The sequence below is a fragment of the Rhizobium sp. 1399 genome, from assembly GCF_031455475.1.
GTDB lineage: Bacteria > Pseudomonadota > Alphaproteobacteria > Rhizobiales > Rhizobiaceae > Rhizobium.
Genome location: NZ_JAVDSU010000012.1, coordinates 111,186 through 163,860, shown reverse-complemented (window position 1 = coordinate 163,860; position 52,675 = coordinate 111,186). Strand labels below are relative to the sequence as shown.

At 61.3% G+C, this 52,675-nt stretch carries 63 protein-coding genes (2 of these 63 only partly in view); 34 read left to right on the top strand and 29 right to left on the bottom strand.

All coding sequences use genetic code 11. The features are described from left to right. A protein-coding gene (locus J2X71_RS29625) for an isocitrate lyase/phosphoenolpyruvate mutase family protein (RefSeq protein WP_310387887.1) crosses the window boundary here: on the top strand, window positions 1-32 show its 3' portion. Its footprint begins 811 nt before the window's first position; the window shows 32 of its 843 coding nt (coding positions 812-843); its start codon lies beyond the left edge, outside the window; the stop codon is at window positions 30-32. An 18-nt stretch (window positions 33-50) separates the two neighbouring features. Here the strand turns inward: J2X71_RS29625 and J2X71_RS29620 are convergent, their stop codons facing one another. Both J2X71_RS29620 and J2X71_RS29615 read right to left on the bottom strand, forming a co-directional pair. Beyond that, entirely contained in the window at window positions 51-524 is a 474-nt protein-coding gene (locus tag J2X71_RS29620) for a hypothetical protein (protein WP_310387885.1), read from the bottom strand. Between the two features lie 149 nt (window positions 525-673). After that, window positions 674-1,228 (bottom strand): NUDIX hydrolase, encoded by a 555-nt coding sequence (locus tag J2X71_RS29615; protein ID WP_310387884.1) that lies wholly within the window; start codon window positions 1,226-1,228, stop codon window positions 674-676. 111 nt (window positions 1,229-1,339) lie between these two features. On the opposite strand from J2X71_RS29615, the gene J2X71_RS29610 reads away from it, so the two are divergent. The 3 genes from J2X71_RS29610 (at window position 1,340) to J2X71_RS29600 (ending at window position 3,659) form a co-directional block, all read left to right on the top strand. After that, window positions 1,340-1,984, top strand: a complete 645-nt coding sequence (locus J2X71_RS29610; protein WP_113321550.1) for a DUF47 domain-containing protein — start codon at window positions 1,340-1,342, stop codon at window positions 1,982-1,984. Then, on the top strand, window positions 1,984-2,988 hold the full coding sequence (locus J2X71_RS29605; protein ID WP_310387881.1) for an anion permease: 1,005 nt from the start codon (window positions 1,984-1,986) through the stop codon (window positions 2,986-2,988). Before J2X71_RS29610 ends, J2X71_RS29605 begins: the two co-directional genes overlap by 1 nt. A gap of 137 nt (window positions 2,989-3,125) precedes the next feature. Next, the gene (locus tag J2X71_RS29600) at window positions 3,126-3,659 is read left to right on the top strand and encodes an NUDIX hydrolase (RefSeq protein ID WP_310387878.1); all 534 of its coding nucleotides are present in this window, start codon (window positions 3,126-3,128) and stop codon (window positions 3,657-3,659) included. Between the two features lie 69 nt (window positions 3,660-3,728). Here J2X71_RS29600 and J2X71_RS29595 read toward each other — a convergent pair whose 3' ends face one another. The 4 genes from J2X71_RS29595 to J2X71_RS29580 all read right to left on the bottom strand — a co-directional run bounded on the left by J2X71_RS29595 (window position 3,729) and on the right by J2X71_RS29580 (window position 6,917). Continuing rightward, window positions 3,729-4,364: a DUF1062 domain-containing protein gene (locus J2X71_RS29595; RefSeq protein WP_310387875.1), complete on the bottom strand. Its 636-nt coding sequence runs from the start codon at window positions 4,362-4,364 to the stop codon at window positions 3,729-3,731. Window positions 4,365-4,761: 397 nt separating this feature from the next. Then, complete coding sequence (locus tag J2X71_RS29590) at window positions 4,762-5,502, bottom strand: SDR family oxidoreductase (RefSeq protein ID WP_310387873.1); 741 nt, start codon at window positions 5,500-5,502, stop codon at window positions 4,762-4,764. Window positions 5,503-5,526: 24 nt separating this feature from the next. After that, complete coding sequence (locus J2X71_RS29585) at window positions 5,527-6,510, bottom strand: aldo/keto reductase (RefSeq protein ID WP_310387871.1); 984 nt, start codon at window positions 6,508-6,510, stop codon at window positions 5,527-5,529. Further along, complete coding sequence (locus tag J2X71_RS29580) at window positions 6,510-6,917, bottom strand: cupin domain-containing protein (RefSeq protein ID WP_310387869.1); 408 nt, start codon at window positions 6,915-6,917, stop codon at window positions 6,510-6,512. Before J2X71_RS29580 ends, J2X71_RS29585 begins: the two co-directional genes overlap by 1 nt. A 108-nt stretch (window positions 6,918-7,025) precedes the next feature. Between J2X71_RS29580 and J2X71_RS29575 the strand changes: the two genes are divergently transcribed. After that, window positions 7,026-7,919: a LysR family transcriptional regulator gene (locus J2X71_RS29575; RefSeq protein WP_310387867.1), complete on the top strand. Its 894-nt coding sequence runs from the start codon at window positions 7,026-7,028 to the stop codon at window positions 7,917-7,919. A gap of 2 nt (window positions 7,920-7,921) precedes the next feature. On the opposite strand, the gene J2X71_RS29570 is transcribed toward J2X71_RS29575, so the two are convergent. Continuing rightward, window positions 7,922-8,605 (bottom strand): glutathione S-transferase family protein, encoded by a 684-nt coding sequence (locus J2X71_RS29570; protein WP_113321543.1) that lies wholly within the window; start codon window positions 8,603-8,605, stop codon window positions 7,922-7,924. 191 nt (window positions 8,606-8,796) lie between these two features. Here J2X71_RS29570 and J2X71_RS29565 point away from each other — a divergent pair, with 191 nt between their 5' ends. Continuing rightward, window positions 8,797-9,744, top strand: coding sequence for a LysR family transcriptional regulator (locus J2X71_RS29565; RefSeq protein WP_310387865.1), 948 nt, complete (start codon window positions 8,797-8,799; stop codon window positions 9,742-9,744). Between the two features lie 39 nt (window positions 9,745-9,783). On the opposite strand, the gene J2X71_RS29560 is transcribed toward J2X71_RS29565, so the two are convergent. Beyond that, window positions 9,784-10,494, bottom strand: coding sequence for a DNA helicase (locus J2X71_RS29560; protein ID WP_310387862.1), 711 nt, complete (start codon window positions 10,492-10,494; stop codon window positions 9,784-9,786). Window positions 10,495-11,128: 634 nt separating this feature from the next. On the opposite strand from J2X71_RS29560, the gene J2X71_RS29555 reads away from it, so the two are divergent. From J2X71_RS29555 to J2X71_RS29530, 6 genes are all read left to right on the top strand, one after another. Next, entirely contained in the window at window positions 11,129-11,497 is a 369-nt protein-coding gene (locus J2X71_RS29555; RefSeq protein ID WP_310387860.1) for an NIPSNAP family protein, read from the top strand. 99 nt (window positions 11,498-11,596) lie between these two features. Then, a complete protein-coding gene (locus J2X71_RS29550) occupies window positions 11,597-11,863 on the top strand; it encodes a PepSY domain-containing protein (RefSeq protein WP_310387858.1) in 267 nt (88 codons plus the stop codon). Between the two features lie 3 nt (window positions 11,864-11,866). Continuing rightward, window positions 11,867-12,433: a cytochrome b/b6 domain-containing protein gene (locus J2X71_RS29545; RefSeq protein WP_310387856.1), complete on the top strand. Its 567-nt coding sequence runs from the start codon at window positions 11,867-11,869 to the stop codon at window positions 12,431-12,433. Continuing rightward, window positions 12,430-13,107, top strand: a complete 678-nt coding sequence (locus J2X71_RS29540) for a response regulator transcription factor (RefSeq protein WP_025669134.1) — start codon at window positions 12,430-12,432, stop codon at window positions 13,105-13,107. The genes J2X71_RS29545 and J2X71_RS29540 overlap by 4 nt, the downstream gene beginning before the upstream one ends. Further along, on the top strand, window positions 13,104-14,423 hold the full coding sequence (locus J2X71_RS29535; RefSeq protein WP_310387852.1) for an ATP-binding protein: 1,320 nt from the start codon (window positions 13,104-13,106) through the stop codon (window positions 14,421-14,423). The genes J2X71_RS29540 and J2X71_RS29535 overlap by 4 nt, the downstream gene beginning before the upstream one ends. 49 nt (window positions 14,424-14,472) lie before the next feature. After that, window positions 14,473-15,006 (top strand): AAA family ATPase, encoded by a 534-nt coding sequence (locus J2X71_RS29530; RefSeq protein ID WP_310387850.1) that lies wholly within the window; start codon window positions 14,473-14,475, stop codon window positions 15,004-15,006. Between the two features lie 153 nt (window positions 15,007-15,159). Here the strand turns inward: J2X71_RS29530 and J2X71_RS29525 are convergent, their stop codons facing one another. Next, window positions 15,160-15,783, bottom strand: coding sequence for a TetR/AcrR family transcriptional regulator (locus tag J2X71_RS29525; RefSeq protein WP_310387848.1), 624 nt, complete (start codon window positions 15,781-15,783; stop codon window positions 15,160-15,162). 196 nt (window positions 15,784-15,979) lie between these two features. On the opposite strand from J2X71_RS29525, the gene J2X71_RS29520 reads away from it, so the two are divergent. After that, entirely contained in the window at window positions 15,980-16,717 is a 738-nt protein-coding gene (locus tag J2X71_RS29520; protein WP_310387846.1) for an SDR family oxidoreductase, read from the top strand. A 6-nt stretch (window positions 16,718-16,723) separates the two neighbouring features. On the opposite strand, the gene J2X71_RS29515 is transcribed toward J2X71_RS29520, so the two are convergent. Beyond that, window positions 16,724-17,320, bottom strand: coding sequence for a demethoxyubiquinone hydroxylase family protein (locus tag J2X71_RS29515; protein WP_310388019.1), 597 nt, complete (start codon window positions 17,318-17,320; stop codon window positions 16,724-16,726). Between the two features lie 265 nt (window positions 17,321-17,585). Between J2X71_RS29515 and J2X71_RS29510 the strand changes: the two genes are divergently transcribed. The 3 genes from J2X71_RS29510 (at window position 17,586) to J2X71_RS29500 (ending at window position 20,649) form a co-directional block, all read left to right on the top strand. Beyond that, complete coding sequence (locus J2X71_RS29510) at window positions 17,586-18,401, top strand: sulfurtransferase/chromate resistance protein (RefSeq protein WP_310387844.1); 816 nt, start codon at window positions 17,586-17,588, stop codon at window positions 18,399-18,401. 1 nt (window position 18,402) lies between these two features. Continuing rightward, on the top strand, window positions 18,403-19,800 hold the full coding sequence (chrA, locus tag J2X71_RS29505; RefSeq protein ID WP_310387842.1) for a chromate efflux transporter: 1,398 nt from the start codon (window positions 18,403-18,405) through the stop codon (window positions 19,798-19,800). 111 nt (window positions 19,801-19,911) lie between these two features. Further along, window positions 19,912-20,649, top strand: a complete 738-nt coding sequence (locus J2X71_RS29500; RefSeq protein WP_310387840.1) for an SDR family oxidoreductase — start codon at window positions 19,912-19,914, stop codon at window positions 20,647-20,649. On the opposite strand, the gene J2X71_RS29495 is transcribed toward J2X71_RS29500, so the two are convergent. Next, complete coding sequence (locus J2X71_RS29495) at window positions 20,612-21,535, bottom strand: LysR family transcriptional regulator (protein WP_310387838.1); 924 nt, start codon at window positions 21,533-21,535, stop codon at window positions 20,612-20,614. The two genes, J2X71_RS29500 and J2X71_RS29495, sit on opposite strands and share 38 nt — an antisense overlap. Window positions 21,536-21,713: 178 nt before the next feature. Here J2X71_RS29495 and J2X71_RS29490 point away from each other — a divergent pair, with 178 nt between their 5' ends. Then, complete coding sequence (locus J2X71_RS29490; protein ID WP_310387836.1) at window positions 21,714-22,706, top strand: squalene cyclase; 993 nt, start codon at window positions 21,714-21,716, stop codon at window positions 22,704-22,706. 41 nt (window positions 22,707-22,747) lie between these two features. Here the strand turns inward: J2X71_RS29490 and J2X71_RS29485 are convergent, their stop codons facing one another. After that, complete coding sequence (locus J2X71_RS29485) at window positions 22,748-23,128, bottom strand: DUF4180 domain-containing protein (protein ID WP_310387834.1); 381 nt, start codon at window positions 23,126-23,128, stop codon at window positions 22,748-22,750. Window positions 23,129-23,144: 16 nt separating this feature from the next. Further along, window positions 23,145-23,567, bottom strand: coding sequence for a helix-turn-helix domain-containing protein (locus J2X71_RS29480; RefSeq protein ID WP_310387832.1), 423 nt, complete (start codon window positions 23,565-23,567; stop codon window positions 23,145-23,147). A 147-nt stretch (window positions 23,568-23,714) separates the two neighbouring features. Here J2X71_RS29480 and J2X71_RS29475 point away from each other — a divergent pair, with 147 nt between their 5' ends. After that, window positions 23,715-24,167 carry a pyridoxamine 5'-phosphate oxidase family protein gene (locus tag J2X71_RS29475; protein ID WP_310387829.1) on the top strand — a complete coding sequence of 151 codons (453 nt, stop codon included), beginning with the start codon at window positions 23,715-23,717 and terminating at the stop codon, window positions 24,165-24,167. Between the two features lie 48 nt (window positions 24,168-24,215). Here J2X71_RS29475 and J2X71_RS29470 read toward each other — a convergent pair whose 3' ends face one another. Beyond that, entirely contained in the window at window positions 24,216-25,073 is an 858-nt protein-coding gene (locus J2X71_RS29470; protein WP_310387828.1) for an MBL fold metallo-hydrolase, read from the bottom strand. 163 nt (window positions 25,074-25,236) lie between these two features. Between J2X71_RS29470 and J2X71_RS29465 the strand changes: the two genes are divergently transcribed. Beyond that, a complete protein-coding gene (locus J2X71_RS29465) occupies window positions 25,237-25,815 on the top strand; it encodes a TetR family transcriptional regulator C-terminal domain-containing protein (protein WP_310387827.1) in 579 nt (192 codons plus the stop codon). A 116-nt stretch (window positions 25,816-25,931) separates the two neighbouring features. On the opposite strand, the gene J2X71_RS29460 is transcribed toward J2X71_RS29465, so the two are convergent. Together J2X71_RS29460 and J2X71_RS29455 are read right to left on the bottom strand one after the other, a co-directional pair. After that, window positions 25,932-26,369: a hypothetical protein gene (locus J2X71_RS29460; protein ID WP_310387826.1), complete on the bottom strand. Its 438-nt coding sequence runs from the start codon at window positions 26,367-26,369 to the stop codon at window positions 25,932-25,934. A 158-nt stretch (window positions 26,370-26,527) separates the two neighbouring features. Beyond that, complete coding sequence (locus tag J2X71_RS29455) at window positions 26,528-26,965, bottom strand: Rrf2 family transcriptional regulator (protein ID WP_310387824.1); 438 nt, start codon at window positions 26,963-26,965, stop codon at window positions 26,528-26,530. A gap of 146 nt (window positions 26,966-27,111) precedes the next feature. On the opposite strand from J2X71_RS29455, the gene J2X71_RS29450 reads away from it, so the two are divergent. Then, window positions 27,112-28,083, top strand: a complete 972-nt coding sequence (locus J2X71_RS29450) for an alpha/beta hydrolase (RefSeq protein WP_310387822.1) — start codon at window positions 27,112-27,114, stop codon at window positions 28,081-28,083. 5 nt (window positions 28,084-28,088) lie between these two features. On the opposite strand, the gene J2X71_RS29445 is transcribed toward J2X71_RS29450, so the two are convergent. Beyond that, complete coding sequence (locus tag J2X71_RS29445) at window positions 28,089-28,934, bottom strand: DUF1932 domain-containing protein (RefSeq protein WP_310387820.1); 846 nt, start codon at window positions 28,932-28,934, stop codon at window positions 28,089-28,091. 302 nt (window positions 28,935-29,236) lie between these two features. Here J2X71_RS29445 and J2X71_RS29440 point away from each other — a divergent pair, with 302 nt between their 5' ends. Further along, a complete protein-coding gene (locus J2X71_RS29440) occupies window positions 29,237-30,226 on the top strand; it encodes an aldo/keto reductase (RefSeq protein ID WP_310387818.1) in 990 nt (329 codons plus the stop codon). Here the strand turns inward: J2X71_RS29440 and J2X71_RS29435 are convergent. The 3 genes from J2X71_RS29435 to J2X71_RS29425 are packed head-to-tail and all read right to left on the bottom strand — an operon-like array spanning window position 30,223 to window position 31,916. Then, entirely contained in the window at window positions 30,223-30,921 is a 699-nt protein-coding gene (locus J2X71_RS29435) for a TIGR02281 family clan AA aspartic protease (RefSeq protein ID WP_405049769.1), read from the bottom strand. The two genes, J2X71_RS29440 and J2X71_RS29435, sit on opposite strands and share 4 nt — an antisense overlap. After that, entirely contained in the window at window positions 30,921-31,118 is a 198-nt protein-coding gene (locus tag J2X71_RS29430; protein ID WP_310387816.1) for a DUF1289 domain-containing protein, read from the bottom strand. The genes J2X71_RS29435 and J2X71_RS29430 overlap by 1 nt, the downstream gene beginning before the upstream one ends. 18 nt (window positions 31,119-31,136) lie before the next feature. Next, a complete protein-coding gene (locus J2X71_RS29425; protein ID WP_310387815.1) occupies window positions 31,137-31,916 on the bottom strand; it encodes an adenosylcobinamide-GDP ribazoletransferase in 780 nt (259 codons plus the stop codon). A 174-nt stretch (window positions 31,917-32,090) separates the two neighbouring features. On the opposite strand from J2X71_RS29425, the gene cobT reads away from it, so the two are divergent. Beyond that, window positions 32,091-33,107: a nicotinate-nucleotide--dimethylbenzimidazole phosphoribosyltransferase gene (gene cobT, locus J2X71_RS29420; protein ID WP_183734779.1), complete on the top strand. Its 1,017-nt coding sequence runs from the start codon at window positions 32,091-32,093 to the stop codon at window positions 33,105-33,107. Window positions 33,108-33,230: 123 nt separating this feature from the next. Continuing rightward, on the top strand, window positions 33,231-33,611 hold the full coding sequence (locus tag J2X71_RS29415) for a diacylglycerol kinase (RefSeq protein ID WP_310387812.1): 381 nt from the start codon (window positions 33,231-33,233) through the stop codon (window positions 33,609-33,611). A 14-nt stretch (window positions 33,612-33,625) separates the two neighbouring features. Here J2X71_RS29415 and J2X71_RS29410 read toward each other — a convergent pair whose 3' ends face one another. After that, a complete protein-coding gene (locus tag J2X71_RS29410; protein ID WP_310388016.1) occupies window positions 33,626-35,161 on the bottom strand; it encodes a HAMP domain-containing sensor histidine kinase in 1,536 nt (511 codons plus the stop codon). 106 nt (window positions 35,162-35,267) lie between these two features. Between J2X71_RS29410 and J2X71_RS29405 the strand changes: the two genes are divergently transcribed. The 5 genes from J2X71_RS29405 (at window position 35,268) to J2X71_RS29385 (ending at window position 40,298) form a co-directional block, all read left to right on the top strand. Continuing rightward, the gene (locus tag J2X71_RS29405) at window positions 35,268-35,816 is read left to right on the top strand and encodes a thermonuclease family protein (protein WP_310387810.1); all 549 of its coding nucleotides are present in this window, start codon (window positions 35,268-35,270) and stop codon (window positions 35,814-35,816) included. Beyond that, complete coding sequence (locus J2X71_RS29400) at window positions 35,813-36,454, top strand: uracil-DNA glycosylase family protein (RefSeq protein WP_310387808.1); 642 nt, start codon at window positions 35,813-35,815, stop codon at window positions 36,452-36,454. The genes J2X71_RS29405 and J2X71_RS29400 overlap by 4 nt, the downstream gene beginning before the upstream one ends. 70 nt (window positions 36,455-36,524) lie before the next feature. After that, window positions 36,525-37,013: an Lrp/AsnC family transcriptional regulator gene (locus J2X71_RS29395; RefSeq protein ID WP_007816294.1), complete on the top strand. Its 489-nt coding sequence runs from the start codon at window positions 36,525-36,527 to the stop codon at window positions 37,011-37,013. Window positions 37,014-37,882: 869 nt separating this feature from the next. Continuing rightward, window positions 37,883-38,923 (top strand): porin, encoded by a 1,041-nt coding sequence (locus tag J2X71_RS29390; protein ID WP_310387805.1) that lies wholly within the window; start codon window positions 37,883-37,885, stop codon window positions 38,921-38,923. A gap of 442 nt (window positions 38,924-39,365) precedes the next feature. Then, on the top strand, window positions 39,366-40,298 hold the full coding sequence (locus tag J2X71_RS29385) for a LysR substrate-binding domain-containing protein (RefSeq protein ID WP_113321587.1): 933 nt from the start codon (window positions 39,366-39,368) through the stop codon (window positions 40,296-40,298). An 86-nt stretch (window positions 40,299-40,384) separates the two neighbouring features. Here the strand turns inward: J2X71_RS29385 and J2X71_RS29380 are convergent, their stop codons facing one another. Both J2X71_RS29380 and J2X71_RS29375 read right to left on the bottom strand, forming a co-directional pair. Continuing rightward, entirely contained in the window at window positions 40,385-41,068 is a 684-nt protein-coding gene (locus tag J2X71_RS29380) for a DNA alkylation repair protein (protein WP_310387801.1), read from the bottom strand. Between the two features lie 13 nt (window positions 41,069-41,081). Then, a complete protein-coding gene (locus tag J2X71_RS29375; protein ID WP_310387798.1) occupies window positions 41,082-41,951 on the bottom strand; it encodes an NAD(P)-dependent oxidoreductase in 870 nt (289 codons plus the stop codon). Window positions 41,952-42,217: 266 nt separating this feature from the next. Here J2X71_RS29375 and J2X71_RS29370 point away from each other — a divergent pair, with 266 nt between their 5' ends. From J2X71_RS29370 to maiA, 6 genes are all read left to right on the top strand, one after another. Further along, entirely contained in the window at window positions 42,218-43,183 is a 966-nt protein-coding gene (locus tag J2X71_RS29370) for an aliphatic sulfonate ABC transporter substrate-binding protein (RefSeq protein WP_310387796.1), read from the top strand. A gap of 325 nt (window positions 43,184-43,508) precedes the next feature. Next, window positions 43,509-44,474 carry an aliphatic sulfonate ABC transporter substrate-binding protein gene (locus tag J2X71_RS29365; RefSeq protein WP_113321591.1) on the top strand — a complete coding sequence of 322 codons (966 nt, stop codon included), beginning with the start codon at window positions 43,509-43,511 and terminating at the stop codon, window positions 44,472-44,474. Between the two features lie 65 nt (window positions 44,475-44,539). After that, complete coding sequence (gene ssuD / locus J2X71_RS29360; RefSeq protein WP_310387792.1) at window positions 44,540-45,715, top strand: FMNH2-dependent alkanesulfonate monooxygenase; 1,176 nt, start codon at window positions 44,540-44,542, stop codon at window positions 45,713-45,715. Between the two features lie 91 nt (window positions 45,716-45,806). Beyond that, window positions 45,807-46,643, top strand: coding sequence for an aliphatic sulfonate ABC transporter permease SsuC (gene ssuC, locus J2X71_RS29355; protein ID WP_310387790.1), 837 nt, complete (start codon window positions 45,807-45,809; stop codon window positions 46,641-46,643). 11 nt (window positions 46,644-46,654) lie between these two features. Next, window positions 46,655-47,476 carry an ATP-binding cassette domain-containing protein gene (locus J2X71_RS29350; RefSeq protein ID WP_310387788.1) on the top strand — a complete coding sequence of 274 codons (822 nt, stop codon included), beginning with the start codon at window positions 46,655-46,657 and terminating at the stop codon, window positions 47,474-47,476. A 164-nt stretch (window positions 47,477-47,640) separates the two neighbouring features. Then, complete coding sequence (gene maiA, locus J2X71_RS29345; RefSeq protein WP_310387786.1) at window positions 47,641-48,291, top strand: maleylacetoacetate isomerase; 651 nt, start codon at window positions 47,641-47,643, stop codon at window positions 48,289-48,291. Between the two features lie 15 nt (window positions 48,292-48,306). Here the strand turns inward: maiA and J2X71_RS29340 are convergent, their stop codons facing one another. From J2X71_RS29340 to J2X71_RS29315, 6 genes are all read right to left on the bottom strand, one after another. Continuing rightward, window positions 48,307-48,990 carry a glutathione S-transferase family protein gene (locus J2X71_RS29340; RefSeq protein ID WP_310387784.1) on the bottom strand — a complete coding sequence of 228 codons (684 nt, stop codon included), beginning with the start codon at window positions 48,988-48,990 and terminating at the stop codon, window positions 48,307-48,309. A gap of 70 nt (window positions 48,991-49,060) precedes the next feature. Further along, the gene (locus J2X71_RS29335) at window positions 49,061-49,882 is read right to left on the bottom strand and encodes a class I SAM-dependent methyltransferase (RefSeq protein WP_310387782.1); all 822 of its coding nucleotides are present in this window, start codon (window positions 49,880-49,882) and stop codon (window positions 49,061-49,063) included. 43 nt (window positions 49,883-49,925) lie between these two features. Further along, window positions 49,926-50,192 (bottom strand): usg protein, encoded by a 267-nt coding sequence (locus J2X71_RS29330; protein ID WP_007816277.1) that lies wholly within the window; start codon window positions 50,190-50,192, stop codon window positions 49,926-49,928. A 162-nt stretch (window positions 50,193-50,354) separates the two neighbouring features. Next, window positions 50,355-51,185 (bottom strand): ABC transporter permease, encoded by an 831-nt coding sequence (locus tag J2X71_RS29325; protein ID WP_113321598.1) that lies wholly within the window; start codon window positions 51,183-51,185, stop codon window positions 50,355-50,357. Then, window positions 51,182-51,988 (bottom strand): ABC transporter permease, encoded by an 807-nt coding sequence (locus J2X71_RS29320; protein WP_113321599.1) that lies wholly within the window; start codon window positions 51,986-51,988, stop codon window positions 51,182-51,184. Before J2X71_RS29320 ends, J2X71_RS29325 begins: the two co-directional genes overlap by 4 nt. Before the next feature lie 113 nt (window positions 51,989-52,101). After that, window positions 52,102-52,675 carry the 3' portion of a transporter substrate-binding domain-containing protein gene (locus J2X71_RS29315; RefSeq protein WP_007819184.1) on the bottom strand. 200 nt of this gene lie beyond the right edge of the window, so 574 of the gene's 774 nt are visible here — the last part of the coding sequence; its start codon lies beyond the right edge, outside the window; it ends in the stop codon at window positions 52,102-52,104.

The window sequence follows — 52,675 nt, the reverse complement described above, 5'->3', positions numbered from 1 at the left end:
TGTCGCAGGAGAAGCGGGGCGACCGGGAGTAGGGCTGCATCGATCGCCTCTCATTGCGGATTGGTGATGAGGTCGGGAAATTTGTAGTAGATGCAGTTGCTCATAACGAAGAACGACATGCCCGTATCGCCGAGCTCGTAAGATGAGAGCTCCCACTCGAAGGTGTCGTGACCGTCATACCCGGCCAGTAATGCCATCAGGCTCAACTCCCGGTACGGTCCTGGCGGAAACATTGCGCCATACACCGTCACCTCCTTTCCGGCGAACTCGCCCTTGATGACCCTCCTGATCGCCAGATCCGCCCGGATCATCCGGGTCGGGAATTCGTTTGTCACGACCAAACCGGATTCGCCGATGAAAAGCGACTTGACGCTGGCCTCGACCACCACCTTCGCCTTTGCCAGCAGCTCATTCTGCGGAGGACATCGCGGCATCCCGGCCGCTGGTCTCAGGCTGAGAACCAACAGGATGAAAATCCCATGGAAGCCTGTTTGCATGCGCGCGCTCGATGATGCTCCCGGCATCGGTGTTTCCCCCATTCGGCAGGCCAATTCCTGCCGGTTGCGCGAAGCTGGACTCGAATCGTGGCTTATCCGCCACCCAATGATGGCGTCGCGGTGTCAAACAGGTGATGGTTGTAAGTGCGAAATGACAAAACCCGGATGTCTGCCAATCAGCCCTTCTTCTTGCGCTGACGCTTGCCGTGCCGCGGGCGGAAATCGACAAGTAGGGATTTCAGTTCAAGTTCGCGCACGCGTCGGGCCGCTTCATCCGGGCTCACCCAGTCCAGCACGCGCTGGCCGACCTCGCGGAACTGCCCCTGCGTGCGGTCTACCTCGATCTGGAAGATATCGACGATGCACGGAACAACGTCGCCGTCATCCAGCTCCTTCAGATAGGTGTAGCGGCCGACCGGCTGCTTGCTTACCGTTCCGCGCACGCCGGCTTCCTCCCAGGCCTCGATGGCGGCTGCCTCATGCGGCTTCTTCTTTTTCATCGGCCAGCCCTTGGGAATGATCCAGCGGCCGCTGTCGCGCGTGGTGACGACGAGGACTTCGATTTCGGAGTGATCAGTCTCGGGACCGCCGTTTCGGTAACGGAAGCAGAGCGCGCCATATTGCTGGCGAAAGGCGGCTGAGAAAAGCTTCTCGGGTCTTTCTGCAAGCTGCTTCAGCAGGGGCTTTGAGGGTCCGGCGTAGGATTTTGCGCCTTTTTTGCGGGATTTCATGACATCTAGCATTGTCAAATTTTACTTTTTCGATCAATTGCCTGCGACGCTTTATTACAGATTTATGACAGTCTTCTACGACAGTCCCCGGTTCAGGAAGGATCGCCCGAGATGATGAGCGTGTTTCGCAAGATGATGCCGCGGGAGGACCGCTTCTTCGATATGTTCTGCAGGCATTCGGAAACGGTCGTCGCAGCCGCCCATGCTATGGAAAAGCTGTTGAAGGGCGAGGCGGTTCAGGAGAATTGCGACAAGATCATCGCACTGGAAGACCAGGCTGACGACATCACCCGCGAAGTGCTGGTTGCTGTCCGGCGCAGCTTCATCACGCCCTTTGACCGCGGCGACATCAAGGATCTGATCCAGTCCATGGATGATGCGATCGACATGATGCACAAGACGGTGAAGATCATCCGCCTGTTCGAGCAGACGAGTTTCGACCCGCTGATGCAGGAGATGGGCGGGGAGATCGTCAAGGCGGCGGCCCTGATGGAGGAAGCAATCCCGCTTCTCAACAAGATGGGTGCGAATGCGCAGCGGCTGGCTGTCATCGCCGAAGAGATCACCCGGGTCGAAGGCCGCTCCGACGAACTGCATGACGAGGGGCTCAAGGACCTCTATCGCCGGCATGGCGCCAGCGGCAATGCCATGGCCTACATGATCGGCAGCGAGATCTACTCCAATCTGGAAAAGATCGTCGACCGGTTCGAGGACGTGGCCAATGAAATCAGCGGCGTCGTCATCGAGAACGTCTGATGGAAGCCTCTCTTTCCCTTCCGCTGCTGATCGGGTTGATCGGTGTGGCGCTATTCTTCGATTTCCTGAACGGGCTGCATGATGCGGCAAACTCGATTGCGACCATCGTTTCCACCCGGGTTCTCAGGCCGCAATATGCCGTCGGCTGGGCGGCCTTCTTCAATTTTATCGCCTTCCTGTTTTTCGGCCTGCATGTTGCCGAAACGCTCGGCACCGGCATTATCGATCCGGCCATCGTCTCGCCGCAGGTGATCTTTGCGGCACTGATGGGGGCGATCGTCTGGAACATCGTCACCTGGCTGTTCGGCATTCCCTCTTCGTCTTCGCATGCGCTGGTCGGCGGGCTTGTCGGGGCAGGATGGGCGAAGGTCGGTTTCAGCTCCATCGTCTGGGGCGGCTTGTTGAAGACGGTTGGCGCGATCTTCATGTCGCCGGCGATCGGCTTCCTGCTTGCGCTGTTCTTCGTCCTCGTCGTCTCCTGGCTCTTCGTGCGCCAGACGCCCTTTGCTGTCGACCGCACCTTCCGCTTCATGCAGTTCGTGTCGGCCTCGCTCTATTCGCTCGGACATGGCGGCAACGATGCGCAGAAGACCATGGGCATCATCGCCGTTCTTCTCTTCAGCCAGGGGCAGCTCGGCCCGAGTTTCCATGTGCCGCTCTGGGTGGTCATCTCCTGCCAGTCGGCCATGGCGCTCGGCACGCTCTTCGGCGGCTGGCGGATCGTTCACACGATGGGCTCGAAAATCACCAGGCTCAACCCGATGCAGGGGTTCTGCGCCGAGACCGGCGGGGCGCTGACGCTGTTTGCCGCGACCTGGCTCGGCATTCCCGTGTCGACGACACACACGATCACCGGAGCGATCATCGGTGTCGGCGCCGCGCGACGCCTGTCGGCCGTGCGCTGGGGTGTTGCGGGCAACATCGTCATCGCCTGGGTGATCACCATGCCGGCTGCCGCTGCCATCGCGGCCGCCTGCTATGGGATTGCAAGCCTGTTTGCCTAAGGGCAGGGGTCCGCTCGATGTATCGAATACCCTAATTTTAGGGGGCACTATTTTCGATCGGATGTTGCGCTCTATTCTCCATGCAAGGAGAAGGAGACAACGAGCGGACCATGCATCTATCCAGGCATTTATCTGAATTGAATGAGGAAACCCCGGCAAAGACAGGCCGCCGCGAGATCGATCAGTACGGCGCCATCTGCTGCCGCGTCGAGCGAGGCGGAAGGCTGAGCGTACTGCTCGTCACCAGCCGCGATACCGGACGATGGGTGATCCCGAAGGGCACTCTCGGAAGAAAGGAAAGGCCATATCGCTGCGCCCAGCGCGAGGCTTTCGAAGAGGCTGGCATCATCGGCAGGGTCAGGAAGAAGCCGCTCGGCTTTTACACCTATCTGAAGGATCACGAGACGCCGCTGACGGTTTCTGTTCATCTGCTGCGGCTGGAGAGCGAGGCCGCGCATTTTCGCGAATATGCCGAGAGGCAGAAGATCTGGATTTCTCCGGCGGAAGCAGCGTTACTTGTCGAAGAGCCGGAGCTGCAGGCGCTCTTCCGGTCCATCGATGCGGATAATCCCCTGACATCGCAGGACCGGCTGAAGCCACGCCGGATTGCCGGACGGCGGTCGGTGCATGAGGCGGCGGTATCGCTCGCCACATCGCCGGCATCGCACTGACGGCCTTCAGTTGCGCGGAATGGACTTTGAAATGACGAAGGCCCGGTATACGGGCCTTCGCGTTACAGGCTATCGGGGACTGCCGGTCGCCAGGGGTCCCCAGGAGAGCTCGCGATCCGCGATGGTCGCAAGATCGATCACCACTTCGATGCCGGTCCTGATACGCCGCCGCAGGATGTCGGCGCGATCGGAATTCGTCCGGAGCAGACCTTTCTCGTGCAGCGTCTGAAGCCGCGTGCGCGAAAGCTTGAGCTCGGATGCCAGCAGACGGTCGAGGCGTGTGCCCGCAGGCAAGGGCACCGCCAGTTCGATCTCCAGCCGCGTCCAGTCGGCGGCCTCGCGCAGCACCTGCTTGCCGATCTCGAATTCAGGGAATTCGTCGACGCGCTGCGACTTGCGTTTCAATGCGTCGAGGTTGAAGCTTTCGGCGCGGATCCATTTGACATCGTTGGACTGGAGTGCGTCGAGCGTTGCTGGATCGATGTCGCGGACATTCTTGCGCTCGAAGAGCGGCCGGTTCCAGGTCTTGTCGCAGGCGAGGCATTTATAGATCAGCCAGGCATCCAGCTTGCGGCCATTGGCGTTCAACCGGATCTTGTCACTCGATTGAAAGGCTCTCAATCCGCCGCATCCGCCACAGGCAATCCAGGGCTGGGGGGCGGTTTTCGGGGTAATGGTCCATCGGACCCGAAGTGCACAGCACATAGTATCTTGGTCTTCCGTTCGGAAGTCCACCAAGATGGCGCGTGAGAAAACCCATGAGGGCGCGGCGTGGCGATGCTTTCGGGTGGGTGAAGAGCAGAGACAGCGGAGCTGCACTGGCGTTCGGAACAATGCCAAACCGGTCTCTTGCCGCCACCCGATGAACGTGTTCAACCGCCGATAGCCCGCGGCTATCCGGCGATAGGGGTGAAACTGGATTGAGACCGGTACTTACTTAGGCAAAGTCTACCTCGATGCGCCTATGCTCTTCGCGGATACGGATAGCAAATGATCGGCGCAAAGGGGAGAGCGACGCCGCAGCCCGATGATATCGACTGCGGCATTGCGGCATTTATGCAACTTTGTGCTGAAGGTTGCTTCGTCTGCCAGCTTGTTCACGTCAGAGTTCCTGCGCAGTCGGCCGGAACAGGATCTCGTTGATATCGACATCGTCAGGCTGGGCCATCGCGAAGGCGACCACCCTTGCGAAGCTGTCGGCCGGGATGGCGTAGCGTTCGTAGAAATCGGCAATGCCGGCCGCGACATCGGCCTCGGTAACGCTCTGCGGCAGTTCGGACTCAACGGCACCGGGCGAGACGATCGTCGTGCGGATATTGTAGGGCTTCACCTCCTGGCGCAGGCCTTCCGAGATGACGCGGACGGCAGTCTTGGTCGCCGCGTAAACGGCGCTGCCGGGCCGGACCTTGTGGCCGGCGACCGAGGAGACGTTGATGATATGGCCGCTCTTCTGTTCCTTCATGTGGGGAAGGGCGGCGGCAATGCCGTAGAGCACGCCTTTGAGGTTCACGTCGATCATCCGGTCCCAGTCGTCGATCTTGCCGCGCTCCAAGGGAGAGTGCGGCATGAGGCCGGCATTGTTGACGATGACGTCGATGCGACCATGCAGGCGGACGGCCTGATCGACGAGGTGCTTGACCTGATCAGCCTGCGTCACGTCGGTTTCGATGGCGGAACCCTCGACCAAGCCGATCTCGGCCACCAGCGCCTTGAGCCGGTCGATCCGGCGGGCGCCAAGCACGACCTTAGCGCCGGCATTGGCAAGATGACGGGCGGTTGCTTCGCCGAGGCCGCTGCTTGCGCCTGTGATGACAACCGTCTTTCCCTTGATATTGTCGGTCATGACAACTCCATTCCGGCCGGCAACTTACCGGCCGACGCGGGCCTGCAGGTGCGCCGGATAGCGATCTCCCTGCGCGGTGACATCAGATAGGGCGGCCTCGATCTCCTGCAGGTCCTCAGCGGTGAGTTCGATTGCCGCGCCCCCGATATTCTCCTCCAGCCGGTGCAGCTTGGTGGTTCCGGGGATCGGGGCGATCCACGGTTTCTGGGCGAGCAGCCAGGCGAGGGCGATCTGCGCCGGGGTGGCCTGTTTGCTCGCGGCGATCCCGCTCAGCACCGCAACGAGACCTTGATTGGCCTTGCGGTTTTCTTCCGAAAAGCGCGGCACGACGTTACGGAAATCCGTCTTGTCGAAACTGGTGCTCTCGGTGATCGCGCCTGTCAGGAACCCCTTGCCGAGTGGGCTGAAGGGCACGAAGCCGATGCCGAGCTCTTCGAGCAGCGGCAGGATTTCCTTCTCGGGCTCGCGCCACCAGAGGGAATATTCGCTCTGCAGGGCGGCAACGGGCTGCACCGCATGCGCCCGGCGGATCGAGCCGGCGCCGGCCTCGGACATGCCGAAGTGCTTGACCTTGCCTGCGGCGATCAGATCCTTCACCGCGCCCGCGACATCCTCCATCGGCACTTCGGTATCGACGCGGTGTTGGTAGAAGAGATCGATGCAATCCGTGCGCAGCCGCTTGAGGGCAGCATCGGCGACCTCACGGATGCGCTCGGGGCGGCTGTCCTGGCCCTTGCTGACATCACCGTCGCGAAAGCCGAATTTGGTGGCGATCACCACCTGATCGCGAAAGGGTTCGAGCGCTTCGCCGAGCAGTTCCTCATTGGCGCCCTGGGCATAGGCCTCCGCCGTATCGAAGAAGGTCACGCCGCGGTCGAAAGCGGTGCGGATGAGGGTGATGGCGGCCTGCTTTTCCGTTGCCGGGCCGTAGCCATAGCTCAGCCCCATGCAGCCGAGGCCGAGGGCCGAGACTTCGGGGCCATGCGTTCCGAGTTTGCGCTTCTGCATTATCGTATCTCCATCAGGTGATATTGTTCGTCCGTGACCTTCTCCATCCAGTCGACCGGACTGCCGTTGAGCTTTTCAGCGATGGCGATATGGCTCATGGCCGTGCTTGCCGTGGCGCCGTGCCAGTGTTTTTCGCCGGGTGCGAACCAGACGATGTCGCCCGGCCGGATTTCTTCGATCGGGCCGCCTTCGCGCTGCGCCCAGCCGAGGCCGGAGGTGACGATCAGCGTCTGGCCGAGCGGATGGGTATGCCAGGCGGTGCGCGCGCCCGGCTCGAAGGTGACGGTGGCGCCGCCGACGCGGTCGGGATCATCGCTGTCGAAACGGGAGTCGAGACGCACGGTTCCGGTGAAATAGGCTTCCGGACCGGGAACGGAGGGTGCGAAGCCGCTTCGCTTGATCTGCATGTCTGATGTCCTTGCCTGCGGATAATTTCTGCCGATCTTCATTTAGCGGCTACGCAGTTCTGCGATTAGACGCTAAAACCGGCATGAACCTATTAGGGCAACTTATGAATGAGCCGGACCAACCTTGACGATATCGCCGCCTTCCTGACCGTCGCGCGCGAGGGAAGTTTTACGCGGGCTGCCGCCATGCTTGGGGTGTCGCAATCCGCACTCAGCCAGACGGTGCGCGGCCTCGAGGAGCGGATGGGGCTGCGTCTGCTCACGCGCACAACACGCAAGGTTTCGCCGACCGATGCCGGCGAGCGGCTGATCCAGTCGGTCGGGCCGCGGCTGGATGAGATCAACGCGGAGCTCGCGCAACTATCGGCGCTGCGCGACAAGCCCTCGGGCACAGTGCGCATTTCGGCAGGCGAACAGGCGGCAGAACTGATCCTCCTGCCGGCCGTGGAGAGGCTGCTGTCGCAATATCCCGATATTGCCATCGAAATCCTCGTCGATAACGGCCTGACCGATATCGTCGCCGAACGCCTCGATGCCGGCGTGCGGCTCGGCGAACAGGTTGCGAAGGACATGGTGGCCGTCCGCATCGGCCCGGATGTCAGGATGGCTGTCGTCGGCTCCCCCGGTTATTTCGCGGGGCGAGATCGCCCGCACACGCCGCATGACCTGACGGAGCATAATTGCATCAATCTGCGGCTGCCGACGGCTGGCGGTTTCTATGCTTGGGAATTCGAGCAGGGTAGCCGAGAGCTGCGCGTGCGGGTGGAGGGTCAGCTCGCGGTCAATACCGGTGCGCTGGCCGTCAAGGCGGCTCTTGCCGGCGCGGGTCTTGCCTTCGTGCTGGAAGACCGCATCGGCGACGATCTCGAGGCGGGCCGGCTGACTCGCGTGCTCTCGGACTGGTGCCCGCCTTTTTCAGGTTTCCATCTCTATTATCCCAGCCGGCGCCAACCGACGCCGGCCTTCGCTGTTGTGGTGGATGCGCTGCGCTATCGCGGCTGAGTTCAGAAGCCCAAGCGCTTGAGATCTTCGGGCAGGAAATTCTGGCCACTGCGGTTCCTGACGGCGGGCAGACCAGCCATGCGTGCCTGCCACTGTGCCAGCGCGTCGAGGCCTGACGGGACGATGCCGGCAACTTCGGCAAAGGCGAGGCCGGCGAGCAGCGTGATGTCGGCCATCGAATAGGTCTCGCCTGTCAGGAAGGGCTGCCTGGTGAGGATCTCGTTGAAATAGCGCAGACCCTCCTTTGCCTTCTCGCCCTCGCGCTCGCCCATTTCGGTGCGGCCCGGCCATTGCGGGCTCTTGAAGGCCTGCAATGCCGCGCCGAGGCCGGGTGTGGCGTGATGGAAGTAGATGCCGACGGGATCGAGCACATAGGCCTCGGCGCGGCGCTGCATCATGTGGATGAGCGCCTTTTCCCGCGGGGTGCGGCCGGTAAGCTCCGGCTTGCCATCGAGATTGTCGAGATATTCGGTAATCGCTGTGCTTTCGGAAATCAGCGTGCCGTCATCCAGCTCCAGCACCGGCAGGACGCCCGACGGGTTCTTCGCAAGGAAGGCAGGCTGCTTGTGCTCGGCGGCGATCAGGTCGACCGGCACGAATTCGATTTCGGAATCCAGGCCCTTTTGCGCCAGCACGATGCGGATGCGCATGGGGTTGGGGAAGCCCGGTCTGTCGTAGATTTTCATGGAATTCTCTTTCGTTTGGGCAGGCGTGAAGGCGCGCCTCTTCGATCGAGAGGACACCGAGCCCGAGGGATTGCTGATCAAGGTTTGGAAGGCGGAGAGCTGTTGGCCGCGCTTCTTGCCAAGATATGGCATGCAGCCTATTGTTTGATAATGATCCCCTATCTGATCACGCTGTAAAGCAAGGCTACACAATGGATCGAGCGGAACTGGACGGACTTGCGATATTTCTGGCGGTGGCCGAGCAGAACGGGTTTCGCGCAGCCGCACGCCAGCTGGGGCTGACCCCATCGGCAATCAGCCAGGGCATCCAGACGCTGGAACGGCGGGTGGGCGCTGCGCTGTTTGCGCGAACGACCCGCAGCGTGCGGCTGACGGAAGCGGGCCAGAAGCTGCTTGCGCATGCCAAGCCGGCAGCGGCGATGTTTCAGGCCGGCGTGAACGCCGCCCGCGATCTCGGCGAACAGCCGAGCGGCAATTTACGCATCAATGCGCCGCGCCCGGCGGTTTCGCTGCTGATCAACAGCCTCCTGCCTGACTTCCACGAGGCCTATCCCGGTATCACCCTGGAGCTTGTCGGCGACGATGAGTTCACCAACATCGTCGAGCAAGGGTTCGATGCCGGTATCCGGCTCGGGCACACGATCGAGCTCGATATGGTCTCGACCTGGCTGACGCCGCCGGACAAGTTCGTTGTCGTCGGTGCGCCGAGCCTGCTCAAGAAACATCCACGGCCCGGCCATGCACGAGAGTTGCAGGGGTTGCCCGCTCTCTTGACCCGGAGAGGCGGGCAGGTGTCGCGGACCTGGGAATTCGTCGATGGCGGCGAGAGCCTGAAGGTTACCGTCGATGGTCCGCTCATTCTCAACGATTACGAGGCCTCGATCCGGGCTGCCCTTCGCGGCGTCGGCTTCCTCTACACGGTCGGCTCTGTTGTCAGGCACTATATCGAGCAGGGAAGTCTCATCCCGGTGCTGGAGGATCACGCCCGCGATGTGCCGGGGCTCTGCCTCTATTACCCCAGCCGCAGCCAGTCGCTGCCCAAGCTCCGGGCCTTCGTCGATTTCGCGACGAAGCGCATGCGGCAGGGAATGACGTCGGACGCGTTCTCGGTGCAGCCGCAGCGGTCACCAGAAAGCTGAGGGCCGGCGTCCAATCGACACCGGCCCTCGCTCTAAGATTTAAGCCACGTGCTGAAGCTGGACTTCGCGATTGTGGAGAAAGCAGGCTTTGCTGAACAGCGTGAGGTCGAGCTGGTTCGGCAGGCGGACATCCGCCAGATCCGGCAAACCCTTGCCATCAGCCTCGAAGGATCGGTCGATCTGCGAGATGAAGGCTAGCACGATACCGGTTTCGCGAGCGAAGGTCTGGAGTGCAGACACTTGTTCCGAAAGGCCGGGCTTGCTGCGCTGCTGATCGAGGATCTGCAGATAGTCGATGACAGCCACCGTTCCGCGCGGCGCACCCGCGAGATGCCGCATGACATAATCGGCGCTGATCTCGTCCGAGGTTACGATCTCGATCTTCTCGCCAAGCGCTTCGCCTTCCGGCAGAGCATGAATACGCTTCATGGTCTGCTGTTCGGTATATTCGAGCGTGAAGAAGGTGGCCTTACGGCTTTCCCTGACGGCATCGAGCAGAAGCTGGAGGCCGAGCAGGGTCTTGCCGTGCCCAGGACGGGCGGCGATCAAAAGCAGATCGCCTTCGGCAAGCTGCGACAGCATGGGTGTGGCCGGTAGCAGCGTTTCATGCTGGGAAGCAAGCAGGCTCCAGGCCGTAAAACCTTCTTCCTGCGCGATACGGTCCAATGCCTGGTGAAGCGGGATCGTATCCGTACGCGCCAGCAATTTCGCACGGCGCTTCAGCTGATAGATGGGTGCAGACAGTTTCATTCAAACCTCCATTGCGAGCCGGAAACGCAACCCCTCCTTATGCGGTGCTTGAACAGATGGTTCGATGGTGGATGAACCCCGCATGGACGATGCTTTCCCGGCTGGAGGGAGGAGGCCTGGGTCGGGCCTTGTCCAAGAGGTAGCGGGCGTTGCGATTCGCGACAAGGGGGAAATGACGGCATCGGCGTGGGCTGTCGCTGAGCCGCTGCCTGCCGCTCGCTTCCCTTCCGGATTGGTGAATGCGCTGATAATGTCACGGTCTGATCCATCCCGACGATTCGTCCGCAATGCGAGCAGCGGCCTCTTTGCGAGTGGCCCCGGGATCGAGGTCGCGGCGTCGGCTCCAAACCCTGGAAAAAGCCATGTTTCACCTCAATCAATGCGCCCCTGATCGTCTTGCTGAATGAACTTGATCAGCATGAGACCAGCGCATTGGCTGAGCAGCCTGTCGCGCTCATCGCCAAGACCGTCTTGGAAGCGCCGATAAAGACGCTCATAGCTCAAGCGGAACGGGGAGCTGGCAGATATTTGGCTTCCATGCGCAGGCACGTTTCCTGCAATTCCCCGAGATCCGGCGATGTGTGCGTGGCCGGCATCCTCTTCATGCGTTACTGAAATGAGAAGGACATTCACGATGTCAAATACACCGGTTACATGCGAGGTGCGCTATCGCCTCGATCCGCAAAAGCTCGCGGAATTCGAAGCCTATGCGCAGATCTGGATGGGGCTGATCGAGCGCTGTGGCGGAACGCATCACGGCTATTTTCTGCCGCGCGAAAGACCCGATGGCACCGGCATGAGCTTTCCCGCTGCCGCGTCGGATGGAGCGGGCGATATTGCAATCGCACTCTTTACCTTTCCGGATGAGGAGAGCTATCTCAACTACCGCAGCAGCGTCGCCGCCGATCCTGAGGGTATCGCGGCCAATGCGCGCTTCGGGGACAATCCGCCCTTCAAGAGCTATGAACGCCTGTTTCTTCGACCGCTGCCGCGCGACGATTAGGCAAACCGAAGCTACAGTCGCCGACAGCAAACAGACAGCTTCGCCGCGCTACCCGATTGTTCGTCACCCGCAAGGGGCAACAACAAAAGGGTAAAAATCATGAAGCTGAAACTGATCGCCGCTCTCGCAATCCTGTCATTGACGCCGGCTTTGGCGCTTGCAAGTCCAAGCTGCACCGGCGAGCCGAAATCCAAATGGATGCCCGAGGCGGCCATGAAGGCGAAGATCGAAGCCATGGGCTATAAGATCAAGACCCTCGAAATCACCGGCAATTGCTACGAAATCTACGGCCGCGACAAGAACGGCGAACGCGCCGAAGTTTATTTCAATCCGGTCTCCGGCGACATCGTCCAGAAGGGCGATTGAGCGATGGCGGCCATCTCGTCGAAGAAGGAGGGCGCTGAGCCCTCCGATACCGCCCGCCAGACGATCCGGGTCTGGGACCCGGTCGTCAGGCTGTTTCACTGGACAATCGTTACCGCCTGCACGCTCAACCTCTTCTTTCTCGAAGAGGGCAAATACTGGCACCGCTTCACGGGTTATGTCGTTGCTGCGGCAATCGTCATTCGTATTCTCTGGGGTTTCGTCGGTACAAAACACGCTCGCTTTTCCGATTTCCTGCCGACGCCGCGCAGGGTCATGGAGCAGATCCTCGATATGATCGATGGCAATGATAAACGTTACCTTGGTCACAATCCGCTGGCATCGGTTATGATGCTGCTCCTGATGGCATTGCTGGCGGCAACTGCGCTGACCGGCTGGATGACGACGCTCGACGCCTTCTGGGGCGAAAAGTGGCTGGAGAAACTGCACGGCACCATCGCAAACGGCATCATGGTGCTTGCCTTCGTCCATGCCGGTGCGGCCATCGTCGAAAGCTGGAGGCACAGGGAAAACCTCGTCTGGTCGATGGTCACGGGTCGAAAGAAGGCATGAGGATACTGCTGATCGAGGATAGTCCCAGGCTTCGCGAACTGCTTTGCGAAGCCATCCGCGATGCCGGCTGGAAGATCGATGCCTTCGCGCTCGCGCAGGAGGGGCGGCTTGCATTGCAGGAAGCGGAATACGACCTGCTGCTTCTCGATCTCGGCCTGCCTGATGAGGACGGGATCGCCTTCCTGAGGTCGCTCCGGGCGACAAGGGTGCAGATGCCGGTTCTGGTGCTGACTGCACGCGGGGCGATCGACGAACGCATTGCCGGGCTCGATGCCGGCGCTGATGACTATCTCGTAAAGCCGTTTCACAACGGTGAGCTGATCGCCCGCATCCGCGCGCTGACGCGGCGCGCGCCGGCAACCATTATGCCGGTCCTGGAATATGCCGCACTTCAATATGATGTCGCCTCGCGCCGGGTGATCTGTGCCGGCGCCGAGATTGCGCTTGCGCCTTCGGAAAAGGGGCTGCTCGAACTGCTGATGCGCAATGGCGGCAGGGTGGTGCCCAAGCCGAAGATCGAGCACGCCTTCTCGGAATTCGGCGACGAACGCAGCAGCAATGCCGTCGAGCTTGCCGTTTCGAGACTGCGCAAGAAGCTGGAGGGGCATCCGACGAAGGCGCTGATCGAGACCGTCAGGGGTGTCGGCTACATGATGCGGGAGGCGCGCGCGTGAAGCAGATATCGCCGACACTGGGCGCGATCCTGGCGCGGCGGATCGCCTTCTTTGCGGTGCTGGCCATGGTGCTGCAGCTCGCCGTGATCTTCTCCGACTATTACTGGAATGTCGGGGAGCTCTCGCGGCTCTTCGTGGAGCAGGAAACCGAGCGGCTCGCCTCCGGCATTGCTGTGGAGGATGGCACAATCCACTACCGGCTTCCCGAAAGTGTCGAGGGGCGCTACAGCCAGGCGCAGACCGGCTATGTGGCCCGCATCCGCGAGGCCGACGGCGGGCTGGTTTTCCAATCCTGCGATGCCGCCTGCGAGAGCCGCTTCCTGCCGCCTGATGTCAATCCTCCGGATTTCTGGCTGCGATCGCTCAAGCCCGGCAAGCCGTTGACGCTCGTGGGCGGGCGCGCCTTTACGGTCGGCGGGCGGCGCTTCGTCGTCGATGTCGCGACGACGGGCGATCCGCAGGACGTGCTGTCGGACGTCTTCTGGAATGAGGTGCTCGAACACATGATCGTGCCGATGAGCATTCTGCTGGTGCTCGTGCTCGGTGCCACCCTGCTTTCCGTGCGCCAGGCGCTGAAACCGGTACGGATTGCGGCCGAGGCGGCCGAACGGATCGACCCGATGGACTCCCGCTCGCATCTGCAATTTCAGGAAATGCCACGGGAAATCGCTCATCTTGCCGAGGCGGTCAACCGGGCCTTCGAGCGTGTCGGCGAGCTGATGAAATCCCAGAAGATCCTGACATCGGGCATCGCGCACGAGGTGCGCACGCCGCTTGCGGCAATCAAGCTGGAGCTCGGCCATATCGACCATCCACGGGCGCGAAAGGCTGAAGCCGATCTCGACGACCTCGTGCGCTTCGTCGGCCAGATCACCGCGCTCGCGAGGCTCGATACATTCGATCACGGCATGTTCGAGGAGGTCGACCTCGTGGCGCTTGCATCCAGCGTGGTGGAGCAGCTGGCGCCCTGGGTTTATGAAAACGATCACTCGCTGGAATTTTCCGCGCAGGTGGATGCCGCCATCGTGCAGGGGGTGCCGGCCCTGCTGAAGGATGCCGTGCGCAACCTGATCGACAATGCCGTCCGCCACACGCCCGCGCATACCGATATCGTCGTGCGGGTCAGCCGCAATCTGATCCGCGTCGAGGATCGGCATCTCGCCGGTATCCGGCAAGCGTGCGATGTCACAGCCCATACGGACGGCCTTGGAATCGGCCTGAAGATCGTGGAGCGCATTGCCGCGATCCACCGGGGTTCGCTTCGCCGCTCTGCCGGCAGGCAGGGCCACATCTTCGATCTGGAAGTCGGCACATAGCCGCATCTGCACCACGCTTCCTTTACATCATCTGTTTTTCGAGGGTTCCATGATCAAATCCGTCGTTATTTCCGGCTGTTCGGGTGGCGGGAAATCAACATTGCTCGAAGAGCTTTCCCGGCGCGGTTATGCCACCGTCGAAGAGCCCGGACGCCGGATCGTGAAAGATGAACTGGCCGGGCAGGGCGCAGCCTTGCCCTGGGTCGATCCGGTGGCTTTTGCCCGGCGGGCGATCGCGATGGCGCTCGAGGATCAGAAACTGGCGGAGGCGCAGGCGGGCTGGACGTTTTTCGATCGCGGCCTGATCGATGCCGCCGCCGCGCTCCAGGCCGCTACCGGAGAAGCGGTGCTGGAGACGCTGCGGGACCGGCATCGTTATCACCAGACGGTGTTCCTGACGCCACCCTGGCCGGAGATCTATGTCAATGACCCGGAGCGACGGCACGGTTTTGAAGAAGCGGTTGCCGAATATGATCGACTGACCGTGGCCTATCCTGGAATCGGCTATGAGGTCGTCACTCTCCCGAGGGTCGATGTCGCCGCACGGGCGGATTTTCTGCTGAGCCAGCTGCAGGCCGTGTAATTTCCGGGAACCAAATTCGATGCAGCTTGTTCCTTATCCAATGCGGCAACCTAATTCCCCTCCCAAAGGTTGATCGTTCCCAGCGATCGCTGCGTTGATCCTGCAAATGAAGACCCTCGATTCCACTCCCGGACCGAGGGTTTCTTCTTGAAATTACCCGCTGTCCGATGCGGTTTTGAGATAGCCGATGACCGCGCGTTTGACGCGTAGCGCCAGCCCGTTCCTGTCCTCCTCGCCATGCTCGCCGGCGGCATCGATCATGCCCTTGATGATCGCCACCACATCGCGCGCAGCGACATCGATATCGGGCTGCGGCGGCATATCCGGCCGCAGCAGGGTATCGCGGGTGAGCTCGAAGAAGCGTTGCTTGATCTGCTCGGTCTCGGCATCGAGCGGCAGGCGCGCCTCTTCATAGTCCAGCAGGCGGGCAAGGGCAGGGCGTTCAAGCTGGAGGTGGACGCATGGGTTGATGAGGGCAGAGAGCGCCTCTTGGCCCGTCGGCCGATCGGCAGCACTTTCCGCATCTCCGACCAGTAACATCGTCTGCCGCAGGATCAGGGCGCCGATCAGCGCATCCTTGCGCGGGAAATATTGGTAGAGCGAACCGACGCTGACGCCAGCCTTTTCCGCGACCGCGTTGGTGGAAAAACCCTCGTGGCCGCGCTCCTCCAGAATGCGAGCTGCGGCCTCGACGATCGCGCTTACCGTGACAAGCGAGCGAGCCTGTTTGGGCGCTTTTCTGGGCGAGGAGCGGCTCTCGTAGGGGCTTTCGGACATTGCTGGAAACGGGGCCTGAAATGCGAGTAGCGGGAAAGCGAGTTATCGCTCACATTACCGGCGTCAGATCAAGCGCACAAGCGATCGGGCAACACAGCAGGATCTGAGATCTTCGAGCGCCTTACCGGGACCGGTGACGCGCATGCGACTTGCTATGTTTGCGATCACCCGCGCTGCAGGAACAGGAGAGTCACACATGTCAAACGAGACCAAGACCGCCATCGTCACCGGCGCATCCAGGGGCATCGGTGCGGCGATCGCCAGGCGGCTCGCAACCGATGGCTTCCATACCGTCGTCAATTATGCGGCAAATGCCGCCCAGGCCGAAGAGGTGGTTTCGGCCATCGCGGCGGCCAGCGGCCGGGCGCTGGCGCTCCGCGCTGATGTCTCCGACCCACAGGCGGTCGCCGACCTCTTCGAGCGCACCGAAGCGGAATTCGGAACCGTCGACGTGCTCGTCAACAATGCCGGCGTCACCACTTTCGGCCCGCTCTCCGACGTGAGCGACGAAGACTACCATCGCCTGATCGCCGTGAACCTCACCGGCACCTTCAACGGTATGCGCGAGGGTGCAAGGCGGGTGCGCGAGGGCGGCCGTATCATCAATCTCTCCACCAGCATCATCGGCCATTATTCACCGGGCAATGCCGTCTACACGGCGACCAAGGCGGCTGTGGAGGCGATGACGCGTATCCTTGCAAAGGAACTCGGCTCCCGCCGTATCACCGTCAATGCCGTGGCGCCCGGGCCGGTTGCGACCGAACTGCTGCTCGCCGGCCGCTCCCCGGAGCTGATCCAGCGCCTGACCAACGAGATCCCTCTCGGCCGGCTCGGGCAGCCCGAGGACATTGCCCGGATCGTGTCGTTTCTGGCGAGCGCTGAGAGCGGCTGGGTCAATGGGCAGGTGATCCGCGCGAATGGGGGGCGGAACTGATGTACGCTAGGCCTTTCTGAAGCGCGCGATTTCGGCGCGCATCCAGCTCGAATCTCCCCAGGTCGAAAGCCAGATCATGAGATCGGTGAGCGCGCCGATAACGGGCAGAAGCAGCGCGTGGCTGAGCCCGCGCGCCGTCTGCTTTTCCTCGGCCTCGTGCAGATGCGCCAGCTCCTCATCCTGGATCGAGGCGATGAGGGCATGAAGCTCCGGGTCTCTGGTCTGCAGGATGGCCAGTTGATCTTCCAGATGGCGATGAACGGTGCTTTCCACCGCCTCAGTGCAGATCCAGACCATGTTACGCCCGCCAAGCGCCGTCAGAAAACCGAGCACAAAACCGCCGAGGCTCCAGAAGGCCATCACACGGCAGGGCTTGGCGCCCCTTGTGGGCATGGCCTCGCGAAACAGGCGGCAATGCCTGATCTCGTCTTCCCGCATGTCCTGAAGCGCTGGCACGATATCAGGAAACAGGCGGCGGGCCATCCAGATCTGCGCCCCGTAGATGCGGATTGCGCCGAACTCGCCGGCGTGATTGACCTTGAGGATACGCCTGACGGTAACGGCCGGATCACGCTTGCTGACGATATCAGGCAGATTGTCCATGATCCGCGCGGCCCCGGCTTCCCTGTCTGCAATAGGCAATACTACCACCGCGATCGTCAATGGCAGGACACAGTCTATGAGCGGTATTTTTTCGACCTTATCGCCGATGGCCGGCAGCACAACATCACATAAAAGAGATGATCCTCCTGCTGCTTGACACGAAAAACGGCGGCGCGCATAAAAACTGTATGGGGTTGCGATCACCCCACGAGGCGACATGCCGAAGAATCGCGTCCATCGAAACCGAACAACGGAGGGACGCGTCATGCCTTCATTTCTCGAAATATCTTCAGATAAGCTCGCCCGTATCGTCGGCACACCCAATGCGCCTGTCATCGTCGATGTGCGCACCGAGGAGGATTTTGCCCGCGATCCGCGGCTTGTGCCGGGCTCGATCCGGAAATCTCACACCGATGTCACGGAATGGGCTGCTGGCTTCGCCGGCCCGGTCATCGTCGTCTGCCAGGCGGGCGGCAAGCTCAGCCATGGGGTGGCCGCCCATATCAGACATGCCGGGGGTGCTGCGGAGGTGCTGGAAGGCGGCTTCGAAGCCTGGATAGGCTCCGGCGGCGTGGCCGTGCCCATCGACAAGCTGCCGCCGCGCGACCGGCAGGGGCGGACTGTCTGGGTCACACGCGCGCGTCCGAAGATCGACCGCATCGCCTGTCCTTGGCTCATCCGGCGTTTCGTCGACCCTTCGGCGGTCTTTCTTTTCGTGCCGACATCAGACGTCGCCCTGGTTGCCGACCGCTTCGGTGCCACGCCGTTCGATATCGAGGAGGTTTTCTGGAGCCACCGCGGCGAGCTCTGTACCTTCGATGTGATGATCGAGGAATTCGGCCTTGCTTCGGGGCCGATGTCGAGGCTCGCAACGATCGTCCGCGGCGCCGATACCGCCCGGCCGGACCTTGCCCCTGAAGTGGCCGGCCTGCTGGCCGCATCGCTCGGCCTGTCGCGCATGTTTGTTGACGATCTCAAGCAGCTGGATGCCGGCATGCTGCTCTATGATGCCTTCTACCGCTGGTGCCGCGATGCCACGGACGAAACGCACAACTGGCCTTCCGCGAAAAAGGGAGGCTAACGTGACCAGTGCCGTCACCCATGCGACGCCCGATACAGGCGCGTCGCCAAACCCGCATGGCGTTACCTTCGGCGAGGCCTTTCGCGTCTGGCTGCGCGTTTCAGCCCTCAGCTTCGGCGGACCGGCCGGGCAGATCGCCGTCATGCATCGCATCGTCGTCGATGAGAAGAAGTGGATCGGCGAACAGCGCTTCCTGCATGCGCTGAACTATTGCATGCTGCTTCCGGGACCGGAGGCGCAGCAGCTTGCCATTTATATCGGCTGGCTGATGCACCGGACTGCCGGCGGTCTGGTTGCGGGCATCCTGTTCGTGCTTCCCGGCTTCCTGTCCATTCTGGCCCTGAGCTACCTCTACGTGACCCTCGGCAGCGTCGATGCCGTCGAGGGGCTGTTCTTCGGCCTGAAGGCGGCCGTGCTTGCCGTCGTCATTCAGGCGGTCGTCAGGGTCGGCGGCCGCGCGCTGAAGAACAGGGCGATGATCGGGATAGCGGCAGCCGCCTTCCTGGCGATCTTCGTCCTCCATGTGCCTTTTCCGGTTATCATCCTTTCAGCCGCCATCATCGGCTTCCTGGGATCGAAGTCGGGCTCCCGCCTGTTCCAGAGCGGCGGCGGGCACAGGTCGGCGGGCGGCGCGGTTCTGTCCGACGCCGACGCGCTGCTCGGAGAGGAGATACCTGATCACGCGCGACCGAACCTCCGCTGGTCGCTGAGGATCTCGTCGGTGCTGCTGATGCTCTGGCTGCTGCCGCTGCTGCTGCTCTATCTCTTCCTCGGACCCGACGATATCTTTACGCAGATCGGCGTCTTCTTCAGCAAGATGGCGATGGTGACTTTCGGCGGCGCCTACGCCGTGCTTGCCTATGTCGCGCAGGAAGCCGTCCAGCATTTCGGATGGCTGAAGCCCACCGAGATGCTCGATGGTCTGGGCATGGCGGAAACGACTCCCGGGCCGCTGATCATGGTTCTCCAGTTCGTCGGCTTCATGGGAGCCTATCGTGATCCCGGCAGCCTGAATCCGATGACCGCAGCCACGATCGCCGCCGTCCTGACGACATGGGTAACCTTCGTTCCCTGCTTTCTCTGGATCTTCCTCGGCGCTCCCTTCATCGAGAAGCTGCGCGGCAATGCTGCGCTGGCAGGCGCGATGTCGGCCATCACGGCGGCCGTCGTCGGCGTCATCCTCAATCTCGCGATCTGGTTCGGCCTGCACTTCCTGTTCCGGAGCGCCGAAGTTCACAGCCTTGGACTCTTCTCGATCGAGCTGCCCGTCTGGGCGTCGCTGTCGCTGCCATCGCTATTGCTGAGCCTTGCGGCAGCTATCGCGATCTTCCGGTTCAAACTGGCGGTCATTCCGGTCCTGCTCGGCTGCGCAGTGGCCGGGATGGTCTGGCCGGCCTGAGGTTCACCGGCAGCCGCATCATCGGAAGAACCGATGGCACCATCGGTTTCTTCCGTTTTTCTTCCGGTCCGGCGCAAGGCATCTGCTCTCCCAGCCAAGAAGGAGATGCAGATGACGGACATCAAAATAGAAGGCGCAGAGATTATCATCGTGGGCGGCAGTTCCGGCATGGGGCTGGCGCTGGCGCAGCGGCTGCTGGCCGAAGGGGCGCGGGTGACGATTGCCGGGCGCAGTGCCGAGAGGCTTGAGGCGGCGCGGCGGGAGCTCGGCGATCCTGCTGATCTTAAGACCACGGTCCTCGATCTCACGCGGGAGGAGGAGGTTGCCGTCTTTTTCCGCGATTGCGGGCCGGTCGATCATATCGTCAGCACGGCGGCGGATATCGACGGGGCTTACCAGCTTCTGCCGGATCTGCAGCTTTCGGCGGCTCAGCGGGTTATCGAGAGCAAGTTCTACGGGCCGCTGCTGCTCGCCAAATACGGCGCGCCGTGCCTGCCGCCGTCTGGCTCGATCACCTATACGTCAGGCGTGGCGGCCTATCGGCCGGCGGCGCGGGGTTCGGTTGTTGCAGCCGTCAATGCGGCGCTGGAAGGGCTGGTGCGGGCGCTTGCCGTGGAGCTTGCGCCTCTGCGCATCAACGCGGTATCGCCGGGATGGGTGGATACGCCGATCTGGAGTTTCGTTGCCGGTGACGCCAAGCAGGCGACGCTGGACGCGATGGCGAAGCGCTTGCCGGCGGGCCGTGTCGGCCGTCCAGAGGATATTGCCGATGCGATCCGCTTCCTGATCGGCAACGGCTTTACGACAGGCACTATCCTGCACGTCGAAGGCGGGCATCGGCTGGCCTGACCGGCCGGAAATCCTCGCTCGCCGATGCGAGTAATAGGGAAAGCGCCGGCGGCTGCACCCGCCGGCGCCGCCACAGCATGATGAGCGAGGCGGTGGGCGTGTCGCCCGGCCAGAGCAGTTCCGCGACATCGCCGCGCTCGACGGCCGGATTGGCGGCCAGACGCGGGACAAGACCGTAGCCGGCGCCGGATGCTACGAGGCGGATGATCGTCTGGATGCTGTCGGCCTGGGTGACGATATCGGGCGCGGCAATGCCAGCTTCGGCAAAGGCGGTATCGAACAGGCGGCGATAGACGCAACCGGTTTCCGTGGCGATGAAGGGTAGCTGGCTCAGGTCCGCAAGGTTCCCGGGCGGTATCGCCCCGGCATTGCGGCCCGCAATCAGCATCAGCGGTTCGCGCGAGACGAGGCGGGTCACGAACCGCTCGTCCTGTTCTCCGCGATCGAAGGTGATGGCGATATCGATCGAGCCGTCTTCCAGGCGGCGCTGCAATTCACCGCTGCCGGCGATCTTCAGCGTCAGGCCGATATCGGCATGGGCCCCGCGAAAGCGCGACAGGAAGGGAGCGAGCTTCTCCGCCGCGACGGTTTCTAGTGTGCCGATCGCAAGCGTCTGTCCGCCAAGACCGGCGGCGGCACGGATCGCCGCTTTCGCCTCGTCGTTCAGCGCCAGGATCTCCTCGGCATAGGCTTTCAGCGTGTCACCGGCCGGTGTCAGCGTCACCCCCTGTCGGGAGCGCTCGAAAAGCTGTACGCCCAATTCCTCTTCGAGCACCTGTATCTGGTCGCTGAGGCTCGACTGGGCGAGGTTCGCGTCGCCAGCGGCACGGGTGAAATTGCCGTGCTTTGCGACCGCAAGGAAGGTTTTCAATTGTCGTGGGTTCATCTCGGGCTCCGTGCTCCCCAGCAAGGATGGGCACTCGCTGCCTATATCAGGCGGCGGTGCGAAGAGGGAGTCTCTCCGCTTGGGCGTCACACCTCCGCGCCGGGTCCAGTAATGTTGACGGCAGCCGCCGGTTTGGCCAAGCTGCGTCGGTATTTGCAAGCAAAAGGGAGCCTTGCCGATGCCAGCCTCAGAGACATCCGTGATCGACTGGCTGCTCGCCTCCGACCCGGCCATCCGCTGGCAGGTGCTGCGCGATCTGCTGGATGCGCCCGAACCCGTCTGGTCCGCCGAGCGGCAGAAGGTCGAGCGGGAGGGGTGGGGTGCCAGACTATTGTCCTTTCAGGATGCCGATGGGCAATGGGCGGGCGGCTCGTTCCTTCCCAGCGATTTCACGCGCGAGGAATGGGAGGCGACCGGCCAGCCCTGGACGGCGACGAATTTTTCGCTGACGCAGCTTCGTGAATTCGGGCTCGATCCGCGCTCCGAGAGCGCAAGGAGAACTGTCGCGCTCATCGGCGGCAATTGCCGCTGGGACGAAGGCGGGCAGCCCTTCTGGGAGGGCGAGGTGGAGGAATGCATCAATGGCCGCACGGTTGGCGACGGCGCCTATTTCGGTGTCGATGTTTCGCCCATCGTAGAAAGATTACTCGGCGAGCGGCAGTCGGATGGCGGCTGGAACTGCGAGCGGGCAAATGGCTCGATGCGCTCGTCCTTCCACACAACGATCAATGTGCTGGAAGGGTTGCTGGAATATGAGCGGGCAACCGGCGGCACGGAGCAATCGCGCGAGGCAAGACGGTCGGGCGAGGATTATCTGTTGGCGCGGCACCTGATGCGGCGGCTCAGCACCGGCGAACCGGTCGACGAGAAGTTCATGCAGTTCCTGCACCCGAACCGCTGGCGCTTCGATGTGCTGCGGGCGCTCGATTACTTTCGCGCCTCAAGCCTGCTGACAGGGGCTGCGCCCGATATGCGGCTGAAGGAGGCAGTCGAATACCTCCGCTTACGGCAACTGGAGGATGGACGCTGGCCGCTCGACTGGCGCGTGTCCGGCAGGGCCTGGTTCGTGATGGATGACGGAGAGGGAGAGCCCTCACGCTGGGTGACGCTCAGGGCCCTCAGGGTGCTGAAATGGTGGGATGGCCGGCAGGCTGAACATGCCGTTGCGTGAAGCCGTTGCGACATCCGGCATTGTCCAGCGAAATAAGTGGTTTATGCCGGTGTGCTGAAGGCCGAAAGCCTGGCCTCGAACTCTTCCATCGTATCGAGAAACCAGCAGGTCGTGCCGCGATTGGCTTCAAGGACAAAGCTTTGCAGGGCGTTGCTACCGGCAAGCTCCGCATCGATCCTGCCGATGATGGCAATACGAACCTTGTAGTTGACGAATTTCTGGATCGCAGCACCTGCAATGCCTGAGCGGAGCGTCAGGAAACCCTCGGGCAGGCAGGCGACCGGCAGCACCACCCAATCGACAGCTTCGCCAAGTGCGTGGCCGATCAGATCGTTGATGCCGCTTTCAGCCGGTAACGGCTTGCCATCGGGATTGCGGAGGAGCACGCGAAAGCCGTGCGAGAGCCTGATATCATTGCTCACGGAATGTCCTTTCTGGTCAGCGGAGCGCCTTCAGATAAGCGTCCAGGTTGTTCAACAGTTCCGCCGTATCCGACGGCGTGCCGATCAGGATGAATTTCTGGAGCTGCCGTTCCGCATCATAGGCGGCGTTGAATTGCATTGCGTGCGGACGGCGATGCCGCGAGATCAGCATGGCCTGCATCAACACCGTCAGGCGGTTCGACATTTCGGCGGAGAGATCGGGCACCTCAACGACGCTGGTGACATAGACCTCGGCCTGCGGGGCCGGGCCGCTGTTGCTGACACCGGCGAAGGCTTCGAGGTCGGAGCGCAGGATGCGGTAGGATTTGCCGATGCGGGTGGCGCGCAAACGCTCTTCGCGGATGAGCCGCAGCACGGTCTTCGGGTGCAGTTTCAGGCGCTCGGCCGCCTGTTCAGCAGTGTAGAACTCTTCCGACATGATCCATATTATTCTCTATCGTGATTTTAATTTCGGATAATGAGGAATATTTCGGAATAATCAAGATCGATATTCGCCTTGATACGGATCAATGCGGAATGCCCCACAGTCGCCATGCTTCAGCGATCAAACCGAACGGAGCGGGCGATGGACGAGGCGATCAGGAAGACGATCCAGGCGATACTGGATGGGCAACGGATCATGAGCGTTGCAACGCTCCGGCCAGACGGCTGGCCGCAGGCAACGACGGTCGGCTACGTCAATGACGGGCTGACCCTCTATTTCCTCTGCGGCCGGGACAGCCAGAAGGCCGCCAATCTGACGCAGGACAACAGGTTGTCGCTGACGATCAACCCGGATGCCGGCCAGCTGATGCAGATCACCGGCCTGTCGATGGCCGCGCATGCGGAGAAGGTGGAAGACCCTGACGAGGCAGACAGGGTGCTCAAACTGATGCCGGCAAAATATCCGGTTCAGGAGGGTCTGGCGATCGCCATGCCCACGCGGGATCAGATCTGCATCTTCCGCGTTGTGCCGAAGGTGATTTCGGTGCTTGATTATTCCAAGGGGTTCGGGAACACCGATCTCGTCACGCTCTGATGCGGCCTGCCGCGCAGAAGCGGCAGCCTGGTGTTGACGGCGTGAAGGTCAGGCGCCCTTGGCGACCTTGGCGGCGCCCCAGAGCGAGCCGGGATTGGCACGGTTGGGATGGAGCGCCAGCATGGCGTCGAACAGTTCTCGCGCCGTCGTCGTTTCCAGCTCTAGCCTGTTGAAATCTCGAAGATATTGCTGGGTCTCGTCGATGATATGAGGATCGTCGTCATTTTCGGGGATCTTGTGGCCGGCGACGACGGCCTTCGGCTTCAGCTCTTTCAGCCGGTCCAGTGTTTCGATCCAGTGCAGCCGGCTCTCGCGCGTGGTTTCGCCGAGGTAGCAGTGGATACCGTTGTAGACGACGTCGCCGCCGACGATCAGCCCGATCGAGGGAACGTGGAGCGCGGTCGAGTGCGACATGTCGGTATGGCCGGCGTCGATCGGGATCAGCTTGTGGCCTTCGAGATCCAGGTCCGGTGCTTCAAGGACATCGGCGATAGCCATGTTCTCGGCGATTTCGCCGGGGAAGAGTTTGCGCCAGAAGCCGTCGAGCATGTCGGGTGCGCTCTGGCGGCGCATCGCCTCCACTACATCCGATATGGCATAGGCCTTCGTATCCGGGAAGCGTTTCAGCAAGGCACCGATGCCGAAGAAGTGGTCGCCGTGACCATGGGTGATGTATATCGCCTTCAGCCGCTTGCCGCTTGCTTCCAACCAGTCGGCGAGCGTCTTTGTCTGCGGTTCGGTCAGGAAGGTATCGACGAGCACGGCATCGCGTTCGCCCGAGATCAGCGTGGCGGAATTGGCGACCCACTGAAGGGATGGATCGCCAGCCGGCACATCGCGGCTGAGGCCGGGGCGGCGGATTGTCAGGACATCATAGCGCAAGCTGGGAGTGGGGCTTGAGGTCATGGTGGCAATTCCTTGAAAAGTTGGAGTTAAGACGGCTGAGCGAGCGGGAAAGTCCTTGATTTTTGTGGTCAAGCAATAAATATATGACCGGTCGTCTTTAATTATTCAAGAGGAAACGAACGTGGAAAAGTCGGCCCGCCGCGGCCCCAAGCCGAATATGCAAATGCGGGAGAGAATCATCGAGGCGGGCCTGAAGGAGATCCATGCCAATGGGTTTGCCGCGACCGGCATCCAGAAGATCGTCGATGACATCAATGTGCCTAAGGGTTCCTTCTACAATTACTTCGACAGCAAGGAGGCTTTCGGGGCCGAGATTTCCGATCGCTACTCAGAGCAGGCCCTTGCCCGGCTCACGGGTTTTCTTGGCGATGGCGACAAACCGCCGCTTCGCCGCCTCAAAGCCTATTTCGACGATCGCGCCGCATCCTTTGCCTTGAGAGGTCATGCGCAGGGCTGCGTGCTCGGCAATTTCAGTGCCGAGACGGTCGACCATAGCGAGTTGATCCGCCAGCATGTGGCAGCGCATTTCAACCGCTGGAGCGAAGTGATTGCGGCCTGCCTGGCCGAGGCGCAGGAAGACGGAACGCTTGCCGGCGACCTGCCGGCCGGGACACTTGCCGATTTCATCCTGAACAGCTGGGAGGGGGCGCTTCTGCGCATGCGCGCCGAACGCAGCGGGGCGCCGCTCGAGACATTCAAGCAGATGGTCTTTGACGTGCTGCTCCACGGCAAGGCGCCTTGAAGCCCATTTACCTCGGTTAAGGAGAGATTTCCCTTCCGGTTCGGGCATTTACCATCTTTTCCGACGTCACAGATCGGCAATAGTTCCAGCAGCTACAGCTGCCGGTAAGGCAGGCGTCAGGCGTTGCTGACAAGGATGGCGCCGCCGATGATAAGCAGGGTGCCGGCAGAGAGTTTCATGAGATCGACCTCGGCAGCCTCTCCCAGAAACACCGCGCCGACGGCCAGCGTCACCAGCACGTTGCAGCTCCAGATCGGTGCGAGTTTGGAGACCGGCACGCCGTAGGCAAAGAGCGCGAAGCTGATGAGGCCGGTGCCAAGGGCGAAACAGAGGCCGGCGATGGCGGCAAAGCCGATGCCTTCTGCCATCCAGGGCGCGGGCCGCCAGATCAGGGCGGAGATCCCGCCCGCAACTGCAAGCGTCAGGCCGAAGGCGATGAGATAGGCGGAGGAGCCTGCGCCCGATACGGCGCTGTGCTTCTGGAAAATAGCGGTAATGCCCCAGAGAATGGCGGGGGCCACGCCGCCGACGAACAAGGGCCAGAATGCAGTCATGATAAAACTCCTGTCGCACCGGACACGCTGAGGCCTTCAGGGAAGGCGATCGGGATGTGGTGCCACCAGACTAGGAGTTTCTTCTTGTTCTTTGTGGTCTTGTTGTTTTGCTGAAAGTTGGCAGATTCACGCGCCGTCAGCAAGCAGCCGGATGGCTGTCACGCTCTCTTTTCTGCCTGGGCGGTGGCCATGGCGATCTCGCCGACCTCGGCCAGCGTCACCTTCTGGAATTCCCTCTGCAGCGCCTGCTCGGCGCTTTGATAGGCAAGCTGCAGCTTGGCATTGGCGGCGCGTTCGACCGGGCAAGAAGGGTGATCGTTGGAGAGCGGCGCATCCAGAATGGTTTCGCCCTGCAGGGCGCGCTGCACATCCAGAATGGTGATCTCGGAAAGCGGTCTCGTCAGCGACCAGCCGCCGCCACGGCCGCCCTCGGATTCGACGATGCCGTGCTGGCGCAGCGACGCCATGGTGCGGCGAACGACGACGGGATTGGTGTTGAGCATCTGGGCGATGCGCTCGCTTGTTTCCCGGCCGCTAAGCAGCCCCATATGGACGAGGACATGGATCATCCGCGCCAGTCTTCCGTCTTGCCGCATCTGCGCTTCCCTCCATAGCGTAACAAATAGTGTTACGGTATATTGACTCCTGTTTTCTGTAACGTAAAAAGATACGGAATTAAAGATTCGATGTCGCCCGGAAGCGTTTTTCCGAAGGCGACGGGCTTATTATCGAGGAGGCAGCGATGCAGCAGCGCATGATTGAAACCGCAACCTTGAGAATGAACATTGCCGAAGCCGGCGAGGGGCCGCTGGTGCTGCTCTGCCATGGGTTTCCGGAGACCTCGCATGCCTGGCGCCATCAGATTACCGCACTTGCCGGGGCGGGCTTCCATGTCGTGGCGCCCGATATGCGTGGTTATGGCCGAACGGAAAGCCCTGATGAGACCGGCGCCTATACAGTCTTCGATCTCGTGGCCGACATGGTTGCGCTCGTCGATGCGCTTGGTGAGGAAAAGGCGGTCATCATCGGCAACGACTGGGGTGCGACGGTTGCCTGGCAGGCCGCACTGATGCGGCCGGACAGGTTCCGGGGCATTGTCGCGATGAGCGTGCCTCTCATGGGCCAGCCGCCCGTGCCACCGACGAAGATCTTTCCGGCGACAGGGGATCACCTGCTCTATGTGCTCTATTTCCAGAAGCCGGGATTGGCGGAAGCCGAGTTCGAGCGGAATGTGGATGTCACGCTGCGCAAGATCTATGGCGCCGCCTGCGGCGAGGCGGGTCCAAGACTGCCAGGCGACGGAACGCCCAATCCGTTTGGCATGGTCTCGCGCGCATCCGGTCTGCTTGCTGATCTGCCCAACGGGGAAACGCTGCCTGAATGGCTGCCGCAAGCCGACCTCGATGTCTTTGCCGATGCATTCAAGGCGTCAGGTTTTCGCGGCGGGTTGAATTATTACAGGAACCTCGACCGGAACTGGGAATTGCAGAAAGGTTTGGCGGGGCTGAAAGTCGAGGTTCCCGCGCTGTTCATGGCCGGTGAACGCGACACGGGCCTTGCCATCCCCGGTATGCGGGAGATTATCGATGCGATGCCACGGCTCGCGCCTGGCCTCAGGGCGACGCAGTTTGTGGCCGGTGCGGGCCATTGGCTGCCGCAGGAACGCCCGGCGATCGTCAGCCGCGCGATTATCGATTTCGTGCAGGCTTTGTGACCAGTTTAATGCCCGTCATCCAGCATCGCCTCGAGCGTGGCGATCAGTTCGCGGCTGCCATTGCGATCATCGGCAATGGTCTGGAAGACGCCGGCCATGCCCTTGAAGATGAGGGCAGCGGGATCGTCGGCTCCGAGGAACTCGGAGATTTCTTCCATTTCCGCCACCCAACGATAGGCCTTCGGAAACATGTCCGGGATGGAATGGCGTAGCCGCTTCAGATGCTCGGCCTGGCTTTCGGCCAGTTCTACCTTCAATGCCTCGCTGGCACCGGAGCGCGCAGCGGCAAGCAGCATGGCGGCGGAGAGACCGGTGATGCCCTTGTTGATGCCGGCATAACACATCTTCAAGGCGGAGGCTGCTCCAACAGGGCCTTTCACGCGGCGGATCTTCAGGCCGAAGCGGGAGAGGAGATCGGGTTCGCCTGCGAGATCGCCGCTGATGCAGACGACTGGGCCGGCCTTGCCGGAAACCGGCGGGCCGCCGATGATCGAGCCGTCGATTGCCTTGACGCCTGTGGAAGCAAGGCCTGCGGCCAGCTTTTCCATGGTCTTCGGGCTGATGGCATTGAGATCGACGAAGGGTGGTTTTTTGCCGCTGTCGCGAAGCACCGGAACAATGAGATCCGCGACCTTCTGCGCTTCGGCCGGCGGAACGATGGAGAGGATGATATCGGCCTCGGCGAATGCCGAAATCGGAGCGGCGACGAGGCCCGTTGCGCGGGCGCGTTCGATCGTCGCTTCACTGCGGCCATCGAGAAAAGTGATGACCTTGGCGCCGGATTCGGCGAGGCGACGGCCAACGGCGCTGCCCATGGCGCCGGCGCCGAACAATGCAATGGTAATGGACATTGACGGATATGACCTCTTTGGCGGGGATGCGGAGAGACTAGGGCGGGATGGTCGATGCCGCAAGGCAGGTGCGGCCTTCAGTCCGCAGCTTCGGGCCAATCAGATCTTCGAGTCCGCACTCGGTTCGAGCGTTTCGGCGCTGGCGAATTTCAGGATGCCTGAGAATGGGTCGGCGCTCAGTTCCGTACTATCGCGCAAGTAATTCGCACGTTCAAGCATTCATAATCCGGGTCGGTCGCCTTAGCTTGGCATGCCGTCGATTGGCGGTTTCGCACAGACATCGCATCGAGAGAGAAGTTTCATTGACATTGAGCAGACGAAAACTTGGCAGTCAGGGACTGGAAGTCGGAGCAATCGGCCTCGGTTGCATGGGCATGAGCCAATCCTACGGGCCAGCCGACGAGGCGGAATCGATCGCGACCCTGCACCGCGCCATCGAGCTTGGTTGCGATTTCTTCGACACGGCCGAAAACTACGGCCCATTCAAGAACGAGGCTCTTCTTGGCAAGGCGTTCAGGGATCGGCGCGAGAAGGTGGTGATCGCGACCAAATTCGGCTCACGCTTCGACGGCGACAGGATCGTCGGCACAGATAGCAGGCCGGAGAACATCATCCGGGTTGTCGAGGGCTGCCTCAGCCGGCTACAGACCGATCATATCGACCTGCTTTACCAGCACCGCCTCGACAGGAGCGTGCCGATCGAGGACGTGGCCGGCACGGTCAGGGATCTGGTCATTGCGGGCAAGGTGCGCTTCTTCGGGCTTTCGGAGGTCGGTATCGCCAATCTTCGCCGCGCCCATGCCGTCCATCCTGTTTCGGCGCTGCAAAGCGAATATTCGCTCTGTGAGCGGAATCTGGAGCCTGAGATCATTCCGGTTCTGCGGGAGCTTGGGATCGGTCTTGTGCCGTTCTGCCCTCTGGGACGCGGTTTCCTCGCCGGTGGCGTGAAGCGGGCAGAGGACTATCCGGAAGGCGATACGCGGCGGATCGATCCGCGTTACCAAGGTGCAAATTACGATTCCAACATGCAGGCGGCGCAGATCGTCTTCGACATAGCGGCAAGCAAGGGCGTGAAGCCCGGGCAGATCGCGCTCGCCTGGCTGCTGCACAAGGGCGACGATATCGTGCCGATCCCCGGCACCAAGCGCAGATCCTATCTGGAAGAGAATGTTGTTGCTGCCTCTATCCGCCTGGATGCTGAGGAGATGCAGAGGCTCGATGCAGCGCTGGTGACCGGGACGATATCCGGGAACCGCTATGCGGACTGGATCATGGCGACCATTGACCGTTAATCCCGCATCCTGAGCTCATCCGTCTGCATCTGCAGGGAGCCGAGTGTCTCAAGGAAACTCATGCCGAGCAGGCTCTGGTCGAGCCTGCCGTCTTCGGCAACGGACGCGGCGACATTGCTGCGCACGATCGGGCCGATCGCGACCTGATCGAGGGTAACAGGGGCGGCGCGGGCGCGACCGTTGGCGGTCATCACTGTCATGGAATAGGTGAGCTGCTTCGGGTCTATGCCGATGCGCAGCGCGTCGGCATGCGAGAGCGCCACCATGCTGGCGCCGGTATCGACCAGCATCGGTACCGACTGGCCGTTGACCGAGACCTCGGCCTCGAAATGGCCATTCAGCATCTTGTGGACGATGACTTCCTGCCCGCCTTCGCTCGTCGTAACCACCACGGCGCGGCCGGGCACGAGGCCGGCGAGCAGGCGGTTGCCGACGGCCATTGCGTCCTGGCGGTAGAGGTAGGCGGTGGCGAGCGCCAAGATGATGACGAGCCAGATCATCAGCTGGCGCAGGGTCTGGCCGATATTCTGGCGGCTGCCCCAGATGCCGGCTGCCAGCATCAGAGCGATCGGCAACAGGTAGACGAAGCGGCCGAAATCGTCGCTTTCGAGGCCCATGATGCGGCTCTGGTCATTGTTGAGGAGCAGGACGGCAAGGCCGATGACAATGACGGCAAGCAGGAGGATAAGGCGCATCAGCCGATGGCCTCCAGCAGTTTGGTCGATTCGGGAGCGAGTGCCGTGAGCCGCGCGGGCAGGTCTTCCATGATGGTTTCGCGTTCTTCATCGGAAAAGCGCATCCAGCCGGCGATCTCATCCGTTGTGCGGCCGCATCCGGCGCAGAGACCGGTGATAGGATCCAGGGAGCATACGCGGATGCAGGGTGTTCGCATGGGCGATATATCGGGATTTCAGAGGGCCATGGCAAGGGCGCAAAAGGCTGCGACCTCGCAAATCTGCTGGGTGGCGCCGAGCGTGTCACCGGTGTGGCCACCGAGCCTGCTGCGGATGAACCAGGTGAAGGCGAGCGTCGAGAGACCGGCGGCGAGAAGGGCCGAGACGAACGGCAACAGACCGAGTGCCGGCCAGACGAACATGGCTGTGATAAAGCCTGCTGTGACGAGGGCGATCTGCATCGTCACTTCCGCTGGGCTTCCGGCGGAAGAAGCGAGCCCATCCGGCTTTGCGGCGGGAAGGCGCTGCCAGTGCCATGCGATCGCCCCGCGACTCAGAGCGGCCACAGCCGGAATTGCAAGGGCGGCCGCAAAGGGCGGCGCCTCGCGAGCAATGGCGGCAAGTGCCGAGGCCCGCAGGGCGAAAGAGAGGATGAGGGCGATCGCGCCGTAACTGCCGATGCGGCTGTCCTTCATGATGAGCAGGCTCTGCTCGCGGGATTTGCCGCCGCCGATACCGTCAGCCGTATCGGCAAGCCCGTCCTCGTGCAGCGCGCCGGTCAGGATCGTCTGCACAGCGAGCGCTACCAGTGCGGCCATCAGCCGGTCGGCGCGAAATGCCAGCATCAGCAGGAAGACGAGAGCGGGCAGGGCGCCGATGACGAGCCCGGCCAAGGGGAAGACACGAACCAGCCGGCCAAGCTTGCCGTCATAGCCGGTAAAGAGCCATGGCGGCACGGGAATGCGGCTCAAGAAAGCCACCGCGCGCGCGGCATCGACCACGATGTCCTTTATCATTCCTGGGATCATTCTCTGCTGCCCCCGCCTCTCCGCAGCGTCTTTGTCTCCCTGCGGCTTTTGGCGCCGTGTGCTTTTTCACATTGTTCGCCTGGGCCGCTCGCTTTAAGAGAGTCGCCACGCAAAGAACCCGATTTGCCGGGAAAAGACAAGAATACAAGGAAAGCCATTCAGATGAGCGTTTCAGGCCTGCCGTTCGACGATTTTCGCGCCCTTCTTCGTGACCTGCCGGGACCGGATGCCCGCGCGCTGGTCGCCGCCCGCGAACGCGACGCGCAGCTGACGAAGCCGCCAGGCGCGCTTGGACGACTGGAAGAGATCGCTTTCTGGCTCGCCGCCTGGACGGGCAAGCCGCCTGCCGTCAACCGGCCGCTGGTGGCGATCTTCGCCGGCAATCATGGGGTCGTACGGCAGGGCATCACGCCTTTTCCGCCTGAAGTCACGCAGCAGATGGTGGAGAATTTCGCCGCTGGCGGGGCGGCGATCAACCAGATCTGCGTCGCCTATGATCTCGGCCTGAAAGTCTTCGACCTGGCGCTCGATTACCCGACCGGCGACATCACCCAGGAAGCAGCGCTGACCGAGCGCGACTGCGCCGCCACCATGGCCTTCGGCATGGAAGCGATTGCCGGCGGCACGGATCTGCTCTGCATCGGCGAAATGGGCATCGGCAACACGACGATCGCGGCTGCCATCAATTATGCGCTTTATGGCGGCACGGCGCGCGACTGGGTCGGCCCCGGCACCGGTTCGGAAGGCGAGATGCTGGAGCGCAAGATCGATGCCGTCGAGCGCGCCGTGGAACTGCACAGCGATCACCTCGACGATCCCCTGGAAATCATGCGCCGGCTCGGCGGTCGCGAGATTGCGGCGATGGCGGGCGCGATCCTTGCGGCACGCATGGAGCGTATTCCGGTGCTGATCGACGGTTATACGGCAACCGCTGCCGGCGCGATCCTGCGGGCGGCCAACCCTTCCGCGCTCGATCACTGCCTGATCGGCCACGTTTCTGCCGAGCCGGGCCATCTGCGGGCCATCGAACAACTTGGCAAGACGCCGCTTCTGGCGCTCGGCATGCGGCTTGGCGAGGGCACGGGTGCAGCGCTCGCTGCCGGCATCGTCAAGGCGGCTGCAGCCTGCCATTCCGGCATGGCGACCTTCAGTCAGGCCGGCGTTTCCGGCAAGCATTGATGTGGTCGGAGCCGCAACCCGACCAGCGCATTGCTTGCGCTGGGATCGGGGAAACGGTATCTGCGTATCCGCTCATGAATGGAAGCGTCGGCAAAAGACCGGCGTGGAGGAAACGAGGCGCCTTTGACGAAACCTGCCGTGACCAAGGAAACGGGATTTCGCCATTTCGTGGCAGCGGCCAGCTATTCCTGGGCTGGCTTCCTGCGGGTCTTCAGGGAAGCGGCGTTCCGGCAGGAGCTCGGCTTCTTCGCCGTGGCGCTGATTGCGCTTTTTCTCGTCGGTGCGGATGCAACGGAATTCGTCGTCACGACGGTGCTTTTCCTCGGGCTGTTTTCCATCGAGGCGATGAATACGGCGGTCGAGGAAGTGATCGACCGGATTTCACCCGAGATCTCCATCGTCGGCAAACATGCGAAGGATCTCGGCTCCTTCGCCGTCACCTGCATGATCGCCGCCTGCTGCCTTTATCTCGGCTTCGTCGTCGTCAGGCATCTGTTCTTTTAACTTATGGGGGAAGACTAGGCGAAGCTGCGGCGCTTCTTGATGACCGGCTGGGCTTCTTCTACCGCCGGGATGCTCTGCAGCACGCGCTTGGCCGGCAGGATGGCGATGACTTCGGTGCCTTCGCGCAGCCTGGATTTCAGGATGAACTGGCCGTCATGCTTGGCAAGGATCGCCTGAACGATCGGCAGGCCGAGGCCGGTGCCTTGTTCGGCGCTCTTGATGGCGATAGAGCCCTGGCCGAAAGCGGAGAGCACGACCGGGATTTCGTCTTCGGGAATGCCGGGGCCATTATCCCTGATGGAGATGTACTGGCCGCCGCCGGCCGTCCAACCGACCTTGACGTTGATTTCTCCACCCTGAGGCGTGAATTTCACCGCATTGGAAAGCAGATTAAGCACGACCTGGCGCATGGATTTCTCATCCGCCCAGATCGCCGGAAGCTGGCGCTCGACCTGATCGTGGATGGAGATGTTCTTGGCCCGCGCCCGAAGTTGCACCATGCCGATGCAGTCCTCTGTTATATCGAGCAGAGAAATCGCCTCTTCGCTCAACTCATACTTGCCGGCTTCGATGCGCGAGAGATCGAGGATTTCGTTGATGAGATCGAGCAGATGCTGGCCGGAGCGATGGATATCGCCAGCATATTCCTTATAGGTCGGATTTGCGAGCGGACCCATGACTTCCGCCGACATGACCTCGGAGAAGCCGAGGATGGCATTCAGCGGCGTGCGCAGCTCATGCGACATGGAGGCGAGGAAGCGCGACTTGGCGAGGTTTGCTTCCTCGGCACGGCGGCGAGCCTCGTCCGACATGGATTTGGCCACTTCCAGCTCGGCGATCAGATCATCCTTTTCCGACTGGAAGGACAGGATCCTCAGGCTGAACTGGAAAAGCCGGTCGCTGATGTAATTGAAGAAGACCACCGTCATAGTGAAGACGCCGGTCAGAGAGAGTTCCAGAATATCGCGCGACAGGCCGCTTTTTGCGGCAAGCGCGACGACAGCCGGCGCAAAGCCGACGAGTACGGCGCGCGTCAGCATGAAATTCGACATGGTCGTGACCGACAGCGCGATCAGCAGGGTAGCACCTTTATAGAGCGTGAAGCTCGAAGGTTCGCAGGCCGAACAGCCCTGCAGGGCAAAGACCGCCCAGCAGCAGCCGCTCAGGAACTGGCCTGCCAGCAACAGGTTGCGCCAGCGGCGTACGGTCTCTGCGGTAATTTCCTGCTTCCTGGCGCGGCGGGCGAGAAGAATATTGGCGGCATGGCATGTCAGCGTCAGCAACGCCCAGAAGAACAGGCTTGCATCCTCGGTGAAATAGGTGCCGAGCGCTGCAACGATGATGACGAAAAGCGGCATGATCGCCGCGCCCTGCAGCACGGCAGTGATATACATCTGCAGTACGTCACGATCGAAGGCGGAGCTGGAGGCATGGCCGGACTGCAGGCGTTCACGCGTCTGCCGCACGGCCTTTGAAACCGCCTTATTGCGGTGGCCGCGCGATTTATCGACAATGATCTTGTCGGTTGATGTGCTGACGCCGGTACTCATGTGCACGTTGAAATTTGTCCCGCAGATGAATAAGAGCTTAACTGGAAAGTCTTAAGAAGATGTTTGCCATCTTTGCCAAGGGTTTGTTTTGCAAGGAGGCAAAAGCGTGGCACGGCTTCTGGTGTTGACCCGAGACGGTGCAACCGCCCTCGCTTTTCTTGCTCTCGTTGCATTAATTGCTGCCAAGCTGAATGACAGGCCCGACATCCAGCACCAGGGCTCTTTTCACGCCGCCGATGGCGATAGTCTCGTTCTCGATGGCGAGCGCATGCGGCTGAAGGGTATCGATGCACCGGAACTGTCGCAGACCTGCGAGCGGCTGGAGCAGGGCTGGGCCTGCGGCAGGCAGGCGCAACAGGCGCTGCAGCAGCTGGTTTCGGACAACGCTACGCAATGCGGCGGAAACGAGCGCGATCGCTACGACCGACTGCTGGTCACTTGCCGAAATAGTGCCGGCAATATTAATGCGCGCATGGTGGCTTCCGGGATGGCGGTTTCCTACGGCGGCTATCAGCAGGAGGAAGGGCAGGCGAGGGCGCAAAAGCTAGGGCTCTGGGCCGGCCATTTCGAAATGCCGCGCGATGTCCGGGATCAGGCCCGGCATGAGAGCTCCGGCCTACAGCGACTGATCGGCGGATGGACGGGATGGGAATGAGCAGTGCGTTGAGCGAGGACCGACTGGACGGGCTGCGGGCCGAGATTGCCGCCTGCCGGATCTGTCGCGATGCGCCCTTGCGAGGCATCGAGGACCGGCTGCCGCACGAGCCGCGGCCGGTTGCCGTGCTCTCGTCGCGGGCCCGTGTGCTGATCGCGGGCCAGGCGCCGGGGCTGCGCGTGCATGAAAGCGGTCTGCCATTCGACGATGCCTCCGGCGACCGGCTGCGGCAGTGGCTGCAGGTGGACCGGCCGACCTTTTACGACCGGGATCGATTCGCGATCGTGCCGATGGGCTTCTGCTTTCCGGGCTATGATGCCAAGGGCAGCGATCTGCCGCCGCGGCGTGAATGCGCGCCGATCTGGCGGGATCGCGTGCTTTCGGCCATGCCACAGATCGAGCTGGTGCTTGCCGTCGGCGGTTATGCGCAGGCCTGGCATATGGGGGCCATGAGGCGCGAGAACATGACCGAGACCGTGCGGGCATGGCATGACAGCCTCGCCGTGCCGGGCAAGCCTTTGATTCTTCCGCTGCCGCATCCGAGCTGGCGCAATACCGGCTGGATCAAGCGGCACCAGTGGTTCGAAGAAGAACTGCTTCCTGAGTTGCGTCGGCGAATCAAAATGCTTACCTTCTGAAACAAAATTCTTTTCGTCGGCCGGAATCGCGCTATACAAAGAAAATAATTCGAAAAGGACTTAGTTTCGCATGGATCGCCTCGACCGAAAGATACTGCGCCTGCTCCAGGAAGATTCGACGCTCGCCGTTGCCGACCTCGCCAAAAAGGTCGGGCTTTCGACGACTCCATGCTGGCGGCGTATCCAGAAGATGGAGGAAGACGGCGTCATCAAGCGCCGAGTCGCGATCCTCGATCCGGAAAAGGTCAACACCAAAGTTACGGTCTTCGTGTCGATCCGCACTGCAACCCATTCCATCGAGTGGCTGCGCCGCTTCTCCGAGGTCGTGGCGGAATTCCCTGAAGTGGTCGAATTCTACCGGATGAGCGGTGATGTAGACTATCTGCTGCGCGTCGTCGTGCCCGATATCGCCGCCTATGACGCCTTCTACAAGCGGATGATCGCCAAGATCGAGATTCGCGACGTCTCGTCCGCCTTCGCGATGGAGCAGATCAAGTATTCGACGCAGCTGCCGCTCGACTACATGCTCCTCGAAAACGCCAAGTCTAACGAGGACTGAGTCGGACAGGCGCTTACAGGACAGGGCATATGATTTATAACGCCGGCGCGAACGCATCGCGCCCGCGCTGGTGAGGAAGCAGAAGCTCCTCTGGAGACTGCTCAGGCAAGTTGGGCGGGGAGAATCAGGAGTTCATCTGTGACTTCTGAGGGTGTTCGTCGAACACCAGCCACTTGACGGCGGCGCGAAACCTTTCCAAATTGTAATCTTCCTGTCATGGAACTATGCGAAGCCACGCAAGCCATGAATTGGCCCAGGCGTTGGGAGGCACGGGGGCCGATTCAGAAGGGTGGTCCGGGGGTATCTGGAACACTTTTATAATGTCCGTGCAGCGCAATATCGCGCCTTGCACGATTTTTTATGTTGTTGGCGAAACGTTTAAGCGACGCCAAAAATGCGCACCTATGGTTGCTTCTGCAACAAAAAGTAGGCCTCAAATCGATTGATGGTCGCTTTCTGCACCATTAGGTTCGATTTCAGGACACTATGTCCTAATCTCCCATCTTTATGTAGTCCTTAGCCGCCGCTAAAGTCTGGTTGCTTCGCGAAAACGTTCGAGCTCTGCTCCATTTTTGCGGTGCCTTGGGAGGAACATTTCAGCCGCTTGCGGTAGCCACTGGTTACCGCGGCGGCATTTGTGCGTTAGCTATTTATCCACTTGAAATTGTTGTATAAAAACCACGCCTGGCGCAGAAAGCATGCTCAGGCTGGGGGTTGGCTCCCTTCACGAATTGCTACAGTCAGATGTCTGTGGGATGAACGTTCGGCGGTTCGATCGATCCGCACGCCGTGAGGCTGTTCAAACGGGTCGGCTTTGGATCTTCGGAGACAGGGTAAAGCCCCGATCGACAAAGGAGTGGAATTCTACAATGAACATCAAGATGGTATTGCTTGCGTCAGCAGCGGCATTTGCTGCATCGACCCCGGTACTCGCAGCAGACGCAATCGTTGCTGCCGAGCCGGAGCCGGTTGAGTACGTTCGCGTCTGCGACGCCTACGGCACCGGCTACTTCTACATCCCGGGCACGGAAACCTGCCTGAAGATCGAAGGCTACATCCGTTTCCAGGTTAACGTCGGCCCGAGCGTTGGCGAAACCGACGCTCGCCCGAACGACTCTAGCTGGGATGCTGTAACCCGTGGTCAGGTTCAGTTCACGGCCAAGAGCGACACCGAATACGGTCCGCTCACCGGCGTTATCGTTCTTCAGGCAAACGCCGACAACGCGTCTGACCAGTCGACGATCCTCGACTCCGCTTACCTTGACGTCGCTGGCTTCCGCGCTGGTCTCTTCTACTCCTGGTGGGACGATGGTCTCTCCGGCGAAACGGACGACATCGGCTCCAACGTAACGCTGCATAACTCGCTCCGTTATCAGTACGAAACCGGTTCCTTCTACGCTGGCCTCAGCGTCGACGAACTGGAAGACGGCGTCTTCAAGGATGGCGAAGAGCCGAACAACGTCGGCGTTGCCTTCGGCATCGGCGGCACGGCAGGTGCGTTCAGCTACCAGGTCACCGGCGGCTACGACTTCGACAACGAAGATGGCGCAATCCGCGCTATGGGTACGGCTGAACTCGGCCCGGGCACGCTCGGCCTCGCAGCTGTCTACTCCAGCGGCCCGAACTCCTACTACTCGATCGCTGAATGGGCAGTTGCTGCCGAATACGCCATCAAGGCAACGGACAAGCTGAAGATCACCCCCGGCGTTCAGTACTACGGCAACTACTTCGGCGGCTCTTCGGATGTTCCGGATGACTTCGACGGTCTCGGCGATGCCTGGAAGGTCGGTCTGACGGTTGACTACCAGATCGTTGACAACTTCTACGCCAAGGCTTCCGTCCAGTACCTGGATCCGGAAGATGGCGACGACGTCACGACCGGCTACTTCCGTCTGCAGCGCTCGTTCTAATCTGAGCGACGGAACCCCCGGCCTTGCGCCGGGGGTCTCCTAACCCCACGAGTTTCTGATCAGAATGACCTCCGATCAGTAACGAGGGACTGGTCCGGTTTTCCCTGCTGGGCCAGTCCTTTGCAGTTAAAGTCGTTATGAAGCCAGGAGCGCCGCCACGCTTACCTGTTTCATCTTGCCGGAAGGCTTTCCTCCGGATTTTTCCCGACGTCGAGCACATTTAAAAACTATCAGTGTATTCGCTGCCCTTGATCAATCGCGCCATATTTTTTTGCGCGATATACACCTTTTGGTTGAAAAAATTCATCCGATGAACTACGCGTCTGGACAGGTTCTATTCCTCGGGAATCGATGCCAATAATGTGACTGTAACGTGACAGGTGAGGCGCTATAAGCATTTCAGAGGCTGGCATTCACTACTACTCTCGGGTAGGTTTCGATAATGGACGATCTTAACGACTACTTCTATTTTGCTGCCGTCGTCTCCAGCGGTGGTTTTGCATCCGCAAGTCGAACATTGAAAATACCCCGCTCCAAGTTGAGCAGGCGCGTCAGCCGTCTGGAGGATTGCCTCGGCGCCAGGCTGATCGAGCGCTCCACACGTCACTTCCGGGTGACGGAGATCGGGCAGGCTTTCTATGAGCAATGCCAGACGATTCTGAGAGAGGCCGATCGTGCGAAGTCGATCGTCACGGAGGCCCAGTCCGATCCGCAAGGGATCGTGCGCATGGGCTGCCCGCTCGGACTGATCGATATTTCGCTCGGAGCCGTGCTGCCGGAATTCCTGGAGCGCTACCCCAAGATCAAGCTGCAGATCATCGGTTCCGACCGGCGCACGGACCTCATCAACGAGCGCATCGACGTCGAAGTCCGCGCGGCGAGCGAGCCGGAAACACAGACGAGCCTGATGATGCGCAAGCTCGACCGGGCACGGCGCATCCTGGTCGCCAGCCCCTCGCTCGTCGAGCGCATGGGCGAACTCGGCGGCGTTGACGACCTCGGCAATGCGCCGACGCTTGCCATGACCACCTGGATGTCCTTCCACACCTGGGAGCTGGTTGGGCCTGATGGCGAGAAGAAGGTCGTACGCCATCAACCGCGGCTCACCTGCCGCAGCATGACGGCTATCCTCGATGCTGCTCGGGCAGGTGTGGGCTACGGTCTCATCCTGGAAAATGCCTGCGCGTCGGATCTCCAGTCCGGCCGGCTGGTTCGCGTGCTGCCGGAGTGGCAGACGGTGGAGAGCCAGTTCTATCTGGTCTTCACGACAACCAAGGGCATGCCGCCGGCGGTGCGGGCGCTGATCGATTTCCTCGTCGAGAAATCCAAGCAGCATCAGATCGTTACGACAGGGGCTGCGATCGCAGCACAGTAAAGCTCTGTTCCATGCAAGTGTTATCGCGAAACCGCGGCAGAGTTTTGCTGGAATTATTCGCTTTGTTTTCGCGCAATGCCGAGCGCTTAGCCGAGCCGGGCCAGCAGCTTTTCGCTCGTTAGTTCCCTGACCGCATCCTTGCCGATCCATCGCGCCGTCTTGTCCATGCTTGCGGCGAGGCGTTCGGCGAGGGCGAGCGCCTGACCATGGCAGGCGCGGTTGCGCTTGCCGATGTTGCGGAGTGCCCAGTTGGCGGCTTTGCGGACGAAGTTTCTGTTATCGGTGGAATGCGCTTCGATCAGCGGCAGGTAGGCAAGCAGGCTTTCATCCGGGTCCTTCTTCCGGTGTACGGCCGCACCGGCGATCATGGCGAAGGCGGTTCGCCTGACGAATTCACGCTCATCGGCGGCAAAGTCCGGGATCAGTGCGTCGAGTTTCGCCTCGATGAAGAGGTCGGCGGCGCAATCGACGATTTCCCAGGAGTTGAAGTCGGCGGCAAGTATGCAGGCCTCGGCTTCCGTAAGACTTTTCGGATCGAACGTGTAGAGCGCCAGCAAACGCGCTTCGCGGATGCCGCTTGCCCAGAGCGCTTTCGCTCTGGTGTGATCCTTCTTTGCGAGCCGGGCGATCCTCTGCAGATCAGGATTGGAAATGCCGATGGCCGTCTCGGTAACGATGCCGAAACGCGCCATGCCGGCGATATTGTCTTCAGAGCGCAGCGTCTGAAGATGCGCGATCAGTTCTGCTGCACTCGAAGATGGGGAGATCATTGACAGGGCGTGGTCATTTTTCGAGGCGGGCGAGCAGAGAAGACGTATCCCACCTGTTACCGCCGAGCGCCTGGACATCGCCGTAGAACTGGTCGACGAGGGCCGTCAGCGGCAGCTTGGCGCCATTGTTGCGAGCTTCGGTCAGCACAATGCCGAGATCCTTGCGCATCCAGTCGACGGCAAAGCCGAAATCGTATTTGCCCTGGTTCATGGTCTTGTGACGGTTTTCCATCTGCCAGGAGCCGGCCGCCCCCTTGGAGATGACGTCAACCACCTTTTCGATATCGAGACCGGCGCGCTTGCCGAAATGCACGGCTTCGGCAAGGCCCTGGACGATGCCGGCGATGCAGATCTGGTTCATCATCTTGGTCAGTTGGCCGGAGCCGGCTGGCCCCATCAGGCCGACCATTCGGGCATAGGCGTCGATAACAGGTTTTGCCTTTTCGAAGACAGCCTCATCGCCGCCGCACATGACGGTCAACACGCCGTTTTCAGCACCAGCCTGACCGCCGGAGACGGGAGCGTCGATGAAGTCGACGCCCTTTGCCTTGGCGGCTTCGTAGAGTTCGCCGGCGACTTCGGCGCTGGCCGTGGTGTTGTCGATCAGCACCGCGCCGCGCTTCATGGTCTTCAGCACGCCGTTTTCACCTGTAGTCACCTGGCGGAGATCGTCGTCATTGCCGACGCAGACGAAGACGAAATCGCAGCCGTCGGCGGCTTCCGCAGGGGTAGGGGCGGACTTTCCCGAGAACTTTTCCGCCCAGGCGGCGGCTTTTTCGGCCGTCCGGTTATAGACGGTGACATCGTGGCCGCCCTTTGTCTTCAGATGTCCCGCCATCGGGAAACCCATGACGCCGAGACCGATGAAAGCGACTTTCGCCATATGCTGTTCTCCATGACCGCTTGCAAACTGGTTTCGAGAATTAGCGGAAACGGGGGGCGGCGGAAAGCCAAGAGGACGGGTTAGAAGGCCTACCTTGGAACAAAATTTCTCCGAGCCTGACAAAACGGGGTCGGGAAAGTTTCAGATATCACGAATATGATAAATTTCTTTGTCGATCTAATTTATAGACTAAATCATCATCAATCTATCGAAACGGACCGGCCAGCGCAGCAGGAGCGCGGGCCTGCCAGAAATAGGGGATAGCGATGATCACGCGTCGACAGACGCTCGGGCTTTTCGGAGCCGCAGCCGCCACGGCCATTCTGCCGTCCGTCAAGCCGGCCCGTGCCGCAGCAACGGAATTTCGCATCGGCTGGCAGAAGAACGGCGTGCTGGCACTCGCCAAGCGTCGCGGCGCCTTGGAAAAGCGGCTTGCCGATCAGGGGATTACTGTGAGCTGGTCGGAATTCACCTCCGGTCCGCCGCTGCTCGAAGCGCTCGGCGCCGGCGCACTCGATTTTGGCGCGACGGGTGACGTGCCGCCGCTCTTTGCGCAGGCGGCAGGCGGTGCGCTCTATTATGTCGGCATCTATCGCGGCAGCCCGGCGGGCTCGGCCATCCTCGTTCGCAAGGATTCGCCGATCAAGACGCTGGAAGACCTAAAGGGCAGGAAGGTTGCCTTCAAGCGCGGTTCAAGCGCTCATAACGTAACGGTCAAAGCCTTGCGTAAGGCGGGGCTGGCGCCGCAAGATGTGCAGCAGATCGATCTCGCGCCGCCGGATGCGGCAGCGGCCTTCAAGAATGGCAGCATCGATGCCTGGTCGATCTGGGATCCCTATCTCGCCATCGCGGAAGCCGATCCCGATACGCGCATCCTGACGACGGCGGAAGGTATCGTCGATTCCTACAGCTTCTTCCTCGCCAACAAGGATTTCACCGACGAGAACGGCACGGTCATCGTCAACGTGCTGGACGAGCTCGCCAAGGTCGGCCGCTCGGCGCAGGACAATCTCGATGCGACGATCAAGGAGCTCTCGGAAATAACAGGTGTTCCCGCCGAAGTGACGCGGGTGACGCTGCAGCGCCCCGGCGCCGATCTCGGCAGCGTGACGACGGTGAGCGATGCGGCAGCCTCCTATCAGCAGGCGCTGGCCGACGAGTTCTACAATCTCGGTATCGTGCCGAAGAAGCTGACCACCGGCGATATCGTCTGGCGCCCGAAGGCAAGCTGATAGCCGCCGGGCGAGCTGACCAAGGCAGCCGCCGAGGTAGCTGACTTCGTCAGCACCCGGGCATCTGATAGCCGCCGGACGGAGGATCTCTCCTGCAGCTTGGGGTGGGCGCTGGGGCAGGGTCCTGCGACCGCGGCATGGGAGCGTACCCATGCCGCGGAACCGGGGAAAATTATTCTCCTGACCGAGTTAGAATAGCAAATTGATATTGTCGATCTAATTGGTCGTCTATGTCAGTATCTCCGCATGATCAGGCGCGACCGGTTCGCGACATTGGTTCGCAGCAGGGAACGGCCGAAAGCCACCAGAACGGAGAAGAGATTTCATGTTCACTCGCAGACAGACGCTCGGCCTTTTCGGCGCTGCGGCCGCCGCCACCATCCTGCCGCAGGTTCGCTCCGCAAAGGCTGCGGCCACGACGCTTCGCATCGGCTGGCAGAAGTTCGGCGTGCTGCCACTCGCCAAGGCCTCGGGCGCGCTGGAAAAGCGGCTTGAGGCCAAGGGCGTCAGCGTCGAGTGGAATGAGTTCACGTCAGGCCCGCCGCTGCTCGAGGCTGTCGGCGCCGGCGCACTGGATTTCGGCGTCTCTGGCGATGTGCCGCCGCTCTTCGCACAGGCGGCCGGTGGCGATCTTCTCTATGTCGGCGCCTATCGGGGACCTGCCGCCTTCCACGGGCTTCTCGTCCAGAAGGATTCGCCGATCCAGAAACTCGAGGATCTGAAAGGTAAGAAAATTGCCTATAAGCGTGGCTCCAGCGCTCATAATTTTGCGCTCAAGGTGCTCGCCAAGGCCGGGCTTTCGCTTGCCGATATTACCGAAGTCGATCTGCCGCCGCCGGATGCGGGAGCGGCCTTCAAGACCGGCAGCATCGATGCCTGGGCGATATGGGACCCGTTCTTTGCGGTGGCCGAAGCCGATCCGCAGACGCGGGTGCTGACGACCTCCGAAGGCCTGCTCGACAACTGGGGCTATTTCCTCGGCAACGGTACCTTTACCGGCGCCAATCCCGAAGTGATCGTCGATGTGATCGACGAGCTCGCCAAGGTCGGCGCGGCCGCCCAGGCCAATCTTGACGACACGGTGAAGGCGCTGGCCCAGATCACCGGCGTACCCGCCGATATCACCCGCGTCACGCTCACCCGCAGCCAGGCCGACCTCGGCAAGATCTCTCTCGTGCCGGATGCCGCGCTCACCTATCAGCAGGCGCTCGCCGATGATTTCTACAAGCTCAAGATCGTGCCGAAGCAGCTCAAGGTCAGCGATATCGTCTGGCACCCGAAGGCGAGCTGACAGCCGCCGGGCGAGCTGACAGCCGCACCGCCGATTTCAGACAGTTATAAGAAAGGAATGCGCTCATGACCGCTTCATCCGACCCGATCAATTTCCTCTGGTTCATCCCGACTTCAGGTGACGGCACCTATCTCGGTTCCACCGATCTCAACCGCGCACCGGAGATCGGCTATCTGACGCAAATCGCCCAGGCGGTCGACCGTCTCGGCTATTCCGGCGTGCTGCTGCCGACCGGTGTCGCCTGCGAGGAATCCTTCGTCATGGCCTCGGCGCTGGCAGCGCGGACCGAGAAGCTGCAGTTCCTGGTGGCGATCCGCCCGGGTACTGCGTCACCCGCCTATTATGCCCGCCTTGCCACCACGCTCGACCGCATCTCCAACGGCCGCCTGCTGCTCAATATCGTCGTTGGTGGCAGCCCCGCCGAGCTTGCCGGCGACGGCATCCATCTGGAGCACGACGAGCGCTACGCCCATGCCGACGAGTTCTTTCATGTCTTCGAAGAACTGCTCGAAAAGGGTGTCGCCAGCTATGACGGCAAGTACATCAAGGCGACCGATGCCCGCCTCGGCTTCCCCTCGGTGCAGTCGCCGCGCCCGCCGCTCTATTTCGGCGGTTCTTCGGATGCCGGCATCGATTTCGCCGTCGGCCGCGTCGACAAGTACCTGACCTGGGGTGAACCGCCGGCACAGGTTGCCGAAAAGGTTCAGAAAGTGCGCGCTGCCGCTGCCGGCAAGGGCCGCGACGTCTCCTTCGGCATCCGCCTGCACTTCATCGTTCGCGAGACGGACGAAGAGGCATGGGAAGCCGCTGACCGCCTGATCCGCCATCTCGATGACGAGACGATCGCCGAAGCGCAGGAGCGTTTCGTCAAGGAATCCGACTCCGTCGGCCAGAAGCGCATGGCAGCCCTCCATGGCGGGCGCCGCGACAAGCTTGAAGTGTCACCGAACCTCTGGGCCGGTATCGGCCTGGTGCGCGCCGGTGCGGGTACTGCGCTCGTCGGCTCACCGAAAACGGTGGCTGCTCGTCTCAGGGAATATCAGGACGTTGGCATCGATACGGTCATCGGCTCCGGCTATCCGCACCTGGAAGAGGCCTATCGCGTCGCCGAACTGCTCTTCCCGGAACTCGGCATCAGCAGGGACGAACAGCGCTTGAGCTTCAACAACGAGTTCGGCCGCAAGAAGGTTTTTGCCGGCGGTAGCCATGGCGGCAACCTGAAGGTCGTTTCCGGCTCCTGATAGGGGCCGCTTTTCCCAACGCAGTTCCGGACACGAAGCCCCGCACAGCTTTGCCGGAATTGTTCAGAACCGAAGCGCGAGGAAGATATCCATGTCGACTTTCGATACGCCGTTTGCGCGGGCTGCCGCCGAGACGCGCAAGGGTAGGGCGGGTTTCCGCCTGCCGCTGCCCGGCCGCGACAAGCTGCTGCCCTATCTGGTGCCGGTTGCGATCGTCGCACTCTGGCAGCTTGGCTGTTCTGTCGGCTGGATTTCCTCGCGCATCATGCCGTCTCCGGCCGATGTCGCCTCTGCCTTCTGGACGACGACGATCTCGGGGCAATTGCCTGAGGACGTTATGGTCAGCGCGGCGCGGGCCTTTGCCGGCCTTCTGGTCGGCGGCTCGATCGGCTTCCTGCTCGGCATTGCCAATGGCGTGTCGAAACTCTCGGAGCAGCTGACGGATACGACGCTGCAGATGCTACGCACCATTCCGCATCTGGCGATGATCCCGCTCGTCATCCTCTGGTTCGGCATCGGTGAGGAATCGAAGCTGTTCCTCACCTCGCTCGGCGTGCTCTTTCCCGTCTATCTCAACACCTATCATGGCGTGCGTAATGTCGATCGCGACCTGATCGAGATGGGCAAGGTCTATGGCATGAGCGGCTGGACGCTGTTCCGCAAGGTGATCTTCCCCGGCGCGCTGCCGTCGATCTTCGTCGGGCTGCGTTATGCGCTCGGCATCATGTGGCTGACGCTGATCGTCTCGGAATCGATTGCCGCATCCTCGGGCATCGGCCACATGGCCAACAATGCCCGCGAATTCATGATGACCGATGTCGTGGTGCTGGCGCTCGTCATCTATGCCGTGCTCGGCAAGCTCGCCGATGTCGTCGCCCGCGCGCTGGAGCGTCAGACGCTCAAGTGGAACCCGGCTTACGCCAAGTAGGAGTTGAAGCCATGACCGTTGTCACGCACGAACGTTTTCATGCCGCCGAAGCTGTAGAATTCTCCGAGAACCAGCCGGTTGCCGCCGGTGAAGGCGCTGCTGCCATCACACTTTCCGGTCTCGAAAAGAGCTTTGGCGCCAACCGGGTGCTGCGCGGCATCAATCTGCATATTCCGGCCGGCCAGTTCGTCGCCGTTATCGGCAAGAGCGGCTGTGGCAAGAGCACGCTGCTGCGCATCCTGATGGGCCTCGATGAACCTACGTCGGGCGATCTACACTTCGAAGGTGCTGATGGCAGCGAGACGCATCCGAATGCTCGCATTGTCTTCCAGGAACCGCGCCTCTTGCCCTGGCTCAGCGTCGCCGACAATGTCGTCGTCGGTCTCGGCGAAGGCGTCGAGAAGAAGCGTGCGCGTGAGGAAGCCCAGGCTGTGCTTGATGAAGTGCAGCTTGCCGAAAAGGCAGGCGAATGGCCGGCACGCCTCTCCGGCGGCCAGCGTCAGCGTGTGGCGCTCGCCCGCGCGCTCGTCAGCAAGCCGGGCATTCTGGCGCTCGATGAACCGCTCGGCGCGCTGGATGCGCTCACTCGCATCAGCATGCAGCAATTGCTGAACCGCGTCTGGCGCGAACTCGGATGCACCACTGTGCTCGTCACCCATGATGTCAGCGAAGCCGTGCATCTCGCCGACCGGGTGATCGTACTGGAAGAGGGCCGCATCGCGCTTGATCTCGCCATTCCCTATCCGCACCCGCGCCGCCACGGCAATCCGGCGTTGGCGGAGCTCGAAGGGCGGCTGCTGTCGGCGATCCTCGGTAGCGATGGCGGGCATTAGGCTCGCCATTCGTCGCCTTCCGGAAGGCAGCCACCTGAATGCCGGCAAGTGACATTGCGTCGCTGCGATGGCGCGAGGCGAGACGCGAGGGCGGATCATCCGCTAGATAAGAGCAGGTTCGCATCATCGCGATACCTGGCATTCAATCAGAGCGGATCACTCCCATGACCATTCAACTCTATGGCTTCTGGCGCTCAAACGCGGCTTTTCGTGTCCGCGTCGCGCTTGCCCTGAAGAAACTGCCTTTCGAGGAAATCGAAATCGATATTCTCTCCGGGCGTCAGTTCGATGCTGCTTATGCCGAAGTGAACGCCGAACATGTCGTGCCCACCCTGGTTCACGATGGCCATCGCGTCTTTCAATCGCTGGCGATCATGGAATATCTCGACGATATCCATCCGCAGCCGCGCTTGATGCCCGAGGATGCCAGGGAGAAAGCCTATGCTCGGTCGCTGGCGCTGGTCGCCGTCGCCGATGCCCACCCGCTGATCGTGCCGCGCGTGCGCAAACATCTCGGCCAGGCATTCGGCGCAGATGCATCCGCGATCGAGACATGGTGCCGGCATTGGACGACGGAGGGACTTGCGACCTACGAGCGCCTGCTCACCCGGCGCCCGCCGGCACCGTTTGCGCTCGGAGAGGCCCCCGGCATTGCCGATATCTGCATCGCCGGCCAGATCGTCATGGCCGATCTCAATAAGATCGACCTATCGGCCTTTCCGTCCCTGGCGGCTCTCGGGACGCGCTGTTTCGACCTTCCGGAATTTGCGCAGGCCCATCCTTCTCGGCAGGCCGGCTACTCGAACGCTCATTAGCAAGGCGGGCGCCCGCTATTCCTGCGGCCGGAACTCGTCCGGCAGGTTTTCCTTGTAGGGGTAGAACTTGAAATAGGGCAGCGCCTCTTTCAGTCCGCGGGCGAAGGAGGGGCGCTCCAGCAGACGGCGGTAATAGGCTTCGATGCCCGGGCGCTTCTCGGTGAAGGGCACCAGCGTGCGGGCGTAGAAGAGGGCGGGTGCCGCGGCGCAGTCGGCCATGGTGAAGGCGTCGCCGGTGATCCAGGCTTTGCCGTCGATCTGCTTTTCCACCATATCATAGGCGAGAGACAGCATGGCGCGCGCTTCATTGACGCCGTGCGGATCGGCCGAGCCTTCCGGGCGTATCCGGTCTATGACGATCTTCTGCATCGGCACCTGCACATAGAGATCGAAGAAGCGGTCCCAGAGGCGGACCTGCAGGCCGGCATTGGTTTCCTCCGGCACGAGTGAAACAGGGCCGGGATAGTGCCGGTCCAGATATTCGATGATGATGCTGGTTTCGGGAATCGTGCTGTCGCGCGTCTCGTCGCGCAGGATGGGGATCTTGCCGACGGGCCAGAAACGCAGAAGGTCGGCGCTCGATTGCTCGTCGGCGAGATCGACGAAGCGGTTTTCGAAGGGCGTCCCATTTTCGTAGAGAGCGATCAGCACCTTGTGGCAGAAGGAGGCAAGCGGATGCTGGTAGAGAACGAGCGCCATGCATTGACCTTTCCTGAAGAGATCAGGTCAAGAAATTAGCAAGGCGCCCGTAAAATGCCAGATGGCACGTTCAGCCGTTATAACGCGCCGTCACCAGATGGCCGGGGCTCGGCCGCCCCTCCTGCATGCGCACGTTGATCTCCATCATCTCGATGAGCTCGAAGCCTGTGGCGGCCAGGCGCTCGCGGATATAGGTCTCGGTGTGGATGAAGCGCTGGTGCGGGCCGACCATATAGGCGCGACCGTCTGCCAGCCTTTCGGGCAGGGTTTCCGAGGAGAAGATGAAGATGCCGCCGGCATTCATGTTCTCTGCAGCGCCGAAGAACAACGGCTCCAGCGCGCCGAGATAGGGCAGCACGTCAGTCGCGGTGATCAGATCGAAAGGATCCTCTTCATTGTCGTCGAGGAAATCCTCGACCTCGGCAACGAAGAGCGTCTCATAGACTTCCTTCTCATCGGCGATGACGACCATATTCTCGGAGATATCGATGCCGATCATCTCCTCGCAGAGGTCATTCAGCGCGCTGCCGGTCAGGCCCGTGCCGCAACCAAGATCAAGCATGCGCTTGAAGGGGCCGAGCTTCAGGTCCTGCAGGCGCTGGCGCACGAGCATCGGCACATGGTAGCCGAGCTGTTCCACCAGCACATCCTCGAAGACTTCGGCATGCTGATCGAAGAGAGTTTCGACATAGGCGTCCGGCGCTCGAACAGGCGTTTCGCCGCGGCCCATGGAGGCAATGCGCACAGCCGCGCCGCCGTGATCGTCGGGATCGATGGCCAGGACTTCCTGATAGGCTTCCACGGCCGCATCGATGTCACCGGCTTTTTCAAGCGCAAGAGCGCGGTTATAGGCTTCCGCGAGAGCCTCTTCGTCGATCTTCTTTTTGTTCATGCGGGCGTTTTAGAGCCCACAGCTTACCATCGCAACTGCAATTTCAGTGCAATATGAATTCGCCCTTAAGGGAGCGCCACTCCGTTGCCGAAATGAGCCTGCGGTGAATGTAACGCACCGAATGCAGCGGCCCATCCAGTTTCTCCTGCCAGAACTTCAGGAAACCATGCATTTCCGGAAAGTCCGGTGCGAGGTCGTAGTCCTGCCAGATATAGGTCTGAAGAAAGGCCGGATGATCCGGCATGCGGTAGAGGATCTGGGCCGTCGTCAGCCCGTAACCCTTAAGCTGCTTTTCCATGTCCTTGTGCATATTGTCTCACTTCTTCTTGTTCCCACTCTGCGCTTATTAGCGCTGCATGATATGAGATCATGCCGTGGTTAACGGAAGCTTGACAGATATCGCATAAAAGCGCTATTTGTTTTTGATTTCAATAACTTGGCAGCAGCGATAGGAGAGTGCTGCCAAGTCTCTTCAGCGCTTCAGGTGGCGCGTCAGGCGGCGCTCGATCCAGCCCCAGAGGTGGCGCAAGGCTTCCACGATCGTGAGATAGAAGATCGCCGCCCACAGATAGGTCTGGTAGTCGAAGGTACGCGAGAAGGCATAACGCGTCTCGCCCATCAGGTCGAGCACGGTGATGATGGCAACGACCGCCGAGCCCTTGATCAGCAGGATGATCTCGTTGCCATAGGGGCGCAGCGCCACGATGAAGGCCTGCGGCAGGATGATCTTGCGGAAAGCGATGATGCGGTGGATGCCGAGTGCATCGGCCGCCTCGCGCTGGCCATATGGCACGCTTTCAATGGCGCCGCGCAGGATTTCCGCCTGATAGGCCGCGGTATTGATGGTCATAGCGAAGACGCCGCAAAACCAGGCATCGCGGAAGAACCACCAGAGACCGACCGCTTCCAGCTGCGGCCGGAACGCACCGAGGCCGTAATAGACCAGGAATAGCTGAGCCAGCAGCGGCGTGCCGCGGAAGAAATAGATGTAGCCGTAGGCGAGCCAGTTCAGCACGCGATTTTTTGACATGCGCGCCATGGCGAGCGGCAGAGACAGCACGGCGCCGCAGACGACCGAAATGCCCACAATGCTGAGCGTCATCCACAGGCCGTGCAGATAACGCGGCCCGTAGCGGGTGAACTTCTCCGGATCCCAGCCATTGATGACGGTGTAGATCAGGAGTGCGGCAAGCAGCGCCCAGAAGGCCACGAATATATTGCCGGCGAGGCGTGAGGCCGTCATCGGCTTTGCCACGGCGCGGGGTGCCGGCTGCGGGGGGATCAATGTTTCAGCGTAGCTCATCGACGGACCTCCGAGCGCTTGGCCCAGCGGTCGACATAGACGAGCAGGAAGGAGGAAAGGATGGCCAGCGCCAGATAGAGACAGCAGGCCAGGCCATAGAAGAAGAAGGGCTCCTTGGTCACGCGCACGGCGACACTCGTCTGGCGCAGGATATCGGCAAGGCTGATGATCGACACATAGGACGTGTCCTTCAGCAGCACCATCCAGAGATTCGTGAGGCCGGGCAGGGCGATGCGAACGAGCTGCGGCAAGACGATGAGGCGCAGCGTGCGGCCGCGATGCAGGCCGAGCGCGTCTCCCGCTTCATACTGCCCCTTGGGAATGGCGCGGAAGGCCGAGAGCAGCACTTCCGAGCAATAGGCGGAAAAGACGACCGACAGCGCGATGACGCCAGCAAAGAAGGCGTTGATTTCGACCGGCGGGCCATTATAGCCGGCGAGATCCAGCAGATACTGGATGAGGATCTGCATGCCGTAATAGATGATGAAGAGCGTCAGAAGCTCCGGCAGGCCGCGGAAGATCGTGGTGTAGACGCCGGCGGCGAGCCGCAGCGATTTCTCTTCCGATTGCTGGCCGAGCGCGACCAGAAAACCGATGACGAGACCGATCGGCAAGGTGACGACCGCCACCGAAACGGTGACCTGCAGGCCGAGTGCGATCTCGTCGCCCCAGCCGGTATCGCCACAGGCAAGAATCGTCGACGGCGCTAACCAGGTGAAGATGCCAACGGGCCCGCACAGTGGATCGACGATGTGCACAATCAGGCTCCAGAAGGAGCCAAGCGCGGAAAATAATCCGCCCATGCCAGAATTCCCCTCACGGCTTTTGCCGTTTTGATATTGCCACCTTTGTCAAACAAAAATGGCGGAAGAGCAAGCCTTCCGCCATCATCTTCATCGGCCAGATAGCGAATTTATCATTCGCCGTAAACGTCGAAATCGAAGTACTTTTCCTGGATCTTCTTGTACTCACCGCTGGCGCGGATCGCGGCGATCGCTGTGTTCAGCTTTTCCTTCAGCGGATCGCCCTTGCGGATGGCGATGCCTGCACCGTTGCCGTTGATTTCCTTGTCGACCGGCAGGGTCGTCAGGATCTTGCAGCAGGAGCCGGCATCGGACTTGACCCATTCGGAGAGAACGACGACGTCGTCGATGACGGCATCGACGCGGCCGCTGGAAACGTCGAGCTTATACTCGTCAGCCGTCGGGTAGAGCTTCAATTCGGTATCGGCGAGATGCTTCTCGGCGTAGTTGGCATGGGTCGTGGAGGTCTGCGCGCCGATCACCTTGCCCTTGAGGCCGGCAACATCGGTGATCGTAGAGTCCTTCGGCACGGCGATTGCCGGCGGGGTGTTGTAATACTTGTTGGAGAAGTCGACGAGCTTGAGGCGCTCAGGCGTGATCGACATGGAAGAGACGATCATGTCGAACTTCTTGGCGTTCAGAGCAGGGATGATGCCGTCCCAGTCAGTGGACACGAAGGAGCATTCG

What these genes read in the sequence shown, in the direction of transcription:
- J2X71_RS29340 (WP_310387784.1), bottom strand. Translation starts at nt 48,990, where the DNA reads ATGGCGCTCGTTCTCTACCAGCATCCGCTTGCCTCCTTCTGCCACAAG.
- J2X71_RS29515 (WP_310388019.1), bottom strand. Translation starts at nt 17,320, where the DNA reads ATGGACAATCTGCCTGATATCGTCAGCAAGCGTGATCCGGCCGTTACC.
- J2X71_RS29540 (WP_025669134.1), top strand. Translation starts at nt 12,430, where the DNA reads ATGAGGATACTGCTGATCGAGGATAGTCCCAGGCTTCGCGAACTGCTT.
- ssuD (WP_310387792.1), top strand. Translation starts at nt 44,540, where the DNA reads ATGACCGCTTCATCCGACCCGATCAATTTCCTCTGGTTCATCCCGACT.
- J2X71_RS29330 (WP_007816277.1), bottom strand. Translation starts at nt 50,192, where the DNA reads ATGCACAAGGACATGGAAAAGCAGCTTAAGGGTTACGGGCTGACGACG.
- cobT (WP_183734779.1), top strand. Translation starts at nt 32,091, where the DNA reads ATGAGCGTTTCAGGCCTGCCGTTCGACGATTTTCGCGCCCTTCTTCGT.
- J2X71_RS29400 (WP_310387808.1), top strand. Translation starts at nt 35,813, where the DNA reads ATGAGCAGTGCGTTGAGCGAGGACCGACTGGACGGGCTGCGGGCCGAG.
- J2X71_RS29490 (WP_310387836.1), top strand. Translation starts at nt 21,714, where the DNA reads ATGCCAGCCTCAGAGACATCCGTGATCGACTGGCTGCTCGCCTCCGAC.
- J2X71_RS29590 (WP_310387873.1), bottom strand. Translation starts at nt 5,502, where the DNA reads ATGACCGACAATATCAAGGGAAAGACGGTTGTCATCACAGGCGCAAGC.
- J2X71_RS29620 (WP_310387885.1), bottom strand. Translation starts at nt 524, where the DNA reads ATGCCGGGAGCATCATCGAGCGCGCGCATGCAAACAGGCTTCCATGGG.
- J2X71_RS29565 (WP_310387865.1), top strand. Translation starts at nt 8,797, where the DNA reads ATGGATCGAGCGGAACTGGACGGACTTGCGATATTTCTGGCGGTGGCC.
- J2X71_RS29335 (WP_310387782.1), bottom strand. Translation starts at nt 49,882, where the DNA reads ATGAACAAAAAGAAGATCGACGAAGAGGCTCTCGCGGAAGCCTATAAC.
- J2X71_RS29525 (WP_310387848.1), bottom strand. Translation starts at nt 15,783, where the DNA reads ATGTCCGAAAGCCCCTACGAGAGCCGCTCCTCGCCCAGAAAAGCGCCC.
- J2X71_RS29500 (WP_310387840.1), top strand. Translation starts at nt 19,912, where the DNA reads ATGACGGACATCAAAATAGAAGGCGCAGAGATTATCATCGTGGGCGGC.
- J2X71_RS29555 (WP_310387860.1), top strand. Translation starts at nt 11,129, where the DNA reads ATGTCAAATACACCGGTTACATGCGAGGTGCGCTATCGCCTCGATCCG.
- J2X71_RS29495 (WP_310387838.1), bottom strand. Translation starts at nt 21,535, where the DNA reads ATGAACCCACGACAATTGAAAACCTTCCTTGCGGTCGCAAAGCACGGC.
- J2X71_RS29425 (WP_310387815.1), bottom strand. Translation starts at nt 31,916, where the DNA reads ATGATAAAGGACATCGTGGTCGATGCCGCGCGCGCGGTGGCTTTCTTG.
- J2X71_RS29510 (WP_310387844.1), top strand. Translation starts at nt 17,586, where the DNA reads ATGCCTTCATTTCTCGAAATATCTTCAGATAAGCTCGCCCGTATCGTC.
- J2X71_RS29605 (WP_310387881.1), top strand. Translation starts at nt 1,984, where the DNA reads ATGGAAGCCTCTCTTTCCCTTCCGCTGCTGATCGGGTTGATCGGTGTG.
- J2X71_RS29580 (WP_310387869.1), bottom strand. Translation starts at nt 6,917, where the DNA reads ATGCAGATCAAGCGAAGCGGCTTCGCACCCTCCGTTCCCGGTCCGGAA.
- ssuC (WP_310387790.1), top strand. Translation starts at nt 45,807, where the DNA reads ATGTCGACTTTCGATACGCCGTTTGCGCGGGCTGCCGCCGAGACGCGC.
- J2X71_RS29545 (WP_310387856.1), top strand. Translation starts at nt 11,867, where the DNA reads ATGGCGGCCATCTCGTCGAAGAAGGAGGGCGCTGAGCCCTCCGATACC.
- J2X71_RS29445 (WP_310387820.1), bottom strand. Translation starts at nt 28,934, where the DNA reads ATGTCCATTACCATTGCATTGTTCGGCGCCGGCGCCATGGGCAGCGCC.
- J2X71_RS29480 (WP_310387832.1), bottom strand. Translation starts at nt 23,567, where the DNA reads ATGTCGGAAGAGTTCTACACTGCTGAACAGGCGGCCGAGCGCCTGAAA.
- J2X71_RS29395 (WP_007816294.1), top strand. Translation starts at nt 36,525, where the DNA reads ATGGATCGCCTCGACCGAAAGATACTGCGCCTGCTCCAGGAAGATTCG.
- J2X71_RS29380 (WP_310387801.1), bottom strand. Translation starts at nt 41,068, where the DNA reads ATGATCTCCCCATCTTCGAGTGCAGCAGAACTGATCGCGCATCTTCAG.
- maiA (WP_310387786.1), top strand. Translation starts at nt 47,641, where the DNA reads ATGACCATTCAACTCTATGGCTTCTGGCGCTCAAACGCGGCTTTTCGT.
- J2X71_RS29390 (WP_310387805.1), top strand. Translation starts at nt 37,883, where the DNA reads ATGAACATCAAGATGGTATTGCTTGCGTCAGCAGCGGCATTTGCTGCA.
- J2X71_RS29570 (WP_113321543.1), bottom strand. Translation starts at nt 8,605, where the DNA reads ATGAAAATCTACGACAGACCGGGCTTCCCCAACCCCATGCGCATCCGC.
- J2X71_RS29350 (WP_310387788.1), top strand. Translation starts at nt 46,655, where the DNA reads ATGACCGTTGTCACGCACGAACGTTTTCATGCCGCCGAAGCTGTAGAA.
- J2X71_RS29460 (WP_310387826.1), bottom strand. Translation starts at nt 26,369, where the DNA reads ATGACTGCATTCTGGCCCTTGTTCGTCGGCGGCGTGGCCCCCGCCATT.
- J2X71_RS29550 (WP_310387858.1), top strand. Translation starts at nt 11,597, where the DNA reads ATGAAGCTGAAACTGATCGCCGCTCTCGCAATCCTGTCATTGACGCCG.
- J2X71_RS29320 (WP_113321599.1), bottom strand. Translation starts at nt 51,988, where the DNA reads ATGGGCGGATTATTTTCCGCGCTTGGCTCCTTCTGGAGCCTGATTGTG.
- J2X71_RS29530 (WP_310387850.1), top strand. Translation starts at nt 14,473, where the DNA reads ATGATCAAATCCGTCGTTATTTCCGGCTGTTCGGGTGGCGGGAAATCA.
- J2X71_RS29385 (WP_113321587.1), top strand. Translation starts at nt 39,366, where the DNA reads ATGGACGATCTTAACGACTACTTCTATTTTGCTGCCGTCGTCTCCAGC.
- J2X71_RS29450 (WP_310387822.1), top strand. Translation starts at nt 27,112, where the DNA reads ATGCAGCAGCGCATGATTGAAACCGCAACCTTGAGAATGAACATTGCC.
- J2X71_RS29610 (WP_113321550.1), top strand. Translation starts at nt 1,340, where the DNA reads ATGATGAGCGTGTTTCGCAAGATGATGCCGCGGGAGGACCGCTTCTTC.
- J2X71_RS29455 (WP_310387824.1), bottom strand. Translation starts at nt 26,965, where the DNA reads ATGCGGCAAGACGGAAGACTGGCGCGGATGATCCATGTCCTCGTCCAT.
- J2X71_RS29470 (WP_310387828.1), bottom strand. Translation starts at nt 25,073, where the DNA reads ATGACCTCAAGCCCCACTCCCAGCTTGCGCTATGATGTCCTGACAATC.
- J2X71_RS29575 (WP_310387867.1), top strand. Translation starts at nt 7,026, where the DNA reads ATGAGCCGGACCAACCTTGACGATATCGCCGCCTTCCTGACCGTCGCG.
- J2X71_RS29430 (WP_310387816.1), bottom strand. Translation starts at nt 31,118, where the DNA reads ATGCGAACACCCTGCATCCGCGTATGCTCCCTGGATCCTATCACCGGT.
- J2X71_RS29375 (WP_310387798.1), bottom strand. Translation starts at nt 41,951, where the DNA reads ATGGCGAAAGTCGCTTTCATCGGTCTCGGCGTCATGGGTTTCCCGATG.
- J2X71_RS29585 (WP_310387871.1), bottom strand. Translation starts at nt 6,510, where the DNA reads ATGCAGAAGCGCAAACTCGGAACGCATGGCCCCGAAGTCTCGGCCCTC.
- J2X71_RS29465 (WP_310387827.1), top strand. Translation starts at nt 25,237, where the DNA reads ATGCGGGAGAGAATCATCGAGGCGGGCCTGAAGGAGATCCATGCCAAT.
- J2X71_RS29435 (WP_405049769.1), bottom strand. Translation starts at nt 30,921, where the DNA reads ATGCGCCTTATCCTCCTGCTTGCCGTCATTGTCATCGGCCTTGCCGTC.
- J2X71_RS29325 (WP_113321598.1), bottom strand. Translation starts at nt 51,185, where the DNA reads ATGAGCTACGCTGAAACATTGATCCCCCCGCAGCCGGCACCCCGCGCC.
- J2X71_RS29410 (WP_310388016.1), bottom strand. Translation starts at nt 35,161, where the DNA reads ATGAGTACCGGCGTCAGCACATCAACCGACAAGATCATTGTCGATAAA.
- J2X71_RS29475 (WP_310387829.1), top strand. Translation starts at nt 23,715, where the DNA reads ATGGACGAGGCGATCAGGAAGACGATCCAGGCGATACTGGATGGGCAA.
- J2X71_RS29595 (WP_310387875.1), bottom strand. Translation starts at nt 4,364, where the DNA reads ATGTGCTGTGCACTTCGGGTCCGATGGACCATTACCCCGAAAACCGCC.
- J2X71_RS29615 (WP_310387884.1), bottom strand. Translation starts at nt 1,228, where the DNA reads ATGAAATCCCGCAAAAAAGGCGCAAAATCCTACGCCGGACCCTCAAAG.
- J2X71_RS29370 (WP_310387796.1), top strand. Translation starts at nt 42,218, where the DNA reads ATGATCACGCGTCGACAGACGCTCGGGCTTTTCGGAGCCGCAGCCGCC.
- J2X71_RS29365 (WP_113321591.1), top strand. Translation starts at nt 43,509, where the DNA reads ATGTTCACTCGCAGACAGACGCTCGGCCTTTTCGGCGCTGCGGCCGCC.
- J2X71_RS29560 (WP_310387862.1), bottom strand. Translation starts at nt 10,494, where the DNA reads ATGAAACTGTCTGCACCCATCTATCAGCTGAAGCGCCGTGCGAAATTG.
- J2X71_RS29520 (WP_310387846.1), top strand. Translation starts at nt 15,980, where the DNA reads ATGTCAAACGAGACCAAGACCGCCATCGTCACCGGCGCATCCAGGGGC.